This is a genomic window from Psychrobacter sp. 219-2-C, from assembly GCF_049560815.1.
Classification (GTDB): Bacteria; Pseudomonadota; Gammaproteobacteria; order Pseudomonadales; family Moraxellaceae; genus Psychrobacter; species Psychrobacter faecalis.
This window is the reverse complement of sequence record NZ_CP186933.1, coordinates 1499455-1557125: the sequence shown is the minus strand read 5'-3', so window position 1 is coordinate 1557125 and position 57671 is coordinate 1499455. Positions and strand designations below refer to the sequence as shown.

Below are 57671 nucleotides of genomic sequence, written 5' to 3'. Positions count from 1 at the left end.
AAGGATAGGGTAGTCATGAGTGTGTTGCCAAAAGCCTTAACCGTACCAGCTAGATCATTATTAAGCCGTTGGTTTGCCGCGCGTGCGCCCAAAAGCGATAATGCGACGCTGAATTTGCGTAACGTCTATATCTTTTTTAGCCGTGAAGGGTTGCTGTTTGCCGTTTTATTAATCATCACCTTTATCGCTGGTATCAACTATGGTAATAACTTGGTATTGGGGCTGTGCTTTTATCTCATTAGCGTCTGGCTCATTAGCTTTCATGTAACCTTCGCCCATATCTCGGGTCTGCAAGTCCGTCTGCTTGATGTCACCATGGCAGAAGCCGGCGCGCCTGTTTGGGTCACGTTGCAGCTGCGTAATGACAGCCGCCGACCAAGACGACAGTTATTATTTATCTTTGAGCAAGTTGCCTCTGAGCAGACTGAGCAAAAGCCTTATAAAAAAGCCGATAAAAACAACGATAACCAACATGAGATTAATGCTGATAGTCAGCTCTCAGTATTGGTCACGCGCCTACAAGACGAGCAAATCATTCGTTTGCCGGTGCAGACTTATCGTCGTGGGCAGTTGCAACTACCAAGATTAAAAATAAAAACCGTTTATCCGTTAGGGATTATGCGCGCATGGTCGTATGTCTATTTCGCCCGTAGCGCGTGGGTTTATCCAAAACCTGAAACCTTTGATTGGCAAGCTCAATATGCCATTGCCAGTCCGGAGGATTTGCCGATAGGCGGGCAATATCGGCAAGGTCAAGACGACTTTGAGCGCCTTGATAACTATATCGAAGGCGAGTCGTTAGCACGCGTTTCTTGGGGTCACGTGGCGCGCGGCCAAGGGATGTTTACCAAGCATTTCGCTGATCCTGTTGGCCATGAGCAAACCTTAGACTATACTGATATGCCAGCGGCGCAGCATGAACAAAAACTGGCGCAAATGGCGTACGGGGTGCTGACATTGGGTGAACTTGGCGTCCCATTTAACATGCGCTTACCCAATGAGATAACGGTTAATAAGCATGCTACTGCAACGATGGGCGAAGGTGAGGCGTTTGCACAAGCCTGTTTGTTAAGATTGGCAAAATCACCATGAACAACTTCAAACACCATGCTGCAAGTGAGACACAGATAAATCCTGCAAACTTTGCGCAATTGGCATTGGGGCAAAATATCAGTGCCCCTAATGGCGTGAGCAGCCATCATAAATGGACTCGCAAGCTACTTGCCTTGCCAGCCTATTATTGGGTATTGATTGCGCAAGTTATCGTCATTTTACCGCATGCAGCGCACCTGCCGTTATGGCTCATGGGTTTTGCGCTGGTCAGTATCATTGCCCAACTACCGCGTATTAAAGCTAAGTTTAAAAAACTGACGCATTTAAAACGTGTCTATCAAAGTATGCAAATGCTTGGCTTTTTACTTGGGCTAGTAGGTTTATGGCTGACCTATAACACGGCATTTGGACTGGATATGGGCGTGGCGTTTTTAGTGCTGTGCCTTATCAGTAAGCTGTGGGAATTGTACAAGCGCCGTGATGCTTATGTGGTGCTCAATTTATCTTTGTTTGTCCTTGCTTCACTGTTTTTGATGGATCAAGGAATTGTGACGACAGTAGAGGTAACCATCGGCGCGGTCATTGTATTATTAGCATTTATTGCGCTTAACGATGATGGCAATACTCGCGGTGATGGTCGCCTGCGTACTTTGGGCGTGCTGGGTATTGGCGCATTGCCGCTGTTGGTCGTGCTGTTTTTATTCTTTCCACGCTTGCCGCCACTATGGTCAGTACAGCTCTCAGGTCAGCAAGCGACTACAGGTGTCTCTGACAGTATGTCGCCCGGCGACTTTGCCAATTTGGGTCAGTCAACTGAGCTAGCTTTTCGGGTAGAGTTTGCAGATAAGCGCCCGCCACAACAGCAGCTCTATTGGCGCGGCTTGGTTTTTAGTGAGTTTGATGGGGTCACATGGCGTCCCAGTCCGCAGCAACGAGAATGGCAACCCGCGCCGCAAATGCCAAATTGGATAGCGAATGCCTTAGCGACTGTTCCTGATGAGGTAAAAATTGCCCCGAATCGTTATCAAATTATCTTAGAGCCAACGCAGCAAAACTGGCTGTTTGGACTTGATTATCCTTTTGCTCAGCAGCAAGATATCAGTATTACCTCAAATTTTACCTTAAAAAAAGATCAGCCGGTTACCCAGCAGCTGCGCTACGATGTCTTGCAGTTTGCGCCGATGCGTATCGACCCTATGCTGTCTGAGGCGTCGCGCCGTCTCAATCTTGCACTACCAAGTAGCGGTAATCCGCAAGCACGCCTATTGGCGCAGCAGTTATTTGCCCAGTCTGGCTCGGATCCCGTGCGCTATATCCAGGCAATCGAGCGCTGGATAAACCAAACCGAATTTCGCTATACGCTATCACCGCCACGTTTAAATACCAACCGTATTGACGAGTTTTTATTTAACACCAAAGCGGGATTTTGTGAGCATTATTCTTCTAGCTTTACCTTTATGCTGCGCGCCGCTGGTATTCCTGCGCGAGTAGTGGCAGGCTATCAAGGCGGAGAGCCTAGTCGTAACGGTAACGTTTGGGAAGTGCGGCAAATGGATGCGCATGCTTGGACGGAAGTCTGGCTTGAGGGTCAAGGCTGGGTACGTGTCGATCCCACGGCTTTTGTCGCCCCTGAGCGCGTCGAGCAAGGCATGGATGCGCTGACACAGGCGCGAGGAGCGACAATGTTCGGCGATGGTGCTGGGGCACAAATCAGCTATCAGCAGTATCAAATGCTGCAAACCTTACGCCGTCTATCAGACCAAGCGAGCTATTATTGGCAAAAGGACGTCGTTGGTTACGATCAAGATAAGCAAGCTGACTCATTGCTTAAATGGTTTAATATTCGCTCAATCATGCAGCAAATCACTTGGTTGGCAGTAAGTGCCATTAGCGTTATGGCGATTCTTGTGTTTGTTATCTGGCAGCGTCGCCGCAAACGTTGGCACCCAGCAGACCTGCCACTTGCTCAACTCTCAAAACGCATCGCTAAAGCGGATAAGTCGCTTGCTCGTGATGATAGCGAAGGCCAATTGGCTTGGCTTGCGCGTTTGGCAAGCGTAATTGATGATGACAGTGGTCAAAATAGTAGTAAGCATAATAATGCCAGTAAGCTAACTGCTAGTGGTGACTCAAAAACTGTCCAAGTAAAAATTGAGCAGATTCAACAAGCTTATCGCAAGCTACGCTATGGCCGTTTAAGCAGCCTTGCAACCAGCGATAGCGAATATCAAACTGTGCTTAAACAGCTCAAGAAAGAGACAAGTGAATTATTTTAATGGCTGTTTTGTGAAAGTGCTGTTTAATACATGGTAAATTTTTAGCAAAAATAAAGGAGTGCAGGCATATGGCAATTTACGTAGATTTTATGCAAATAGAATTTAAAGGCTATAAATGGTGCCATATGCTCGCTGATACTTTGCAAGAGTTGCACGATTTTGCCGCATTGATTGAAATAGATGAGCGCTTATTTCATCAGAACGCCAGTTATCCGCACTATGACGTCACCGTGCAAATGCGTAAAACCGCGCTTGAATATGGCGCTATCGCCGCCGATCGTAAAAAGATTATTGAATGTGCAAAAAAGCTAAAAGTAGAGTTAAATGCTCAAATAGCTCGTGCTAAGTCGTCAAAATAAGATTTTTACTTAACTTACAACAATAAGTAGCCTTAATCCTAAATCGCCACTTTCAAGCTTTATTAAGATAAGCGCTCTGCTAAATAGTCCACCAGCAATCTGATTTTTGGCGATAAATGACGATTGTGCGGATAAATCGCCCAAATCCCTTCCTCAGGCTCTCTATAGTCATCTAATACGCTGACCAGCGCACCGGATTCTAGATATTTTTGCACATAATAATCAGGCAACTGTACGATACCCAAGCCTTTTAGCGCAGCATCGACTAGGCCGTGACCGCTGTTATATTGTACGCTGCCAGAGACGCGTAAGTTTATTTCCTTATCAGCGTTTTTATCATTTTCTATAAAGTGCCAATAATCCCGCGTACCAAGTAAGCAATTATGTTGTCTTAAGTCGACTAGAGAATATGGCACGCCGTACTTTTCTAGATAAGCGGGCGCGGCACAGACAAAATTGGTACGATGACTGAGTTTTTTTGCCATCATCGTTGAATCGCTTAATTTGCCAATACGAATCGCCAAATCATAACCACCCTCGATCAAGTCAATTTTTTGATTGCTCAAAAAAGCCGTCACTTCGATATCGCGGTATTGCACCATAAAATCATTGATAAGAGGCAATAACTGCTGCTCGCCATAGGTGACAGGGGCGGTCAATTTAATCCTGCCTTGCGGTTTGGTTTGTAAGTTGCTTACGGCTTGTTCGGCCAAATCTAAGCCGTCAAGTACACCGCGGCAATGCTGATAAAATACCCGACCTTCTTCAGTCAGCGATACCTTGCGCGTCGTACGATACAGCAATCTAATATTAAGGCGTTTTTCTAAAGCGCTTATCTGCCGACTGACCTGCGCGGTTGAAATACCCAATTCTTTTGCTGCTCGCGTAAAGCTTTCGTATTCTGCCACATAAACGAACTCGCTAATGCCATCCCAGCGCATGATTATTACCACTGTGTAAAAGATAATTGCAAATATAGCATATTGTTATCACGGCAGAAACAACTATAATGGACAGTATAAAATGAATCCTTTACAAACAGCTCAAATATAAACTGCTATAACTAGCGCTTGCCTCTATCAAGTAAGCGCTATAAGCTAAATTGGTCTGCGGATAATAAACGATAAAATGAATTAAAAAGAGAGAATACTATGTCAGATAACTTTATCAAATCCAAAGCCGCTATTGCGTGGGGGCCAAACGAGCCATTGTCTATCGAAGAAGTGGATGTGATGCTGCCCAAAAAAGGCGAAGTACTGGTAAAAATTGTCGCCAGTGGCGTTTGTCACACCGATGCGTTCACCTTATCTGGCGAAGACCCAGAAGGTGTGTTTCCTGCGATTTTAGGCCACGAAGGCGGCGGTATCGTTGAGCAAATCGGTGAAGGTGTCACCAGCGTACAAGTCGGCGACCATGTCATTCCTTTATACACCGCAGAGTGCGGCGTCTGTAAAATGTGCCGCTCAGGTAAAACCAACCTGTGCTCAGCAGTACGTGAAACCCAAGGTAAAGGCTTGATGCCAGACGGTACCACGCGTTTTTACAAAGATGGCGAGCCAATTTACCATTATATGGGTTGCTCAACCTTTTCTGAATATACGGTGTTGCCAGAGATTTCATTAGCCAAGGTTAATAAAGAAGCGCCGTTAGAAGAAGTCTGCTTGCTCGGTTGCGGCGTGACCACAGGTATGGGCGCCGTCATGAATACCGCAAAAGTCGAAGAAGGTGCAACGGTTGCTATCTTTGGTTTGGGCGGTATTGGACTATCGGCGGTTATCGGTGCACAAATGGCCAAGGCCAGCCGTATTATTGCCATTGATATTAATGAGAGCAAGTTTGAATTGGCCAAAAAATTGGGCGCGACTGATTGCATCAATCCAAAAGACTACGATAAGCCAATCCAAGATGTCATCGTTGAATTGACCGATGGCGGCGTTGATTATTCGTTTGAATGTATCGGTAATGTCGATGTCATGCGCTCAGCGTTAGAGTGCTGCCATAAAGGTTGGGGCGAGTCAGTCATCATCGGTGTCGCGGGCGCAGGGCAAGAAATCTCAACCCGTCCATTCCAGTTAGTTACAGGTCGCGTCTGGCGCGGTTCAGCATTTGGCGGTGTCAAAGGTCGCTCAGAGTTGCCAGGCTACGTCGAGCGCTACCTAGCAGGAGAGATTCCGTTACAAGACTTTATTACTCATACTATGCCGTTAGAAGATATCAACGAAGCTTTTGACTTGATGCATAAAGGTGAGAGTATTCGCTCTGTGGTGCATTTCTAGAATTATGCTTAGATAGCTAAGCTTTTTTAACGCTATTAAATAAAAATGCCGCTCCTATAATGGAGCGGGGTTTTTTTGTATGCCTTTTAATCTTTTTTAAAGCTGTGCATGTCTTCTAAAACGCCTGTAAATCTATCGTATAACCAAGGTTCAATATCGTCGACCACTTGATTGTAGAGAGGTGGTCCCAAGGTTTCGATGATAAAGTCTAATAAAAACTTAGCAGGCAGGTTGCCAATATCAACATCAAATTCCTCGCTCATATACTCTCTAAGCTTATCCAAAACAATTTCTTCTGCTTCGTCTGACAGCGTCAGTAATTTTTCTTTACTCATTAATCATAGTCCTATTAGCAAAGCTTTATTTACTCTTGCATAGCAGCCAATTGTTGTAAAATATTGACGTAATTGTCCACGCCTTGCGCGCCGCTGACCAAGTGCCGCTCATTAAAAATCATTGCTGGCACGCTTTGAATACCTTGCTGCTGCCAGTGGCGCTCTTCTGCGCGTACCTCTTTGGCAAAACGCTGATCCTCCAGCACAGCCAGCGCCTCTTCACGATTAAGTCCAACTTCCGCTGCGATATCAGCCAGCACCGTATTATCAGAGATGTTGCGACCATCGGTAAAGTGCGCGCCAAATAACGCCTGCTTTAAGTCATGCATCGGCTTTTGTCCTTGTTGACCTGCCCAATACAACAGCTGATGCAGATTAAAAGTATTGTGCATCCGCGTGTCATCGTTGAAGTTAAATTCAAAGCCAACTTCATCGCCCGCTTGCGTCATTCTAAGGCGGCTCGCGTCTGATTCTTCCTTGCTCGAGCCGTATTTTTCCATGATATGCTCGCGCAAATTTTGTCCTGCGCTTGGCATATTGCTATTTAGCTCAAATGGATGCCAGTGTATTTCGTGCTCGGTATTGGTTTGCTTGAGCGCCTCAGCCAATTGACGATAACCGATAATACACCAAGGGCAAACCACGTCTGAGACAATATCGATGCGCAGAGGTTTTTTGGATAGCGGTTGATTTGAGTTTTCCATATTTTTATACCTATTTTATTGATTATGTTCGATTTATTTATAGAAGGTTTTATAAGGTTGAATCCATATTAAGAGAATGAAATCGTGATTACAATGGTTGCTAAGTTACAGGTTCTATTAACGAGGTTAAGCAGCCAACCGCAGTTATAAAAGAGATTTATCGTAGACTTAAAAGTTGGCAAAAAAGTTTTGTCCTCACTATTTGCTTAAAAAAACTACACTGCAATGACTACAAAGTAAAAACAAAGCGCTGTTTTTGATACGCCATAATGAAACGATTGACGCTGTTTAAGAGCGTGCACACTTATCCCTTTATGAATAACTGCCAGCGAGAAGCCAGCATGTCTACCTTGACGTTAACGATTAATCAGCAGGATTATCAGCTCGATAATCTTGATCCGCGCACGACATTGCTTGATGTCTGTCGCCAGCATCTACAAATTACCGGACCCAAAAAGGGCTGCGACCACGGTCAATGCGGCGCTTGTACTATGCTCATTAATGGGCGACGAGTTAATTCTTGCCTGACCCTTGCGGTCATGCATGACGGTGATGAGATTACGACGATTGAAGGCATTGGTATGCCTGAATCGCTCTCAGACTTACAGCAAGCGTTTAAAGACCACGATGCGTTTCAGTGCGGTTACTGTACGCCGGGGCAGATTTGTTCAGCCACGGCTTTGATTGAGGAGATTAAGCAAAACTGGCCAAGCTACGTCACCACAGACTTACAAAATCCTAATGGCTTGCTGGTACAAGAAATCGCCGAACGCATGAGTGGTAATATTTGCCGCTGTTCGGCTTATCCGAATATTATTAACGCCATCTCGCAGGTTTTGGAGAGTGAGATAAAAAATAAAGCCGCTACTCAAAATAATATTAAAAAAGGCTCAGATGCTGCAAGCGTTACCGGTATTTGGTCGCCGCCGCCTAGTGAGACGCAGCTTAGTAAGCCTTCAAAAAACAAGCCGTCGCAAAATAAAAACCACAACGCCCAAGCAGGAGCTCACTCATGAAACGCTTTGACTATGTCCGTGCCGAAGCTCCTGAGCAAGCAGCGACTGCTGCCAGCCCAAAAGATGCGTCATTTATCGGCGGTGGCACCAATCTCTTAGATTTAATGAAGTTTGAGATTGAAACACCAACCAAATTGGTCGATATCACCCGTCTTGAGCTTGAGCAAATCGAAACGACCGCTGATGGCGGATTACGTATCGGTACGCTGGTCACCAACAGTGATTTGGCGGCCCATCCGGAGGTCATTGCTCATTATCCGGTATTATCGCGCGCTATTTTAGCTGGCGCGACGGTTCAACTGCGTAATAAAGCCACCACTGGCGGTAATTTTTTACAGCGTACGCGTTGTTATTATTTTTATCAGACCGACAGCCCATGCAATAAACGCGAGCCCGGTAGTGGCTGTCCAGCGATTAATGGCGAGAACCGTACCCTTGCTATCTTAGGCACAAGTGACGCTTGTATTGCTCAACATCCCTCTGATATGGCGGTGGCAATGCGGTTGCTTGACGCTGTCATTGAAACGGTGAAAGCAGATGGTTCGACCCGTTCTATTCCAGTCAAAGACTTTTATTGTCTGCCAAAAGACACGCCGCATATCGAAAATGTCTTGGAGAGTGGCGAGCTTATCACTCATGTTGTTTTACCACCGCCTATCAAAGGTATGCATACCTATGACAAAGTACGTGACCGCGCTTCTTACGCCTTTGCCTTAGTGTCTTGTGCGTCTGTCATAGAGGTTGATGACGACGGTAACTTGGCGACCGTACGTTTGGCTTTTGGTGGTATTGGGGTGATGCCGTGGCGTAATGAAGACGTTGAAGCATTATTAACGGGCACGGCGGGTGATGACGCTACGATCGCACAAGCCGCCGACTTATTATTAAAAGAGGCCAAAGGTCACGGTCAAAACGATTTTAAAATTCCACTGACGCGTCGCCTACTTAAACAAGTTATTCAGCGCGCCTTAGCGGGCGAGGGAGCATAATCATGTCATTATTGGACTCAGTATTGCCATCAGAACCTACCAAAAAAATGATGATGAATGAGCCTGTCGATTCGCTTTTTGACAAAACGGCAAGCAAGTTGGTCGGCAAACCGATTAACCGTGTTGATGGCTCGTTAAAGGTCAGCGGAAAAGCGCCTTATTCAGCAGAGTTTTATCGAGAAAATCAAGTTTACGGCGTTTTAGTTGGCGCGAAAATAGCCAAAGGACAAGTGGAAAATATCGATAGCAGTGCTTTAGAGGATATTCCTGGCATCATCAAAGTCGTAACCGATCCTAAGCATTTTTTGCGAAACTCACAGCAGGGCGGTGAGACCGAAGCACCAACCCAAGGTGCCAGTGAGATTTATTATCACGGGCAGCCGATAGCGGTAGTGGTTGCTGAGACTTTTGAAGCGGCGACCGAAGGCGCTAATGCCCTTAAAGTCACTTATAAAGATGAGACCGAACAAGCGGCATTAAACTTTACCCAAGAGCTGCCAAGTGCTCATGACGTCAATGAGCAAAAGGGCTCAGATAAAAATTCTGTTACAGGCGACCCTGATAAAGGCTTAGCGGATGCAGAGGTGACTCTCGATCGCTTTTACCATACGCCAAGTCAAAGCAACTCGCCGATGGAGCCTCATGCGACGCTGGCTTATTGGGAAGACGATAAGCTCATCATGTATACCTCAAACCAAATGATTGCCTCTTGCAAGCAGCAAGTGATGGATGCTTTAGATCTAAAAAAGGATCAGGTGCAACTAATTTCTTATTTTGTTGGTGGTGGTTTCGGTAGTAAATTGGGTATCGCGCCTGAGTCGATTGCAGCAGCGATTGCGGCAAAAGAGCTTGGTCGTCCTGTGCTGATCAGTATGACGCGTCCGCAAGTGATGGAAGCAACCGTTAGACGCTCAAACACTCGCCAACGTATCGCCATTGGCTGCGATAAAGACGGCATTATCAACACCTTTATTCACGATACCGTTGGCAGTAATTTACCGGGTGAGGCATTTTTTGAGCCGACGGCGCTGTCGACCAAATATTTATACCGCGGTGAAAATCGCCGCGTGAATTATAAGCAAGTAGATATGAATTACGTGCTGTCGGGCTCCATGCGCGCGCCCGGTGAAGCGGTCGGTATGATTGCGGTTGAATGTGCGATGGATGAATTGGCCACGCAGTTAAATATTGATCCGCTTGAGCTGCGCCGCCGTAACGAGCCTGAGCAAGACCCAAGCCAAGACATTCCGTTTTCGACGCGGCAGCTACTTGCTTGTATGGAGCAAGGGGCGGCGCAGTTCGGTTGGGAGCAGCGCAATCCCAAGCCTGCCAGTCAGTTAGAGGGTGATTGGTGGATTGGTACGGGAATGGCGGCCTCCGCTCGTGGTAATCAGTTAAAACTGTCAGAGGCGCGGGCGACACTGCAAGTTGACGATTCAAAAGCCCTTGGCGTTAAAGCCATTATCGAAACCGATATGACCGATATCGGCACAGGCTCTTATACGGTGTTTTCCCAGGTTGCCGCTGATTTACTAGGCTTGCCGATAGACCATATCGAGATGAAGCTCGGTGATAGTGAGCTGCCATCAGCCTCAGGCTCGGGTGGTAGTTGGGGTGCGGCAAGTGCAGGTAGTGGTATCTATCTTGCCTGTGAGCAGCTGCGCGATATGTTGGCAGAAAAAGTAGGGCTTTATCCAGATACCATTCAGCTTGATAAAGGTCAGATTAAACGAGCAGGTGAACATGACCCTAGCGTAACAGAAGCAGCGGTTGAAACGCTTAAAGACAAAGCGCTAGATTTAAAAGATACAGTCACTGAAAAAACGGGTTTAGCATTACCCGAGTCGGCTACAGAAAAGTACGATTTTAGCAATTTTCAGTCTTATGCACTGGCAGATATTATCGCTGCATGCGATGAGCAAAAAATGAGCGCTAAAGGCCAAATTAAACCGGGAAAAAATGCCAAAAGCCATCGCCAAGCGTCGTTTGGTGTCAATTTCGCAGAAGTCGCCGTCCATAGAGTGACTGGCGAGATTCGTCTTAAACGCATGACGGGTGCCTTTGCCGCTGGACGTATTCTTAACCATAAAACTGCTACTTCACAATGCTACGGTGGTATGGTTTTCGGTATTGGTTCGGCGCTTATGGAGGAAATCATCCATGATAAGCGCGATGGTCGCCTATGCAATCATGATCTTGCTGAATACCATGTGCCGGTCAATGCCGATGTGCCGCAACTGGAGGTAATATTGGTCGAAGAAGATGACCCTTATACCAATCCCATGCATATCAAAGGGATTGGCGAAACCGCGATTTCTGGCGCAGCAGCGGCTATTGCTAATGCTATTTATAATGCGGTCGGTGTGCGCGTTTATGATTTCCCAATCACCCTTGATAAGCTGCTTTATGAGTTGCCAGAATAGCTATTGTTAAGAATCGATATTAAAGAATGGCTAACTGATGCTTGATATAAAAACCCGCTAGCGGCTATCACTAGCGGGTTTTTATAAGGCAAAATGCAATTTTAAGCATTAAAACTGAAACTAAAATAAAAATAAATAGAGATAAGAGGCACTATGAATCAGGTCGCTGATATTCTAAAGCTCGCAGGCGAGGCGCAGCAGCAAAACATCGATGCAGTGTTAGCAACGGTAGTACATACCGAAGGCTCGGCATATCGGCGTGCTGGGGCGATGATGCTTATCTGCGCTGATGGACGCTCGGTTGGGATGATTAGCGGTGGTTGCCTAGAACCACATATCATCAAACGTGCCTTTTGGTTGACGCGTCATGGCGCAAATGTACAGGTTTATCAAACGGGTAGTGATGAGGGTGACGAGGCAGATGATGATAGTGAAAGTAATGGCAATGGAAATGGCGATTTAGAAAATGAGCTAAATTTCGGTTTGGGCTGTAATGGCAAGGTTCATGTGCTGTTTGAGCGTTTGACAGCCGCAAGGCCGTTTTTAGAAGTTATTAATCATGTTCGCCGTAGCCAAAATCCTACAACGATAGCGACGTTAATTCGCGCAAATGACCAATACCATTTACCCATTGGGCTTCGGCTAGATTTGAAAGACTATATTGCTAACGAAAAAATAACTTTTGTCAGCGGCGCTCGTATGGGTAATCAAGCATTCATTGAACAATCGAATATTTTTACTCATGAGATTAGAGATACCATTAAAAAACTGTCAACGCATGAAGTTTCTAACAAAAGTACCGAATACGTTGTCTTAAAAAACGGTGATATCACCACAGAATGGCTTATTCAGCGTTTACAACCACAACACCGTTTGCTTGTTTGCGGGGCAGGGAATGATGTGATGCCGCTTGTGACCATGGCAAAATTACAAGATTGGCATGTCAGCGTTATCGATAGCCGCGCTCACTATGCCACGCGGCTGCGTTTTCCCGAAGCGGATATCGTGATGCCAGTCGCATTGGACGATAATGAGAAACTGCTGAAGCTCAGTGGTCATGCGGCGGTCGCGTTGATGTCGCACAGTTTGACCCAAGACCGTGCCCGTCTTTCGTTATTGCTTGCGCATTCGACTCATTATAAGTATCTTGGACAATTAGGCCCAAGTTATCGAACCGAGCGCTTAGTAAATGAGATTCGTGCTGCCAAAGACAATCCGGCAAGTTTAAGTGAGGGCGTAAAAAAACTCCATTATCCGATTGGTTATAAACTAGGCGGTGATGGCCCTGAAGCTTTAGCACTTGGCATCATGGCACAAATAAGCGCTGTCATGCACGAGCAAAATCCTGCTAATGATTTTTTAGATAATAATAGAACCATATCTGAAATATTGAGCGGTGTATGAAGAAAAGTGACTCAACGTCAAATAGCGCGGCATTACCAAATCAAAATTCTAGCCAGCAATCAAGCCATACCATTATTCTTCTAGCCAGCGGCCTCAGTCGTCGTCTTGGAGAGGCTAAACAGCTGCTTTATAAAAATGGTGTTCCGTTAATTAGCCATATGATAAGACTGGCAGCAAGCACAAATCCGCAAGTTATTATCGTCGTTATTCCTAAAAATGAGGCATCGATAGCTAGTGAGGTAGCAAAACTAAGCGACACCCATTTACATATCAAGACTGTCATTAACCAAACGCCCGAAACTGGTATGGGACATAGTCTTTATACTGCTATTGAAGCCTTAACTCAGTTTGTTAATGATAAAGCTTTTAATCATGAAGTGGTTGAGCGAGTGTTAATTATGGGGGTTGACCAAGTTTTATTGGACATTGAACATGTTAATGAATTGCTAGCCGGTAAGCATTTAGTGGTTGCCAGTGGTTATGAGCATTGGCAGATTTTCGATATGTTATCAAAAGATGACCATATTGAGCGTAGAGCAGATGCTAAGAATGAAACGAAAAATCCCATCGTTGGTCTACCGTTAGTTATCGATTATCAGCTACTTAAACAGTGGCAGCTTCATATAAGTGGAGACAAAGGCCTACGTCATTTAATCAGAGCGCTCTCGCCCAGTGAAATCAGGACAGTCTTCAATAAACAGCTGAGCTATGATATCGATACGCCCGAGCAACTTGCCTATGCCCGACAGCAGGGCTGGGTTGATAAATAATTTGATGCCAAGAATCGTTTGGATGATAGGCATATTACGCCTAAACCGTTAGTAGGGTTATAAGCATGATACAACGCCTGGGCACTGATGGTAACAGGATTACCTGAATACATTACTACCGTCATACAAGCCTGCCAATAATCTGCGATATCATTTGCGCATTATAAATATAAAGTAAGGGTATCTTATGAGTCGTATATTGTGGCTAGTCGTTGGTATCATCAGTATTCTTGGCGGTATCTTTGCTTTTTTCAATCCTCTTAGCGCCAGTTTCGCTGCTGAACAACTGGCTGGGTTTGTATTTCTTCTTGTCGGTATCTTACAGTTTATTGCCCTGTTCCGTGCTTATACCACGACGGGTAAAGTGCTAGCGGCCATTGGCGGTGTGCTTGGCATATTTATCGGTATTGAGCTGCTACAAAACCCGCTACAAGGTATTTTAACCTTGACCATGGTAATTGCTATTTTATTTATGGCAACGGGTATCGTCAGAGTGATAGTGGCTTTTGGTTTACGTAGAACCGTTGCTTTTGTGCCGATATTAATCTCAGGGCTTATCTCGATTGCGTTGGCTATCATGATATTTACCAGCTATCCGCAGTCAGCGACCTATATTCTTGGCGTCCTATTAGCCGTTGAGCTGATATCTAATGGCATCTCATTAATTATGTATTCACGTGTGCAACCGCCTTTGGTTAGACGCTTATAAACTTGTGAACATATAAATGACACTAGCAATAAATCACGCTATAAAATGTATAAAAAAGACGCCGTGAAATGGCGTCTTTTTTTATTATATAAGTTATTGGTTTTTCAGATTTTAACGCGAAAAGGTCAAAATATGCCCTTTGAATGGTAGTTCAAGATAAGTGGTGTCCTCAGGTTTAACGTGCTTACTGCTAAAGCCAAATTCAACCATCTTATTGGTCAACTTGTTTTTGCGCCCGCGCCCAGGGTCAACGACAATAACTTCACAAGTTGGCAGTGCATGGCGCTCAATAAACTCCGCCAAGATATCAATATGCTGGTCTTCATACAGCAAATCGCTACCGATAATGATATCGAACTTGCCAAGATGGCTATTGTCTTCGGCCCAGTCTAAACGCTCAAAGTTAATTTCTTTATTATTATTTAGCGTGGTGTTTCTATCCAAAAAGTACTCAACCGTCGGATGATAATCAGTCGCTGTAATATCGGCATGGCGATGGTTAAGCAATAAGCTTGATAATGCCATACCGCAGCCAACTTCTAAGATACGCTTGCCCGCAATATCATAATCAAGCATATGATTGGCGAGCACCAAGCTTGACGGCCAAATCACGCCAAACATCGGCCACGACGCCGAGCAAATACCGAGGTCCAGCGCCTCATTGTCAGGGTCACTAAATTGTTGATTATCGCGTAGGGTGCAGATATGAATGTCAGTATTGCCAATTTCAATCGTTTGATAACGTAAGCGCACAGTGGTTAGCGAAGCCATAAACTGTCCTAAAAATAAGCAAGAATGCAAGGTTTGGCAAAAGTTGCCACGTTCGGGGAATGTAGTTATTAATAAAGATGATTTAAAACATTGGAAATGTGAAGATGAGGAAAATCTAGCAATGGAGGTTTTTATTAAAACTATAAATTTAACGGAGAAGTAAACAGTTGCTTATAATAAGTATAATCTAACGTTTAAACCTTTATTGTTAATTCTAAGGGTATTGTTCTTACGCGATAAAATTATAAATGGTAATTTTTATTAGTATATTCAGTAGTTTAAGTTATAGACATAAAAAATGCACCGTTTATGGTTAAAGGGTGCATTTATACTAAGCAGTTAGTTTGATTAAGGGTAGTTTGCTAAATATTCGGTCTAATTAGTAAATCTAAGCCCAGACGTTTTAAGCGCCCATACCAACTCAACAAAGGCACGGTTGTTGGTTAAAGGTTCGCCATCGATGATAAGTACGTAGCCTGAGCCATCAATCCATAAAAATACAAAACTGGTTTCAGGAATCAGCAAATCAACTTGCTGAAAGAAAGAAATCGCTTGGCTCTCTACTGCCCAGCCGCGTTGTTTTTGGCGTAGCATAAAGCCTGAGAAGTCTGCCGCCGCCACACTGAGCATGTCCGCTTCTTCTTGGCTATAGCCAATCCGTGCCAGACAAAATCCTTCATCAGAACCAATCGCCGCGCGGCGTTTACCCGATAAGCTTGAAACGACATACGGTAAAAATTGATCAAGCGGCAAATTTGGCGCGGGCAAAAATAACGACAGCTTCTCAATCCAGCCATGTTCTAAAAAGCTGTCTAACCATTCATCAGAATAGCGCTCGAGCCAGTCAGCGGCCAGCAGCGTCTCGTTATGCGACAATAAATCCTGTAAGGATAGCTGCTCAGGCGTTGGTTCACTTTGCGAAAATGCCTCAAAAATGCCAGCTGGAGTCAAGGTCAGATAGGTTTTATCAGCGTTTAAATAAGAAGACATAGCGGCTACTCGTTAGATGAATGTTGATGATGCTATGAAAAATAAGCACGTTAAGCGTCTTGTGTGTCTTTGGTTTGATCAAGTTTTTGCTGACAGTCATTCCAGCGCGCATCGAATTGCCAATCGCTTTTACCCAAGCGAAACCACACCAAGGAAAACGCCAGACGGTCGTGACGCGCGATACAATGGGCAAAAAACTCGTTTTCGATTTGCTCTATGGTATCCCAGTCTTGATTGTCACGCGCGAGCATCAAATCGTTGGTGATGTCTTTAGCGATTTCTTTGGCGTCATCGCTACTGATACGCAGGCGCTGCGTCTGTTCATTTAAAGATGGTGAGACCAGTACGCTCCAGCGCGTTGCCAGCATACTGTTTTTTTGGATATAGCTTTTTTTATCGATACAATCTCGAAAGCCTTGCTCGATATGCGGTAGCATGCGCCCTTGCAAGCGGGTAAACATATTGGTGACATCATAGGGAATGTCATACCAGCAGCCATAAAAAAAATCGGCTACCGCACCTTGTAGTGGTTCTTTTTCGTTTAACAGTAGGGCAGCATTGATACGTTGTTCGTGAAAATGGCGGTTGTTGGGTGCGATAAATATCTTACGTGAGTAAAGACGATAGACGCGCCGTGCTGCCATTTCACTTTCTTTGATGAGATCTAAATCAGACATAAGCGTGTCCTGTTAGTCATAGCACTATGCAAAAAGCGGTTAAAAAGTTATTCAAAAAGTATTAATAAAAATGCTATTAGGGCACCACTTTGCTCAATCGCTATGACGTGATAGACCATAGCGATTGTTGCTTAGCATTATTGTAGCCTAATAGGCTATGACGTCAGTAAGATGCCAATGAACCTGCTAGTCAAGTAACGTTTGCATCAAATCAATCATAAATTCTGCGTCTTCTTCGTTCATGGCTTCAAAACCTTGCGGCATGCCAAGTTCAGTCAACGCTTCTTTACCATCGTTATCGTTATACAGATTCAAAATGGCATCCATCAAAATGTCAGTATCCGGAAAGCCGTCTTTAATCAGCAAGACGTGGCTGATATCGGCCAAATCGCTTTCGATTAATACTGATAGCTGCGCTTTGGTTAGGCGTGAAAAGCTATGGAAAATCTCCGCCAAAAAGAACGCCGCTTGCGCCTCACCCTTAATCACTTGGCGCGCCGCTGCCTGATAGGTTTCAGTCACTGACCAGTTAAGGTCGGCTTCTTCGATATCGACCGCTTCAAGCAGGCGTAAACCAATCAATTTTACATCGCGGTTATCAGCCATGGCGATAGTAGCGCCAGCTTTGATGTCGTCTAAGCTATTGATATCGCTATTTGCCGCCGCGGCGATGACCATCTCATCAGATTTACCGATAGGGCGCGCAACCGCATGGTAACCGTGCTCACGAATAAGGGTAGCCGCATCAAAAGGGTTGGCATAAATGACTTGAATATCGCCTTCACTGATAACGGTTTCTTGCTCAGCATGCGAGGTAGGGATATTTAGGTGCATGTTGAGATTGGCACGTTTTTGAATCAAAGTATTAAACATGTGCCAGCCTGCAAAACGCTCCGGCGAAAAATCAGGCGCGATTAACATATTATGTGTCGTCATGATTTAGCCTTCCTCATTTTGTTTCATTTCGGCATATTGGGCGATTGCCGCCTCAATTTTGCTGCGCGATGGTTTACGGCGCACCGAAGTATAGCCAACCGTTTCGCCGCGACGGACGTTTGGTACGACAGTCGCGTAAACCCAATAGTGACTGCCATCTTTGCATAAGTTTTTCACATAACCATGCCATTTTTGCCCAGCGTCGGCGGTCGACCATAGGTCTTTATAAGCCGCTTTTGGCATATCAGGATGGCGTAAAATATAATGCTGCTTACCGATTAATTCATCGACATCATAGCCGCTAATCTCGACAAAAGCATCATTCACGTGTGTCAACACACCGTCTAAGTCGGTACGTGAGACGATTAATTTACCGTCAGGATAAGGGCGTTCGATACCGGTATCATAAACAGTGCGCGAAGTGCCGTCGTGGTAAGTCAGGGTGACTTCTTCGGCTGGCATGTCAGGCTTCATGGCGTCGGGGAGTGGAGAACCCATTGTAATCTCCTTCATTTATCATGGTTGTGATAATTATTAAAAAGCGTAAACCTTATTGAAAAAATGTTTGGTTTAAGCGTATGACTTAAATTTATATGGCAAACTGACAATTAAACTTAAGTTTTAAACCGCACTGTTAGATTTATTCAATATAAACGGTATGCAATACCTTAAATAATTTTTATAAGACAAGACATAATTTTTCATTTAAAGTGTTGTTTATCAAGTAGTTTATAGCGCTGATAGCCCATAAAATCTTAATGACAGAGCTTTAAAAATAAATATTAGATAAGTTTTGCCAAAGCTTCTGAGGCGCGCTTAATGTCTAAGAATATCAAGCCAAGTTTGGCGTTTGGTTTTGCCATAATGGTCAGCACTGCTTCATCGCCTGATGAGGTCATAATCACATAGCCTTTTTCGCCTTGGATCATAATACGGTCGATGCTACCACGAGCCAATTCACGACCTGCGCGGTCACCTAGTGATAATAAAGCAGCAGACATCGCGCCAACACGGTCTTCATCAACGCCTGTAGGCAGCGCCGATGCAATCATAAGACCATCGTTCGAGATAAGGGCAGATGCTTCAACATCGGCAGATGAGCTGTTTAGGTCTTCCAAGATTTGCTGGAATGAGTCTGTACGCATAACGATTTCTCTGTGACGAATAAATAAGGGGATAATAGGGATTGAGGATTTTCTGATTTTAGTCTTCGACTAGTGAACAATATTATAAACCCTTACTGTTACTATTGATATGGCAGAGCGCTATTTAACGCCTTAATATCGCGCATTTTTTACTACTTAATCTTATTTCACCACCGTTTATCGCAATTTTATTGTAATTAATAAATAAAAGTTGGCATATTTTAAGTTGTTTAGTATTTTTATTTTCCATTAATGTGTTTTTTTCCTATAGTCTAAGTAGCAAGTAAAGCAATCAAAGGGTTATTTAAGACGACAATGTTGCACAAAATCACCGTAAATCACTCAAATAACAGTGGTCGTTTTTTTGACTAACGAGTTTTCACGGCAGGTTTATTGATAGATTATAATGAAATAAATATCCTTTATAAATTTTGATGATGGTGATATTTACTAGACTTATACGGCAAAAAAATGCTATATAGTTATGAGATAAAAATTGTTTGTGCTTCTGGGTTTACGATTTAGAGACACATTCAGTTGGCTTCTAATCTCCCAGTTTCTATATTTATTCGCGTATAGAAACGATTTCAATCTCACATTGGTGTTTTAAATCCCATCGTTTGTATTTAAGCGATAAAGCACCCGCGTGAATCAGCACGATGACCATTTTTACCCTAAGGAACCTATATGAGTATCAGTCAGGCAATCGAAAAAGTCGAAGCACGTTACGCCCATCAACCTGAATTTATTCAGGCGGTAAAAGAAGTTGCAATCACCATTGCTCCGCTATACGACGCCCATCCGGAATATGATACGTTCAAAATATTTGAGCGTCTTGTCGAGCCTGACCGTGTTATCGCTTTTCGTATTAACTGGGAAAACGATAAGGGTGAAGTGCAGGTCAACCGCGGCTGGCGTGTACAGTTCAGCAATGCCTTAGGCCCTTATAAAGGCGGTATCCGCTTTCATCCTACCGTCAACCAATCGGTCCTTAAGTTCTTAGGTTTTGAGCAAATTTTCAAAAACGCCTTAACTGGCTTGCCGATGGGCGGCGGTAAAGGTGGCGCTGATTTTGATCCTAAAGGTAAGTCTGACAGTGAAATCCGCCGTTTTTGCTATGCCTTTATGCGTGAGCTGCATCCATATGTCAGTAAAGACATCGATGTACCGGCAGGCGATATCGGCGTCGGTGGACGTGAAGTCAGCTATATGTTTGCGATGTATAAGAATCTAACCCGTGAGCACGGCGGCGTCTTGACTGGTAAGGGCGTGGGTTTTGGTGGTAGCTTGATGCGTACTGAAGCGACGGGCTATGGCGCAGTTTACTTCTTAGAAAACATGCTTGCCGCTCAAAACGATAACATCAAAGGCAAAAAAGTGTTGGTATCAGGTGCCGGTAACGTCTCACTCCACGCCGCTGAAAAAGCCCACATGCTGGGTGCAACAGTACTAACGGTATCTGATTCACAAGGTACGCTGCACGATGCAAACGGTATGGACCAAGAAAAAATCAACTGGCTAAAAGAGCAAAAAGCCCAAAGTAAGCCGTTGTGTGATTATGTCGATGTATTCGGCGGTGAATGGTTGGCTAAGCAAAAACCTTGGCATATCAAAGGTGATATTGCCATTCCATCAGCGACCCAAAACGAAGTTGATGAAGAAGATGCCAAATTAATGGTTGAAAACGGCATTAAATATATTGCCGAAGGCGCTAACATGCCACTGACCGCTGATGCGATTGACTATGTGCGTTTGCACCGCGTCCACTATGCACCAGGTAAAGCGGCCAACGCAGGCGGGGTCGCGGTATCGGGTCTTGAGATGTCACAAAACTCTGTACGTCAATATAAAACCTTCGAAGAAGTCGATGAGCGCTTAAAGTGCATTATGAAAAATATCCACGACTGCGCCGCTGACGCTTCAGAAAAATATAACCAGACCGATAACGGTTATATCGACTATATGGCAGGGGCAAATATCGTTGGTTTTAAACGCGTTGCTGATGCCTTATGTGCTTATGGTATCTTGAACTAAACTTGTCTTAATACGAAAGCAGTTTTTCATAAACCGCGCTTATCTAAGAGGATAGGCGCGGTTTTTTTGACTGCAAACAATGATGATACATTAGGATACTTTTTTGCTGCACAGGTCTATCTCATCAGCGTTATGATAAGAAAAGCGGTAGAGTTGAATAAAAAATACGGTAAACAAAATCGATAGTAATAAATAAAAATATGAATCAGGAGACGATATGATGAATAAAATTCTCAAAGGTTTTAAGCTAACAACATTGGGTGCTTGTCTGACATTAGCCTTGACGACGGGCGTCATAACTACAGCCGCCAGTGCCGCTACTAATGTAGACGAAGTACGCGCCGCGCAAGCCGCGAAAATTAGCTTAAAGCAAGCCATTACTATCGCCAGTAAATCAGCTTCTGGTATTTTAATCAGTGCCGATTTTGATGAGGATGATAGCGATGCCATTGGCAAAGGTGGCGTCTATGAATTAGAATTCAGTACCGATAGCGTCAATTATGAAATCAAAGTAGATGCCAATACAGGTAAAATTGTAAAAAAGGAAACGGATCGTCTTGATGGCGATGATATCAACACTTACCAAGTTCAGAAAAAAGCGAAAACCGATATTATGAAGGCCATCAATATCGCTGAAAAACAAACGGGTGGTAAGATATTAGAGATTGAATTTGAGAATGATCGTGATTATGCCAATCATACGGCGTATTATAAAGCTGACCTATTAAAAGGTAACAAGATTGTTAGTATTAATGTCGACGCTAACAGCGGTAAAACATTTGCCAATAAGTTCAAAAAGTAGCAGTTATATTGATAAAAATAGTATAAAAGACATCAGTCATAAGGTTGATGTCTTTTTTATTGAAAACGGCTTATTTACTATGCGAGCACTCAATATAATAGACGCTTAATATAAGTATAACCAAAGTAAACGCCAATCTCAACTTATCGTAGGCTTTTGATTTTTATAGAATTTAAAATTCTAATTGTTTTAACTGAAATTTTAAAAACTAAGTAAACCAATACCTTAGAAAAATAAGTTGAGAGTGGGGTAAAGTAAGCTCGTCTTACCCTTATTATGAATAAGTAGCTTCATCAAGGAGTTTCATCTAAAAAGCCGCTATATAAAGCCTTATAAATGAGTAAAGCTTAACAATCTTACGCATACTCACTGTTTTTGTACGTTTATTCTTACCCAACTGCGCTAGTATATGAGCAAGTCATGGTTGCATAAGTAGGATTGCCGTCAAAAATATTATGAATATTAACCGTCACTTAGCCTATTTAATGCAACATAATAGAAAAATAGTATTGAAAAATAGCCACAGTATCCTCAAATCGGGAAGCCAAAGCCAAGCATGATAGTTAATAGGCACAATTTTTCGTCAAGACTGCTTGTAATGCTTTCACCCTATTTATTGGTTTGCTACTTTTTGCCTTATTCACCTACTTTATAAGGACGTCTTATGAAACGTCGTACGCTTTTAGCCTTTGTCGCCAGTACGGTATTACTTGCCGCTTGTAATCAGTCACCTACTACTGATGCTGATACCAATGCAGCCGATAGTGCGGCGACTGGTGGTTCTGATTTGCTCCAACGTATCAATAATGGCGGCACTATTAATGTCGGTACTGAAGGTACGTATCCGCCGTTCACCTATCATGATGAGAGCGGTAAGCTGACCGGTTATGATGTCGAAGTAACGCGGGCAGTTGCTGATAAACTAGGGGTGGATGTTGAATTTAAAGAAACCCAGTGGGATGCCATGCTAGCAGGTTTGGATTCAAAACGTTTTGACATGGTTGCCAATCAGGTAGGTTTGACCACGCCTGAGCGCTTAGCAAAGTACGATAAAGCGACTGAATATAGCTGGTCAGGCGCTGTGGTATTGGCACCGACTGATGACAATCGTTATAGCTCGTGGGAAGCGCTAAAAGGACTGCGTTCTGCACAGTCGCTTAGCAGTAATTATGGTGAGCTGGCAGAGCGTTATGAAGCTGAAATCGTTCCCGTCGATGGTATGGCGCAAGCGATTCAGTTGGTCAAACAAGGCCGCGCTGACTTTACGATGAATGACAACCTTGCCGTATTGGACTATCTAAAAAAATTCCCAGACGCCAATCTTGAGATTAAATTGGTTGCACCTGCCAGTGAGCAGACGGGTTCGGGCTTGGTGCTGCTGAAAGGTGATGACGCAGTTGTCGAAAAACTCAATGGCGCCATGGCTGAGCTAAAAGCTGACGGCACGCTAACCAAACTTAGCGAAGAATTCTTCGGTGCTGATATAAGTCAACAAAAATAATGCTAGCGTCTATAACCTCAGTATTAAGCGATTTATTGGCACTATTGCCCTTTATGGATGCTGCACGCGCCCAAATCGTTATCAACTCATTTTGGCCAATGCTCAAAGGCGGTATTTATTATTCGATACCGCTGGCATTGATATCATTTGCGATTGGAATGGTGATTGCGCTGACGGTAGCTTTAATTCGCATCGTGCCGCGTGCAGGATGGTTCCATGAGATACTTTATCGGCTTGCTCGTATCTATGTGTCTGCCATTCGCGGTACGCCGATGTTGGTGCAGCTATTTATTATCTTTTATGGCTTGCCAAGTGTTGGCGTGAAGCTCGACCCGTTTCCGTCAGCGATTATCGCCTTTTCGTTGAACATTGGCGCTTATGCGTCGGAAACGGTGCGTGCGTCGATTCTGTCTATTCCAAAAGGTCAATGGGAAGCGGGCTCCACAGTTGGTTTAACCTATCTACAAACCTTTCGCCATGTGATTTTGCCGCAAGCGCTGCGGGTGTCGGTACCGCCATTGTCCAATACCTTTATCAGTTTGGTAAAAGACACGTCTTTGGCGTCATTGGTGCTGGTCACGGAGCTGTTTAAACAGGCGCAAATCATTACCGCCCGTAATTATGAGTTTATGCTGGTTTATACTGAAGCGGCGTTTATTTATTGGGCAATTTGTCTGTTTTTAACCTTTATTCAGGGCAAACTTGAAACCAGGCTTGATCGTTATGTGGCGAAATAATTTTTGCTAAAAAATATAGCCATCTTGTCGTTTTTTACCATCAGCGTTTTTTCATTTGTAAGCGGAAACCTCTATGATTCAAGTCACTAATATCCACAAAGCCTTTGGTAGCAATCAAGTGCTCAAAGGCATCGACTTGTCCATTGAAAAAGGCAAGGTAGTGGTCATCTTGGGTCCATCAGGGTCGGGCAAAACCACGTTTTTGCGCTGTCTGAATGCGTTAGAGATTCCTGATCAAGGGGTAATTGCATTTGATGATGGCAGCTTGACCGTTGACTTTGCCACCAAGCCAAAAAAGAAAACCTTACTCGCTTTGCAACGCAAGTCAGGCATGGTATTTCAGTCTTATAATTTATTTCCGCATAAGTCAGCCATTGAGAATTTGATGCTTGGGCCGACGGTGGTACAAGGACAAAGTAAAGCGCAAGCGCGCGAGCAAGCGTTGGCGTTACTTGATAAAGTCGGCTTATCGGATAAAGCAGATTTGTATCCGTTTCAGTTGTCTGGTGGTCAGCAGCAGCGTATTGGTATTGCTCGTGCGCTGGCGATTGAGCCGTCATTGTTGCTATTTGATGAGCCAACTTCGGCGCTTGACCCAGAGTTGGTACAAGATGTGCTTGGAACGATGAAGCAGTTGGCTTCTGAAGGCTGGACGATGGTGGTGGTGACCCATGAGATTAACTTTGCGCGTGATGTTGCTGACCATGTGGTCTTGATTGAAGACGGTCACATAGTCGAAGAGGGCAGCGCCAAGCAGCTATTTGAGGATTCAACGCATCCACGCACGCAAGCGTTTTTACAGCGTATCGAGCAGTAGTTCATTTTAAAAAAAGACTGGCTTCTAAATAGCCAGTCTTTTTTATTGTATAGTAAGTGAAAAGCAATACCGTAGCGTTTTTAGGACATTTTGACTATACCTTTATGCTTTTTAACATTAGCCTTTTAAAACCCTGCATTACACCTGCAATAAAAAATTCGTTAATAAACGCTTCGCCCCCTCAGTCGCAAACGACTCTGGGTGAAATTGCACACCTTGTATCGGGTAGTCAGTGTGCGCAAGTCCCATAATCTCATCACCTGCGACCGCTGCATCTGTCAGTCTTAAGTCATGATGGGCGTCATTACTCACGACGGCGGTAACAGTTAAGCAGTCTGGTAGCGTATCTGCCTTTACCATCAAGGAATGATAGCGCATGATTTCTATCTCTTGTGGCAAGCCTTGATAGACACCTGCATTATCATGGCGAATGGCTGAGACTTTGCCATGCATTGGTACGCTGGCTCGTACCACTTCGCCGCCAAAGACATGCGCAATGCCCTGCATGCCCAAGCAAACGCCCAATAGCGGCGTCGTCTTGCCCATAACCTCAATCACTTCGGCGCAAATACCAAAATAGGCCGAGTCGTCAGGCGCGCCAGGGCCGGGTGAGATGATAATGCGGTCAAGATTCATCGCCTGTACGTCAGCCAAGGTAATTTCGTTATTACGTTTGACGATGACATTTGCCGCTTGTTTAGCGCCGTCTTTATCACCATCCATGGTCTGTAAAATCTCGCCAATATATTGATAAAGGTTAAAGGTAAAAGAGTCGTAGTTGTCGATAATTAAAACATTCATAAGGCATAAGCTCTTTAGCAAAAGTACAATGGATTCACGCTGTCATAAAGCTGTCTAACACCACTTTCATCGCTGACAGCTTACGCTGGATTTCTAAGTATTCATCAGCAGGATTGGAGTCGTAAACATTGCCGCCGCAAGTTTGCGCATAAGCCGACTCACCATTGATAAATAGACTGCGAATAGGAATGGCAAAAATACAATCACCATTAAAATTAAATGAGCCAAGTGCGCCGCCATAAGCACCGCGACCATCAGGCTCAAGCTCATTAATCACTTTAATGGCTTCCACTTTTGGCGCCCCTGATAAAGTACCGGCGGGGAAGTTGCTGGCAAGGGCGCTAAACATATCTTCATCGGGGTGCAAAATTCCGACGATTTCAGAAGAAATGTGCTGCACGTGTGAGAAGCGTTTGATATCCATGAGGCTACGCACCTTTACCGTACCAAATTGTGCCACACGGCCGATATCGTTACGATGCAAGTCAACGAGCATATTGTGCTCGGCAATCTCTTTGGCATCATTCAGTAGCGCGCGGGCAAGCTTACGGTCTTCTGCGATATCGACGCCGCGCTTGGCAGTGCCCGCTAATGGGTAGGTTTCCATCTCACCTTGACGCAGGCGAAACAGCAACTCAGGCGAGGCGCCAATGATGCATTGCTGAGAAAATTTCATAAAATACATATGCGGTGACGGATTAACCGCGCGTAGCTTTTCGTAAATTGGCATCTTGTCGCCGAAAATGCGATATTTGGATTTAAAGCCAACTTCGCACTGAAAGATGCGCCCAGAGATGATGTCTTCTTTGACTTGCAGCACCGCTTTGGCATGCTCCTCTTGACTCATGCCATCCCCCAAAAACTCTACTGAGGGTGGTTCATAATTGGGGATGGGGGCTTCAAGTAAGGCTTTGATTTGCTCGATGCGATTTTCTTGCTGCGCGGTTGGATAGTAAAAATAGAATATTTCGCCGGTCATCTTATCAAGCGTTAAGCCATCTAAATACACGCCAAATTTAAAGGGTTCAAAATCATCACTGGCTTTGGCGTTGAGACTTGGCTCAAAGAAATTAACACTGTCATAACCCAAGTAGCCAACCAGTCCGCCGCTTTGGTCGCGCGCAATAACGTGCTGCGGGGTGATGCTGCGTAATAGCTGATAAGGATTGTCAGTTTGATAATGTGTGGTTTCGGCGGTTTTATTATCAGTAATTGCTAAGGTGGTACGGTCGATAGCGGCAATAGTCATCACTGGGTCAAAACCAATGGCATGGTGGCGCGCCATATGTCCATCCTCGCCCAATGATTCAAGCAAATAACAAGTTTCAAAAGCGTGCTCAATACGCTTAAATAACGCAAAAAAATCTATATCCTGCGTGAGTTTGATACGCTGTGGTTTGCTAGGAATTTCGATAGCAGCAGGTTGGTCAGGCTTGGAAGTAGAAGCGGTCATAACGATGTCCAAAATAGTTCAATGATTTATCAAAAAAATAAGGCAGAATGAAATTATGTTTTTGCCCAATTAAGCGTCTTTTTTATGCGAATTTTCTCTATGAGTTTTAAGTAGGGCGCTCACATCGTGACTTTGCATGGCTTTCGCACCGCGCGAGACAGTGGCGATACCGACGCCGAGCTGCTCAGATATCTCACGCTGGGTGATACCGCGCTCTAACAAATCAAAAATACGGATGCGATTGGCGATTTCTTGTTGTTCTTTATCGGTCAATAGCGCAGTAAATAGCTCGTCGATAGCGCTACTATCGTGACAGCTGGCTAAATGAGTTAATAGACTGTGATAAGGATTGGCGCTCATAATATATAATCTTAGTAAGAGAAAGGATAATAAGCAAAATATTGTTTCGTTTCAGTATTCTAGTACAGTAGTACAAGAAAAACAAGTAACGTGTTTGGACGTTTAGCGTTATTTGTTTAACGCTTGATGTTGAAGGTTAAATTGAAAATAAAAATAAAAGCCAGCGCATGGTGATATGCTGGCTTTTAGGTCATTTATAATTTTAGATAAATTAACGCTGTGGACGTATAAACGGCATGTGTCTATTTACGTCTTTATAGAGTAAATACCTAAATGGACCAGGGCCCCCGGCGTAACAAGATTGCGGGCAAAATGCGCGTAGCCACATAAAATCACCTGCTTCAACTTCGACCCATTCACCGTTTAAGTGATAGACGGCTTTACCTTCTAGCACATATAAACCATGTTCCATGACATGGGTTTCATCAAACGGAATCACGCCGCCTGGTTGAAAAGTAACGATATTGACGTGCATATCGTGACGCATATCAGACTGTTCGGTAAATCTCGTGGTTTTCCAAACACCATTGGTTTCTGGCATCTCAATTGCTTCAACATCATGATCGCTGGTGACAAAGGCTTCTGGCGCATCAAGTCCTTCTACAAACTGATAGGCTTTGCGAATCCAGTGAAATTTAACAGGCTCATTACTATTATTTTTTAGCGTCCATTGACAGGCAGGTGGTAAGAAAGCATAACCACCGGCTTCAAGATGATGGGCTACGCCTTCGATAGTAATATCCATCTCACCTTCAACGACAAACAGCACGGCTTCGGCATTAGTGTCGAGCTCAGGCTTGTCGGAGCCGCCGTTTGGGGCGACTTCAACGATGTACTGTGAAAAAGTTTCTGCAAAACCGCTTAAAGGACGCGCAATCACCCACATGCGCATACCTTCCCAAAACGGCAGGTAGCTAATCACAATATCGGTGAGCACCCGTTTGGGGATAATCGCATACGCTTCGGTAAAAATAGCGCGGTCAGATAACAGTTGCGTTTGCGGCGGTAAGCCGCCAGTTGGGGCGTAATAGGTACTTTTAATTGGCATTATTAATAATCCTTAGGGGGTTTTGCTGTGTTAAATTAGTGTCTATCTTCAAGAGATAAAGGGTGAGTACGGCTGTTTAAGTCTTATTTTCATTTAAGCAAGGCATTAAAAATAGCTTAAATAGTTCAGCTTAGTCTGCGATTTGTGTATTTGGATCGACTTGCCCATTTTCTACTTCAATATTCACTTGCCAATCATCAATCGCCAGTTCGTAGCAGTTATTACCCTCACCATTGATACGGTCAATGACCAAAAAATCAGAATCTTGACCAAGTGCCAACAGTGGATGGTGCCAGACATTGGCATCGTATTGTACGCCTTGATGCGATTTGGCATAAAACACTGATAAATCAGCGGCCGAACGTGGTGGTTCACCAGCTGGTGCGACGACGACAATATAATCTTGACCATTCATCGAAAAGAACGCTTGCGACCCAAAGGGATGATACTCCATCACCGATAAGGCGATAGGCAGTTCGCGCTTTTTGGCACGAAAGATACTGAAGCCAACATCGCCGCCATCAAGCGTAGCCTGAGTAATCGCATGATGTCGACACGCATAGCCTTTATTAATAAAGAAGCAGTTTTCAGAGGTCTGCTCTTCTTTGTCATAGGGTTCAATCACCGTACCATAAGGTGCAAATTCGGCCTTGGTTAAAGGCCTCGCGATAATTGTGGTAGTCATGATGTCACCTTTTATTTAATGAGCAGTTTTATGTATTTAGTTTAGCTAGCGCCAGATGATTACATCCAGTTGGCGATGTTATCGGCAGTAGCTGGATGGTTTTCATACCAGTGTTTGGCAATGTCATCGCGGCGGCATATCCAGACATCGGGTTTGCTAGTAATGTATTGCAAGAATTTTTTGAGAGCAGTGATACGGCCCGCACGGCCAATGATGCGGCAGTGCAAACCGATGGTCAGCATTTTGGGTTCGTTTTTACCATTTTTATCCCCTTCTTCATACAAGGTATCAAAGCTGTCCTTTAAGTATTGATAAAAAGGCTCAGCATTGGTAAAACCAGGGCTTGAAGCAAAGCGCATATCATTGGTCTCTAAACTATAAGGAATGACCAAATGCGGCTTGCGGGCGATTGTTTGCCCATCTTCTACTTTGACATTGAGCCAGTAGGGCAGCTCGTCAGCATAAGAGTCTGAATCATAGATATAACCGCCTTGTTCAGCGACCAGCTCACGCGTGTTGGGACTATCGCGGCCGGTATACCAACCAAGCGGCTGACGACCAAGCATACGCTCGAAGATTTCGGTGGCGCGGCGCACGTGTTCGCGTTCCGTTTCGCGGTACATGTATTGATAAGTAATCCAGCGTAGCCCGTGACTGGCGATTTCGTGACCATCTTCTAGCACGCGCTCGATAATATGCGGCGTTTTTTCAGCAGCGGCGGCGCAGGTAAAGGTAGTGATGGGCAGGCCATACTCTTTAAAGGTATCTAACACGCGCCAAACGCCCACGCGGCTACCATACTCAAAGGCGGATTCGATAGATTGGTGGCGGTTGTTAAATTCTGGCGTACCTAGTACATCCGATAAAAAGCGCTCTGATTGGCCATCGCCATGAATGACGCTATTTTCCGCGCCTTCTTCAATGTTTAATACAAACTGCACGGCAATTTTCGCGCCGCCCGGCCAGTTGGCCTTTGGCGGATTGCCTGCATAGCCTTTTAAATCACGCGGGTAGGTGCCGTGATTAAAATCACTGGTTATTTTTTGACTCATTTTTAAACTATCCTAAATACAATAAAGCAAATTAAAGGTGAGTATTTCTACTGTCGGCTCATTAACTAATTATCTGACTAAATAACTGTCTCATTAAATAACTATAGCCCTGAAGCGTAAGCGACGAGTTGTTGGCGTTCTGCATCGGTCAATTGAGTGAGATTGCCCAGTGGCATATAGCCAGTTTGTACCGCTGTGACAATTTTGTCTTGATGGATTTTCATGTCTGCTGGCGTCTGCAAAATGATGCCCGATGGCGGTGCGGCAAATCCTTGCTGGGTTGGCTGCGCCGCGTGGCAAGTGGTACAACGGGTGTGGACGATATCCATAATGGCATCATCTGCTGAGGCAGTCACAGGTACGACTTCGGTAGCCGCTTCATTGGCAGCGCCAGTTTCGGTAGCAGCACTCATTTCCGAGTTATCGGCTGAACCAGCAGTAACTGGTGGCGTAGTGTCTGATGTAGTGTCTGGTGTAGCGTTTGCTGTAGAAACAGAGGCACTAGCAGCGGGTAATGGCTCAACAGGGGCAGGACGCATCCAAATAATCAATAATACTATTGCTAATGCCGGAATCCAGAGGAATTTTGGCTTGTGATGCCCCAAGTGTTTTTGATTAAAATAATGACGTACCGTTGCTGTGATGATACCGACAAATACCAACACCAACCAACCGTGCGCATGTGAATACATCATCGGATAGTGGTTGCTAATCATGGTAAAGATAAGCGGCAGGGTAAAGTAGTTATTCATCAGCGAGCGGTTTTTTGCTTGTAGCGCCAAATCCGCCACTTCTTTGCCGGGCTTCACACCGCGGCGCACACAATCTACCAACGCGCGCTGAGCAGGCATAATACCAAAGAAGACGTTCCCCGCCATTACCGTCCCTAAAATGGCACCAATATGAATAAATGAAGCGCGATCACTAAATAGCTGATAAGAGCCCCAGCAAGCGATCACTAGTAATATAAAGATAATACTGCTAAAAATCAGCGAGTTTTTACCAAGACGACTACGAACAATCACTTCATACAGAAAGTAGCTACCAAATAAAAACAATAAGCTGGTCGAAATCGCGCCGATACTGCTGCCAAAAGCGACTTTACTGGGATCAATCAGATAGGCAGTCGCATTGAAATAATAAACGATAGCCAGCATCGCCATGCCAGTAAGCCAAGTGGTATAAGCTTCCCATTTAAACCAATGCAGGGTTTTTGGCATCTCTTCTGGTTCAAGCTTATATTTGGCAATTTCATAAAAACCGCCGCCGTGTACCGCCCATAAGTCGCCGGATATACCCTTGTCCGCCTTCCACTGTGGCGGCTTACGCAAACTCATGTCTAGCCAAACAAAGTAAAAGGAGGCGCCAATCCAAGCCACGCCAGCGATGACGTGAAACCAGCGGAAAAATAAAGCGACCCAGTCGAGAAGATATGCACCCATGCGCGAATTGTCCTTTTCTTTGCAATACTTTTTTATTCAATGTTTGGTTCAGCGTTCTGTCGTTAATTGAAAACGGTAAAACAGACAGCTATAAATCCATTAAGCCATTCATTTATGAGCCGCGATAGGTACTATAGCCGTGTGCGCTGAGCAGTAGCGGTACATGGTAATGACCGCCATCACTGATCATAAAATCGATGACTACTTGCGGGTAAAATGCCGTGAGATTTTGCGCGTCAAAATAGGCTTGGGTCGCAAACGTCAAGGTATAACGGCCAACATCTAAATGATATTTAGCGATATCGATACTAGTATCAAATTTCCAGCTGTCAGCGGCAACTCGACCATCGGCGTTGGTGACACCTGTTGCCAATAGATAGGTCTCACCGTTTGCAGGCACGCGGTGGAGGGTGACTGCGATATCAGCGGCAGGTTTGCCAAGATGGGTATCTAAAATGTGGGAAGAGAGAGTGCCTGACATGATCATTCCTTTTATATAGTAAAAATAAGCACATTTGCTTTAAGCAGTGCCGAGTAGTTTTTGTAAGCGCAAACGGGTAATTTTATTTTGCTCAGTAGCCGCATTTAGTAGCTCAGTGGCGCGGTCGTTTGGCAGGCGTGTGAGTAATAAATCCAGCATTTCTTGCGCGCTTTTGCCCGTCGCAAAGACGATAAAGATAAAGCCAAATTTAGCAAGATACTCTTGATTGCCTTTTGCCAATGCTTCAATGACATCCATGTCAGCATTATTGGCACCAGATTGCTCATGCGCCGCGCTGTCTTGCGTATTGCGGTATTTTTCTTTTAATGAGTCAACGTTGCCGATTTGTGGATGACCATCAAAGGCCTCAAGCAAATTGGCTTCTTGGGTTTGCGCTTGCTGCCAAGCCTTGTCGCTACTGGCAAGTAGGTCGTCTATATCTGCAAAAGGGCGAGCGCCTGCTACGTCATGCGCCCATTTGCTGCTAGTGCAGCAGGTCAATAGTTTTGAGAGTGCTTCGTCTGGCGAGAGGGCATTAAATTGCGCTAGTGTTAAGCTCACGGTGTCATCCTTTTCATTTAAATTTTAAGCTTTTTATTGTTATGTTTTAATTGAGTTGTAAGTGGTTTAATAACATCCATTCTGCTTAAACCTGACCATTTGGTCAACTGTTTTATGCAAATTATTTTTATACGCTGGCGAAAACCCTGCTATATTTTCGCTAAATAAAAAATAAAATTGGCTTATCAGTGCTGTTATATGTTGCAATATGGCTACTTATTTATCCTCCTATCCAATGGTTTATCTTATGACCCAACCTAATCAAACATCTCAAGCGTCCGATTCTGAGGCGCCTATTCATCGTAATCAGCAAGATATCCGCGCCCAAAATCAAGCAGTAATTTTGGCAGCTGCAGAAGAAGAGTTTGTATTACAAAGCTATCGCGGCGCTACGATGCAGGGCATTGCTGATCGGGCAGGACTACCAAAAGCCAATGTCCATTACTACTTTAAAAATAAAAAAAACCTCTACAAAATGGTTTTGCGCTCTATTATTGAAGAATGGAACGATGGTTTGGTGACAATGACCGTCGATAGCGACCCAAAAGCCGTGATAGAGAAGTTTGTACGCACCAAATTACACCAAGCGTTTGTGCATCCAAACCGTCATAAATTGTTTGCGTTAGAGGTCATCGGCGGCGCCCCATATTTACATGACTTTATGTCGACAACCATGAAAGAGTGGGCGCTTGATAAATCACAAGTGATGAAAACTTGGCATGAGCAAGGCAGAATTGGTATCGCTGACCCATTGCAGCTGTTGATTTTGATTTGGGCAACGACGCAGCGTTATGCAGAATTTGAAACAGAAATCGTCGGTCTGCTACAAAAAGACGCTTATGATAAGCAAGATGAAGCGCGCGCGGCTGACTTCTTAATACCCTTTATTCTGCGCGGTTGCGGGCTTGAATAGCGGATTTTACATAGCGCGCCATTTATTCAACCAAGCCCGCTGCCGTTATAACGGCTGACCTTCAACCTCACTTTTCGGCAACACGCGCACAGGTTTTAGACCATCTTCTATATGTTGATCAGACGTATCAAACTCGACGCCATAGTTCTTTGGCAAAATCATATCCAACGTGATAGCGACGATACCTGACATGGTCACTGCCGAGCCAAAGATATTGCGGAACAGCTGCGGCGTTTGCGCAAAGACATCAGGAACAAACGCGATACCCATCGATAAACCAAGCGAAGTCGCAATAATTAAGATATTACGGTGGGTAAAATTCACTGTGGATAGGATGCGGATACCCGCAGTAGCAACGGTTGCGAACATCAATAGCGTCACGCCGCCAACCACAGGCTTTGGCAGCTGCGTAAAGATAGCGCCAAGGATAGGGAATAGCCCCATGGTAAATAAAATCGCCGCCACATAAAAACCCACATAGCGGCTGGCGATACCAGTCATTTGAATGACGCCGTTATTTTGGCTAAAGGTAGTGACCGGAAAGGTATTAAATACCGCGGCAATCCACGAATTGATCCCATCACCTAGCACGCCGCCTTTGATACGCTTTTCGTAGACAGGACCTTGAATAGGTTCGCCTGAAATCATTGAAGTTGCGGTCAAATCGCCTGAGGTTTCGATACTGGTAATGATATACATAAAGGCAATCGGAATAAACGCTTGCCAATCAAAGCTCAAACCGTATTTAAAAGGAATAGGGACGGTAAGTAATGGCGCTTCAGAGACTAAAGAGAAGTCAATACGCCCCATCAACATCGCCGCAAATAAGCCCAACATCAGACCGATAAAAATAGCGCTTGAGCGAATCACTTTATTATTGACGATGCTAATCAGCACCACGCTGACCAGCACCCCGCCGCCCAGTAGTAAATTTTCCATACTACCAAAGTTTTCGGCACCAACCCCGCCCGCCAAATCAGTCAGACCTGTTTTGGTTAAAGACAAACCAATGGTGACAATGACGCAGCCAGTAACGATAGGGCTCATCAAAGATTTAAGTTTGGTGATGAACTGGCTTAAAAATATTTCGACAAATGCGCCGAAGAATGACACGCCAAAGATGACAGAAAGAATCTCCTCTGGGCTACCGCCTTTATTTTTTACCACAAAACCTGCGGCAAGGACGGCAGCCAAAAAGCCAAAACTGGTGCCCTGTAATGCCATCAGCCCCGAGCCGACGGGCCCGACTTTACGGGTCTGAATAAAGGTGGCGACCCCTGATACCATCAGTGACATGCTAATCAGATAGGGGATGTGCTCTCCCAATCCCAAAGCGCCACCAATGATTAAAGAGGGCGTGATAATACCAACGAAAGCGGCAAGTACGTGCTGTACCGCCCCTAAGAAAGCTTTTGCAGGAGCAGGGCGGTCATGCAGTCCATATAATAAATCAGGGTTTCCTTGAGTAACTTCACTCATTTTGGCTTTCTCCTAAAGTGACTTTTAGTCCAATCTCTGAAGGTAGACCTAAACAGCGTAGGAAAACTGATGATTTGAGAGTTGAGTCCGTGACTTAAAAAAGCCTTTCAGTAAACTCTAGATCTTCATCTTGTTTCTCTAGCTATCTAAGCATTTACTAATTTTCCAACAGAGAGTCGCACTTTTCCGTGTGCTAATAAATAAAAGCAGCTCACCATTATTTATCAATATTGCCAGATATGGTGATTAAAACCTGACTAATTAGTCAGTTATCTAAGGGTATAGCGAAAGCCTTGCTTATTGCAATGTTTTTTTTGCGATTAAAATATTAATTTGTTTCATCTCGGCGATTTAACAAAACCTTAAAGCGCTTATGACAAATAAAATTACGACTGCTATTAAGTACTTAATAGCAGTCGATGTTAGGTGCTGCTTAACTTTCACAATGTCGTCTATCTTATTGAATTAAATTCCTTACTTTATTTATTGCCAAATTGTTAATACTTCGTTATTATGCCTGTCATATTTCAAATGCTAATAATTATCATTAGTGTTAATCATGTTATTTCTATATGTATTTGTTGATTGAGTAGGCGTGGTCAATCAATAAAACACAAAAATTTTAATAGAAAATAAAAAGCAAAATCCCAAATTGTTTTTTTCGGACCATCTTTTTCAAACTGTCTTTCTAAAGTGGCACTTAAATCCTTCAATCCTAATAGTAAGTAAAGTGAGTGTGTTATGCGTGAAGTTAAGTCAGCAACATTTTCTAATCAATTAACGGTGTTATCGGTCGCTGTTTCAGCAATTCTGTGTTCACAGCTGGCGGTTGCGGCAACGGATGTGCCTAGTACGACCTTACAAACCATCACCGTAACTGCCAATAGCTCGGTACGTGAAAAGGTGCAAGAGGATGGCGTCGATGTCGAAGACTATACGCCTGCACAGCAAGCAAGCCATTTAAGCGATTTTTTAAATGTGGTGCCAGGCGTGACCATAGGTGGTACGTCAGCGGTCAACCAGCGCATTCGTATTCGCGGTCTTGAAGATAGCAACCTAAAAGTCACCATTGATGGCGCGCGCCAAGAAGGCAAGCTGTTCTATCATATGGGCGATATCACCATTGATCCTGATTTGCTCAAACAAGCGGATGTGGCAGTGGGTAACAATTCTGTCACGCTCGGTAATGATGCACTTGGCGGCGCGGTTGCTTTTAAAACGGTCGATGCCGCTGACTTACTTAAACCTGGTCAAAAGATTGGTGCCAAGCTAAAAGCAGGTTATGCCAGTAATAATGATGAGCTACTGACGTCAGCCACAGTTTTTGGCGCACCATCTGATAATGTCGATTTATTGGCTTATTATGGCAAGCGTGATACCAGCTCGGGTGAAGACGGTGAAGGCCGTGAGTTGTTTGAAGACAGTGAGAGCGAGAGCTTCTTATTAAAAGCCGGTGCTTATGTTGGTAATGACCATCATGTAGGTGCAAGCTTTAGCCGTACTGAGAAAGAAGGGATTTTCCCATTCCGTCCAGATTTTCCGAGTCGCTCTGAGCCACCAATTCCGCAACAGGTGAAGCGCGATACTTATGGTATTGATTATAAGTTTAATCCTAGCAATCCGCTGATTGATATAGATACCAATGTGTATCAGACTAAAACCCGTATTTTGCGCGATTCTGATTATATCAATGATCCAGGTTTTGATTTTAACGCGCAAGTTCAAACCACAGGCGCAAAAATCCAAAACACCAGTGACATTGCTACGAATGTTGGCACGCACAAGCTCATCTCTGGGATTGAGCACTACAAAAAAGAATCGGAGATGGAGCGCGACTTCGTTAAAACAGGGTCAGACGAGGCAACAAACACCTCTGTTTATCTAGAAGACCAATGGAGAAACGGTAAGCTCACTTTAACACCCGGTGTGCGTTATGACCGTTATAAATCTCCTGAGTTTATCGCTGGGGGCAAAACCTATGACAATGTCGTCGGTGCACTTGCTGCAAGCTATGAGATTGCACCACTAACGCAAGTATTCGCTAGCTACACACAGTTATTTAATGGTCCTGATTTAAGCCAAACCATCTTTAATTCGGACGGTGATAAAACGTATGTTAATAATGACTTAAAAGCAGAAGAAGGGTCTAACGCTGAAGTGGGAATCGTTACAACCTTACGTCACCTAACGGTCGCCGGTGATGCCCTGCAACTAAGCGGTAAATATTTTGAAACCGATATCGAAAACTATATTGAGTTTGTACGCGCAGGTGGTAGCAGAGTTGGCATGAATTGCACAACTGGGCAATTAGGTACCAGCGCTGCCCCTGAAGCCTGCCAAGGCGTCATCAATAAAGATGAAGATTTTAAAATTAAAGGCGTTGAGCTCGCCGCTGATTATAAAATGAATAACTTTAGTATGGGTTTGAGCTATTCGCGAGCGCGCAGTAAAGGCGACAAAACAGGCTATAGTATTCCATCAGTGACCGGAAGCAGCTCAGAGTCGGGTGATAAATATATGGTCAATTTGGCTTATAGTCCAACGGAGACCACAGATATTGGCTGGCGCAGTACCTATGTCGCTTCAGTAATGCCAAATACTAGCGCGAATGATATTGAAAAACCAAGCTATGACGTTCATGATATATTTATGAACTATTCGCCAAAACAAATTGAAGGACTAAAAGCGACGGTTGGCGTTTACAATCTTTTCGATGAAGCTTATGCTAGCCACTCATCTCGCCTAAACCCGATTGATGATGTTGCTACTGACTTCGAGCCAGGTCGTAATATCAAAGCTTCTTTAACCTATCAGTTTTAAGCCTGCATTTATTTCTTAGTAGCAAAAGAGCCAGCTTTTTATAAAAAAGAGCTGGCTTTTTTATCGCCATTTTTTGGCACCCAAGCTTTCTTTTTAAACATTACGCTTCGGCTATAGCACCATTAACCCTATATATTCATAAAGAATCAGCACTCATGACTTCACTTTCCTTCTCTTCTTTTGCATCGAATCTGCGCCGTATTTGTCTTTGGATTCACCGTTATACTGGACTTGTGATGGCAGGCTTTTTAATCATGGCTGGCATTACTGGCTCGTTATTGGCTTTCCATGAAGAGCTAGATGATATGTTTAATTATAAATTGGCTCAAATTGAGCGGCAAGATGGGCCACAGCTTCCTATTGCAACCCTGCACGACAAGGTGATCGCCGCCTATCCAGAGTACAATTTTTCTAGTATGCCAACATCATTAGAAGCGGATAAATCTGCGGTATTCTCGGTCGATAGAGCCAGAGGTCAAAGCGCTAAAAATCAACCTAAAGCCCCGTTTCAAGAGGTTTATGTCAATCCTTATAACGGCGATATCGTAGGAACGCGTGATAAAGACGCGTGGGCATGGCGTAATACCATGTGGAAGGTGTTTTGGTTGCACCGTGATTTATTGCTCGGCGATATTGGTAAGCTGCTGCTAGGTTTGATTGCCCTTATTTGGACGATTAACTGCTTTATTGGCTTTTACTTGACCTTTCCTAGAGCTATTAACGGTAAAAAAGCATTGCAGAAAACTGTACCTAAAACTACGCCTAAAAAACGTGCGTCTTTTATTAAGCGCTGGCTACCGGCGTGGAAAATCCGCCGCAAAACCAATACCTTTAAGCTCAATTATGATTTGCATCACGCTTTTGGTTTATGGTTGTGGCTGATGCTATTTGTCATTGCGTGGTCGAGTGTCGGTTTTAATTTAAAATCGGTGTATCAACCCGTGATGCAAGCAGTGGTTGGGTTTGAAGGTAGAGAGGGTAAAAGAGAAGAAAAAGGCAAGTCAAAGACAACAGATAAATCGAGCGAGCAGGCTATGTCAGCCGTTGCACCAATGAGCACTGAAACGGGTAGTAATACCTTTGTTTATAAAGCGAATAGTATTGCGTATTTAACTGAGCAAGCGCATATTGCTGCGCAAAAAAATGGCGTAACCGTACAGCAGACATTTGGTATCCGCAGGCTTACAGAGGAGGGGCAATGGCAAATGCGTTTTAAAACCGACAAAGATGTCGGCACTCATGGTGGTGCCTCGTCTATCACAGTGTCTGCGGCGACTGGCAAAGTTGAAAAGGTCACTTTCGGATATCAAAGCGCATTTGGTAATAAAATCGACCAATGGTGCTCAACCTTACATATGGGACATATTGGACAGGGTAACGCTCATTTACTGTATCAAATATTTTTAGCAATGATAGGGTTGGCCGTGGCAGTTTTGTCCGCTACCGGTGTGTATTTATGGGTCAAAGCTCGTCAAAGCCGATTAAAGCAAAAATTGACCATTAAAAATAAATTTTCAAACCATTACGGAAAACCGGCTATTAAAAAACAGCTATAAAACACCCAGTACTTAAACCGTATCGACAATCACGGGTCGCCCTTGATGGTTAAGGACAGTCACATCGACTTTGTACAGCTCTTTCATGGTTTCATGCGTGAGTACATCAACAGGCGCGCCGGTTGCCAGTACGCGACCCTCTTTCATCGTCACTACCGTATCGGCAAATTGCGCAGCTTGATTGATGTCGTGCAAGACAATCACCACGGTTTTTTGCTCAGTATGACTCAATTCGCGCAGCTCACGCATCAGACGGCCAGCATGGTACATATCTAGATTGTTGAGCGGTTCATCAAGGAGTAGGTACGGTGTATCTTGGCAGACAATCATCGCAATCAGCACGCGTTGACGTTGACCCCCAGAGAGCGTCGATAAAAAGCGCTCGGCTAACGGCTCAAGCTCAAAGCGTTCGATAATTTCCTGCACTTTTTGCTGATCATCAGCCGTTGGTTGTCCTTGATGATAAGGATAGCGCCCAAACATCAGCAGCTCATGCACACGCAACCGACCTTGTACTTGGTTGTCTTGCCCAAGCATGGCTACGGTCTTAGACAGCGTTCGTGCATGACAGCTGACAATGTCATGCTCCTCATTCCCTATAACGAAACTGACCTGCCCTGATTGTAACGGTTGCAAGCGCGACATCACCGAAAACAGCGTCGATTTACCCGCACCATTTGGCCCTATTAAGGCAATCACTTGCGAGGGCGGTAAAGACAGGCTGATGTCATGCAGGATTTGCTGTTTGCCAATATGGTGGGAGACATTATTTATTTTAATCATAGCAGCTCTTGTTTTTAGAAAAATTTAACCGTTGCGTTTTAAAAAGTCATCATTAGCGGCGATAGGTCATAAATATGAGTAATAAAAATACCAAGCCGCCTGCCAATTCAATTACTACTGACAATACACCCGCCATGCCGAGTACTTGCTCAAATATAGTTTGACCGAGGACCAAGCAAATCATCGCTACCAAGCTGACCAATATCAGACGCTCACTGTGATACATATGGCGCGCGATACGATTGGTCAAGGCGCAGACCAGTAAGCCAAAAAAAGTTACCGGACCGACCAAGGCGGTTGCCGTAGCGACTAATACCGCAATGACCGTTAATAGCCCAAAGGCGAGGCGTTGATAGTTGATACCAAGGTTAATTGCTTGTGGTTTGCCCAACATCAAGACATCGCATTGATAGCGCCAGCGCCAGATAAATAGCGCACTGATGACGCAAATAACAAAGCTAATGCCCAAAAGCTGCGGATTAACCGTATTAAACTGCGCGTAACTGGCCGATTGGACTACCACGAAGTCATCGGGGTTAATGAGCCGTGCAACCAGCGCTGATAAGCTGCGAAACAACACGCCAAAAATAACGCCTACCAGTATCAGCCGCGTTAAATCCTGACTGCTTTTTGAAAACAACAGTCGAAACAACAATAACGACGCGCCAAACATGAGGACGATTTCAAGGGTAAATTTGGTAATGGGGTTGATGCTGGTAAAACTAATTGCGCCTAAAAAGAACACCAATAAGCTTTGTAATAACACATACAGTGAGTCAAAGCCCAATAAGGAGGGTGTCAAAATAGGATTGTGGGTTAAGGTTTGAAAGAGCAGGGTCGATACGCCGATGGCATAACCGACGACCATTAGCGCCAGTAATTTTTTACCGCGTAATGGCAGGGCAAAGTCCCAATAGCCGTTGACGTTAAGTGTCAAAAACAGTGTCATTGAGATAAGTAAGATAATCGCGGCAATGGATTTTGGATGACTGGCGATAAAGGTCCAAAGTTTTGCTAAAGGGTTTTGAGTAGAGGTATCTTCAAGGCTGTCATTTTCTAAAGTAGCATTTGCTAGAGCGCTCTTTTTTGCCGAGCCAGTCTTGGTAGAATTGTCATTTATAAAGTTATGCTTAGACGATGAGAACATGAATAAATCCTACTATGCTACCTTCAATAGTAACAACGCCAAGCTTATCTAATCAGACAACAGGACGAATAAATTAAGAAAATTGTTAATAATCAGGCAGCGACAAGATTGCGCTAGGGCTTATTGCTCAGCAGGCGCACGTAATAACAACCATAAAAATATCACCGTGCCGACCACACCAAAAACTGTCGCCACAGGCACTTCAAAAGGATAACGAATGGAGCGCCCGATAATATCACAAAGTAGCACGGCTGATGCGCCCAAGAGCGCGACTGCAGGCAAGCTGCGACGTAATTTATCGCCCATGATGCGGCTAACGATATTGGGTACGACCAAACCGATAAAGGGAATCATACCAACGGTTACGACGACGACAGCGCTCATCATCGCCACCATGCCAACGCCAAGCCACGTCACTTGCCGTTTACTAATCCCCAAGTTTAGCGCGATATTGTCGCCTAAACCAACGATGGTCAGTTTATCAGCGATAATATAAGCCAGCACGCACAGTGCGCCCGTCAACCAAAGCAGCTCGTAACGTCCAGCTAATACCGAAGAGAAGTCGCCAAATTGCCAAACGCTAAGCATCTGTAGCGATTCCGTTTGGTAGGCGATAAAAGTGGTTATCGCCTCGATAATGCCACCAAAGACAATACCAATCAGTGGAATCATCAAAAAATCCGTCGGCGGAACGCGATGTATCAGCAGCATAAAGAGCATCATGCCAGCGACTGCCGCAATGGTTGCGACACCCATTTTGACCAGTAGCGCGCTGGCTGGGAACAATAAACTGACTACCAGTAATCCCAATGCGGCGCTTTGGGTTGCCCCAACCATCGAGGGTTCCACAAAGCGGTTTTTCAGCACCACTTGAATAATCATCCCAGCCACCGCCATCGCGATACCCGTCAAAATAATGGCAACGGTGCGCGGAATACGGCTCACCAACATTAATGAGCTATCAGAGTTGGCGCTTTGACTGATAAGGCTTTGCAAAATACCTGACCACGAAAAATCTGCCACCCCAATGGATAAGCTTAATAACACCAAAAGCCCCATAATAATGAGGCTGGCTGTGTTTATTAACCACGGCGGTATCGCAGTGCGGCGCTTTTTATCACGGGCGTAGCGGCTGCCACTACTTGCACTCGGCTGCCAGCTTGATGGCGCAGCTGGCAGAGTAGAGCTGGTTTTAACGCTGGCTTGAGCACGAGGTGAAAATAATGGCATAACGGCTACTGGCTTACGAATAGGGTGTGAAAATTTTTATGGATAGCAACTGTCATAAGCAACAGCTGCTACTTGTATCTTGTATAGCGTCAAAATTTATTTTGCCTTAGTAAAGGCGTTTTTAATCGTCGTTAAATCCTGTAGCCACTGATAATAACCACCAAAGGCTAAGTAAGAGTCTGGGCTTAGATACACTACCTGGGCTTTATCCCACGCAGTGGTTTGCGCCACCAGTGGGTTGTCCAATACGGCTTTGGCACCCGCACCATCTTCACCGATTGCAGCGCTACGATCGACGACGAACAACCAATCTGGATTGGTCTTTTGTATGTATTCAAATGAGATAGGCTGACCGTGACGCGCATCAGTGATTTTATCATCTGCCATTGGAATATCTAATACGCTGTGAATAAAACCATAACGCGACTTATCACCATAGGCTGACAGCTTATTGCCATTGACCATGACCACCAAGCCTTTGCCTTTATTTTCTTTGGTTAAGGCTTTGGTCTCGTCAATCAGCGTGTCAATATTGCCTTGCAATTTTACTGCTTGATCGCTTTTGCCAAATAACGCACCCAAATCGTGTAAGCGCTGCTTGCTTGACTCATAAATATTTGCCGTATCAATGCTCATATCCAGCGTGGGTGCTATACTCGATAGCTCATTGTATTTTTCTGCCATACGCGAGCCGATCAAAATTGCTTGCGGCTGCATGGCGTTCAACGCTTCAAGATCAGGCTCAAATACCGTGCCGACTTCTTTAGGATCCGGATGTACTTTTGACTGTAAGTTATCTAAAAGTAGCCCACTTGGCATACCGTCAACCGCTACGTCAAGCGCCGCCAAATCTTGCATCAAGGTCATATCATAAACGACCAATGGTGATGGATTCATGGCCAAATCGACTTTACCTTTTACCGTATCAACTGCGATGGTCGCAACAGAAACGTTGTCATTTTCAGCTACATTCGAGGCCGCATCAGCCGTTTGGTTTTCAGCTTTGGTTTCTGTTATCTCATTATCACTTGAATCAGGCGAACTACAACCTGCTAAGCCAACACTAGCAATGAACGCGGTCATCATGGCGGTCAATAATGGACGTTTAACAAGGAGGCTTGCGGTACGATTAGAACATAAAGTAGTAGTCATAAATAACTCGGTATATCAAAGGTTTGGTTGGTATTGTTATAAGAATGCTAAAAAAACAGCAGAATAATGATAAAAAATAGCGGCTTTATAATTAAAGTTTTACGATCATTTGCTATTTTCACTATAAAAACAATTGCCATAATAAAGTAATTGAGACTTATTATCAATATTAACGATAATGGTTTTTATTAACTGACTTTTCATTCATTAAATTTTTAGTTTTAAACAACTTTGCTCAAGAACTTTGCTTAAGATAGGCAGTAAAAAAATGGAGAGATTAATAATTTACTATTGATAATAGTTATCGTTTGCATTATTATCTACGCTATTCTATAACGGTTAAATGTTAGGGTGTTATGAGTTCAACGGATTTAGAGGCGCCACCACTTAGATTGATACTTATCGCTATTATTTTAGTGGTCGGGCTACACCTGCTTACCGCAATCGCTTTGGTGATCATCAAAGCGCCTACGCTTAAAGATGAGCCCATTAAAGAGACGCCGCCGCTTGAAATCCAAATGGTCACATTACCTACTCAACCCATCGAAAACGTGGTTACTGAGGTAGAGGAAGTGCCGCAAAGTAAAGCTGAATCTATACCAACGTCTAAACCCGAACCCAAGCCTGAACCAAAAACGCAACAAAAAATGAAAGCGGTTACGCCAGTAGATCCAGTGGTAAGAGAAGAAGAACCAATCGTTCAGAAAGAAAAACCTGTACAGACGCCGCCTATAAAAGAACCACCTGTAAAGAAAAAAATAGAAGACAAGCCACCAGTTATTGATAAGTCAGTCGCTGACGAACAGCGCCGTATAATAGCTGCGCAGGCAGACGCCAATGCCGCTAAAGAGGCGGCGCAAAAAGCAGCGCAGGCAAAGGCTGAAAGAGAAGCGGAAGCCGCTGCTCGAGCAAAAGCAGAGGCTGCAGCCAAAGCTGCGGCTGCGGCAAGTAATGAGCCTGTCAACTTTACCGCCAGTGCTGCGAACTGGGCATCGGCGCCAAACTTTAGCTTTCCTGACCGCGCCGCTCGCCGCGCCCGTTCGGGAGATACGCTCAACGTGGTGTTGGTATTAAGAGTCAATAAACAAGGCGGTATCGATAGCATACGTGTGGCCCAATCGTCAGGAAATCCGCTGTTAGATAAAGAAGCACAGCGCCAAGTGCGTTCAGGTAAATTCAAACCCTTTACCAAAAACGGCGCGCCAGTGGTCGGCAATGTCACCCTGCCAATTGCCTATGCGGTTCCTTAAATATAAAAGACTGGGTGTAGAAAAGCGCATTTATACAAGCAGATATAAAACAACCGACACATACAAAATATAGTGAAACACAGCGAAATATAGCAACGATGTACGAAAATAGTTATCAAAACTCGTACTGCTAACAATCATAAAATGACAAGTAACGACATCCCACATTAAGGAGTCTGATATGGACTTTACAACCTACTGGCAATATAGCGATATGGTGACCAGAACCTTATTCTTTTTGCTTCTTATTTTATCTATTGCCTCTTGGGTGACGGGTATCATTCGCATATTGCAAAGTCGCAAACTGGCAGCTAGCGTCGCCGATGATTTGAGTGCGCAGATTCATAGTAAGCAGGTCAGTTTGGTTGAAAGCGATGCCGCGTCTCGGCGTTTGGTGATTGAGCAGACGTTACTCAAGCACATCGGTCGCTATCGTTTTGCCAGTGAGCGCGGTTTGCCGATACTTGGTACGACAGCAGCAATCGCGCCGTTTATCGGTCTGTTTGGCACGGTGTGGGGTATTTTCCATGCGCTGCATAATATCGGTGTCAGTGGTCAAGCAGGATTAGGACAAGTCGCAGGACCTGTCGGTGAGGCCCTTATTATGACCGGTTTAGGGATTGCTGTTGCGATTCCGGCGGTGGTGTTTTATAACCTTGCGATACGTATCAATCGCCGCGTCATGTATCACGCCAATGATAGAGCGCATGATTTATTGGCACAATCTAGCGAGCTTGCTGCAGTGCAACAAGCGCCAATTCAAAAGCCAGCAGTCCAACGTGATACTACTAATCAAGTAACGCAGTTAACGAAGCAGTCAAATGCAGATAAACAAGCTGAGCATTATCATAAATCCGCACCATCGCAGTTGTAGTGATGGTTCAGTAGAGATAATAAGCCAAAAAAGCACGAGCAGCAAAGACGACAATTAACGGTATTGAGAACAATTATGGCATTTCAATTGGGTGACGATGACAGTCAAAGCATGAATGAGATGAATCTTATTCCGCTTATCGATATCATGCTGGTATTGATGATTATCTTTTTATTGACAGCGACCGTACTGAATCCAACGGTGCCATTGGATTTACCGAAAACCAGTGCCGAGGTCAATGAAACACCGCCCGAGGCGATTCAAATTAGCATCGATAAAGATGCAGGTTTGTTTTGGGATGACAAGCCTATCAGTATAGAAGCATTAGAAGTGCGTCTGCAAGAACAGTCGGCGAATGGCAAGGATCCTTCTATCCAGCTGCGTGCCGATAAAGAAAGTAGGTATGATACCGTAGCGCAAGTGTTGGCGGCAGCCAGTCAAGCAGGATTAACGAAGGTGGCTTTTGTTAACGAATAAAGTTTAAACGACTGATTAATAAGTAGATGAGCAGTAAATATAGTTTTTAAAACAATAAGCTAGCAAGATAAATAAGTAAGCTTAGTAATAAGAAAATAACCACGACAATAACAAGAATAATTAAAATAATAAACTTTCTCTCCCGCCTCGCTTGGGCAACCTTGCGAGGTTATCTTTTTTTAGCAACCCTTAAGCCAATTTAGTAGATTGTATGGCATTCGGTGGGTGATATAGCGAGTGAAAAGTAATATCGATACATCACGCACTGCTGATATCAATTTTTCTTGCTTGCTGTGCCTACGCAGACCGAGGCTACAAAAAATTGATATCAGCAATACCGTCGCGTTTTCAGGATATTTTGACTATATAGCGAGCATCAACTATAACGCTTACCAAGCATAACCAAACGGGCGATAACCGTAGCCAAAGCGTCCAGGTCCATAACCGAATGGATACGGCGAGCGCAGATAATCAAGGTCGCGCTGACGCATATAATAGTAGCGTCCTTGTGCGTAAGCTTCTTCAAGCTTTTCGATGCCTTCGAGCGGACAGACAGGCTGCCAATCATAACCTTCGCGGCCAAGTTTATAGGCATTGAGCTCAGTGCAGTAGTTTTTTAGTCCTTGCTGACGACCTTGCTCCCACAATACGCGGTTTGGCGTTGCGCCAACGACACTTGAGCATTGATTGGTATAATTGCCAAAGTAAGCACCTGAGCGTCCATGAAGTCCATCGACATAGCCGACTTCTTGCCAGTTACTATTTTGGCATTGTTCGGGCGTCAGACTTTGGGTGGTCGCGCAGCCCGATAAAGTCAGTAAAGCTACGCCTACTAGCGAGATGGTCAGCCCAGATTTACCGATAAGTTTGCCGACACTTTTATTTACTGATGCAGCAGTCGATGAGTTTTGTTTAATAAGATAATTCATAATAAACCTGCGCGCGTTTAAAATTATGGTTTATCATAGCACCTTTTTAGGCGACCAACTTTTTGCATCTTGTTATCGAATCAGTGGTTTTATGTACTAAGTATTTGATATGCCACTATAAATAGCAAGGCGTTGGTAAATGTCAGGTGTGCCTAGCAACTAGCCCTTTATAGAAGATAGTATTTACGAGCGTTTGTTTTTTAAAGGTTTACGCTCATTATAAGCGACTAGATAGTCGCCGTTTATATTTAAGCTGTTATATAAAGAGCCACGCTGATAGATTATTCAGCACGTTTTAATCACTAGCACACCATTAATTTTGTTAAAAGGTCAGACTGTTATGGGAATGTGGATTGCGATCGCCATTGTACTATTTGTATTAGGGAGTATGATGGCGCTCAAACCTAGCGGTATCGACCAGCGTTTGGATAAGCTGCGTATGACGGCGCGCCGTTTGCAGCTCAATCCCAAGTTAGTTACTTGCCCTGATTGGGTAAAAGGCCGTGACAATGAGTATGGTCGCGGCATGATTGGGCAATATGGTTTGGTGCTCGATAATGTCAAGCTGCCATTAACTCGCTATCAGGTGCTAGATGGACAATGGCGTCCGGCAAGTAACGCCAGCAGTAGTGATAACAATAGCAGCGACAATAAAAGCTTACCCGTACAAGCCAATTTTAGCTTGGATAAAGAACCTTTAGCGCTGCCAGCCAGCATCGAGCCATTTGTAAAAGCATTATTGGTGAAGTCGAATAGCATTGTTATTTATTGGGAAGATATTGCTTATGTGCGTCCGGCGACCAATCCTGCTTATCAGCAGCAAACGATTGAAAGCGACTTATTAATCATGAAAGAGAACCTTGAGAAATGGGCATTACAGATGCAAAAGTCGGCATAAAAAACGCACGGTGCTAGTAAAAAATTTTTTCGTCTCCATAAAGAGGCAATATGCAAGTCCTTTTGGCAAACTCTCAGTCATTTTAAGTTGACAGCTTAACGCTTTGCAGTGTAACGTCTTTATAACTGTATCTATGCGTTATGGTTATTGTTTGTTTTATAACCGTTTTTATCGGCCGCCATTACTACAATAATTCGCTGAGCCATTATAACTAACTATTATAAATTGCCAGCTGCCGAGTTTATCCTTATTTTAATTTACTTATTATGGTGTCGTCACTTATGGCAAAAACCGCAACCAAAAAAAGCCCAGCCACGGCAAAAGACCAACCCAAAGGCAAGTCTTTGGTGATTGTAGAATCACCCGCCAAGGCAAAAACCATTAATAAATACTTAGGCGACGACTTTATCGTCCGCTCAAGTATCGGTCATGTCCGTGATTTGCCAGTGGGCGCGAGCAAAAGCGCGAAGAAGCCAGCCGCGAGTAAAAAAGATGACAGCCTAAGCAAAGAAGAAAAAACCCAGCAGGCATTAGTACGGCGCATGGGCGTCGACCCAGAACATGACTGGGCGGCTGTCTATGAGGTATTGCCTAATAAGACTAAGGTTATCAAAGAGCTAAAAGCCCTCGCCAAAGACGCTGACAAAATCTATCTAGCAACGGATATGGATAGAGAAGGGGAAGCGATTGCTTGGCATCTCAAAGAAGTCATCGGCGGCGCAGACAGTAAATATGAGCGCGTGGTCTTTAATGAGATTACCAAATCCGCTATTCAAAATGCCTTTAAACAGCCCTCAAAGCTCGATATCGACCGCGTTAATGCGCAGCAAGCGCGGCGCTTTTTAGACCGCGTCGTTGGTTTTATGGTATCGCCGCTACTTTGGCAAAAAGTCGCTCGCGGTCTGTCAGCTGGTCGCGTGCAGTCGGTCGCCATGCGTTTGGTCGTCGAGCGTGAACATGAGATTCGCGCCTTTATTCCAGAAGAATACTGGCAGATTCACGCCGATACTCATGTTGCTGATAGTAAAGCCAAGAAAGCGGCAGACGCTGAGCACATTGCGATTCGTCTAGAGGCAACCAAGCAAGACGGCAAAACGCTAAAGCTTGTTAATAAAGAGCAGACCGATAAAGTACTAGAAGTTCTTAATTCAAACGACTTTATCGTGAAAGAGCGCGAAGAGAAGCCAACGCAGTCGCGTCCGAGTGCGCCGTTTATCACCTCGACATTGCAGCAAGCTGCCAGTACGCGCTTGGGCTTTTCAGTTAAGAAAACCATGATTTTGGCGCAGCGTTTATACGAAGCTGGTCATATTACTTATATGCGTACCGATTCGACTTTCTTGTCTGGTGATGCATTAGCCGCCGTACGTGGCTATATCGAAGACAGTTATGGCGCAAAGTATGTGCCAGAAAAGCCAAACTTCTATGGCAATAAGCAAGGCGCACAAGAGGCGCATGAAGCCATTCGTCCGTCTAACGTCAATATGAAATCAACCCAGTTAAAAGGTGTTGAGCGTGATGCTATCCGTCTGTATGAGCTGATTTGGCGTCAGTTTGTCGCTTGTCAGATGACGCCTGCGAAATACTTATCCGTGAATCTATTTGTCGCTGCCGGCGATGTTGAGCTAAAAGCCCGCGGTCGCACCCTAGTGTTTGATGGCTTTACTAAAGTCATGCCACCAGCGAAGACTGACGATACTTTATTACCTGATGTCAAACAAGGTGATAAGTTAACGCTCGATAAGCTCGATCCGAGTCAACACTTTACCAAGCCGCCACCGCGTTACACAGAGGCAAGCCTCGTCAAAGAGCTTGAGAAAAAAGGCATCGGTCGACCTTCGACTTATGCGTCTATCATCTCAACCATTCAAGACCGTGGCTATGTGAAGCTTGAAAACAAACGTTTATTTGCCGAAAAAATGGGCGATATCGTCACTGACAGACTGACGGCTAGTTTTCCAGATTTGATGGATTATACCTTTACTGCTGCGCTAGAAGACAAGCTTGACCATGTTGCTGAAGGCGATACCGACTGGAAAGATGTCCTCGATAACTTTTATGGCGACTTTAAAAAGACTCTAGATCGTGCCAAAGAAAAAGATGGTATGCGTCCGAATGATCCAACCGATGTGCCAGACGTCCATTGCGATATTTGCGATCGTCCGATGCAACTACGTACCGGCTCAACGGGTGTATTCTTAGGCTGTACTGGCTATAATTTACCGCCAAAAGAGCGCTGCAAAGGTACCAAGAACTTGATGCCAGTCGAAGCGTTTGCCAATCTTGATGATGGCGACAGCGATGATGAAGCAGCCGAAGTTAAAGATTTGATGGAGAAAAAACGCTGTCCGAAATGCGGAACGGCGATGAATGGCTATATCGTCGATGGTGGTCTAAAGCTGCACATCTGTGGTAATAATCCTGATTGCGACGGCTATATCCTAGAAGAAGGTAAGTTTGAAGTACCGGGTTCAGATGCGCCAACCATCGACTGTGATAAATGCGATGGACAGATGGAACTAAAAACCGGACGTTTTGGGCCATACTTTGCTTGTCAGAAATGTGATAACACGCGTAAAGTGCTTAAAACTGGTGAAGCGGCACCGCCGCGTATGGAGCCTATCCATCTGCCGGAGCTAAAATCGACCAAACATGATGATTACTTTATCTTGCGTGAAGGGGCGGCTGGGATGTTCTTAGCCGCGTCTAAATTCCCAAAAGTACGCGAAACCCGTCCACCAAAGCTGGCTGAGTTACGCGAAATCAAAGATAAAATGGAAGATAAATTCCAGTATCTGTTTGCAGGTCCAGACGAAGACCCAGATGGCAATCCAACCATTCTACGTTGGTCACGGAAGAAAAAAGAGCAGTATATTGGCTCTGAGAAAAACGGCAAAGCCACCCGTTGGGGCGTGTACTGGCGTAATGGCGAGTGGGTAGAAGAGTAAACCTCTTTAATCACCTTATCTTTAAACCATAAAAAACCTCTTAGATAATCTAAGAGGTTTTTTGCTATTAACTTTTGGGCTATCAGTTCTTTTCGATGATACCGCAAGCAACGCGATCGCCTGCGTTACCAGCAGGCTGGCTCTTATAATCATCAGCACCGCTATGGACGATAAAGGCTAGACGGTTAACACTGTATTTACCTGCATCAGCGGCAGAGATTTTCTTATTCACATAGTTGATAGTAGCAACGCCATTCGCATCGGCGGTTAAGTTCGGCAAATCTCCTGGATGACCATTCATATCATCAGGATGAGAGTGCGGTTTTTTATCTGGATTAAAGTGACCACCAGCCGCTTTACCCATATCGCCGCAGCTACCCGTTTCATGAATGTGCAATGCCACAGTTTTACCAGGCTGCAGGTTCATGAGCTTACCATAAACTTGGACACCGCCATCTACTGGGCGTAGGAATACTTGACCCACTTCATTCTTATTACCAGCGACTGCATTGATAGTCGATTTCAATGCTGGTTGATTAACAGGATTGCCAGTTTGCATTTGACTTTCGACGGTTTGGCAACCTGTCATTGCTAGAGCTGAACCACATAACAGGGCACTTGCAAGCATCGTCTTATTCATTATTATCTCCATTTATATTTATTTGTTGTGATGAATGTCTATTGTTTTATTAAAATACACAAACATTGCTTAATGTCGCAATCAGTATAGCCAAGGTTTAAATATAACTATTCATCAAATGCGCAACAATCAGTTAATAAATGTAAATAACGTATGTGTTTGAAAAAGGTTTACAGCGTTTTCTTTACTTCGTTTTGCCAAATGAGGGTTTCGCCTGTTTCGAGTTTTTGCGTCAGTAGATAATAGGGTAAGCTTGAGAAATCGGGATTGGCATTTGCTAATCTTTGTAAGGTTAATTGGCTTTTGCTTAACTGTTCAAGCTCACGAATTTTATCTTCAGCAGCTTCACGTTTAGGACTACATCCCATCATAGTTTGCGGGCTTGAACCAATCAACAATTTATTGTCAGGCGTTAAAATGTAAGAACCACCAACACCATTACAATCAGAGTTAAAGCCAACGTGATGCTCATCGTTATATAGTGGGTAAGCAAAGTAGGCAGTCACTGGAAAATCTGGACGACTAAGCTCAACGATGGTGTTTTTATTGCTATTGACCGCGCTTACTAGTCGCCATTGATATTCTTTTAGAAAATCATAAGTAATGGGTGGTCCTGTTACTGGTTGTAGGCTCTTAAGTGTACCTTCGAATATAAGCTGCTTGTCCTGAACATTTAATGCTAATTTATAAGGTTTAGGCTTTGTTGAAATGAGTTTATTCAAAAAGGAGAATGATTTTGATGGTGTTTGTGGAGATGGCGAAATGATTCTAAGGTTAAAATGTCCTCTACCATATTTAGGGAATAATTGGTCTAAATACTTAAAGATATTGCTGGCTGCTTGTTTATCAGTTATTAAGCAAGAAGGTTGGGTAACGGCCGTTACACCGTATGAGCTGTAAGTATAACCATGATAACCATCATGGTTTAAGCGGTAGCGCTGGCAGTCATATTTAAATACTAAATTGCTCGGACGTACATCAAGCATTAACGGCGGTACAGTATCGACATTAGTAACAATACCTTGATTGTCTATCCAGCGCACCAGCTTCCAATCAAAGCGATTGACATTTTCAACATTTATCACTTGCTCAGATAGTATTGGAGCAGAAGTGCTAGAGCCAGTCACCATTGAGTTAGCAGGTGTAGAATTATCTTTTGCAATATTAGACTGACAACCTATTAGCGCTACCGGAAGCGAAACAGCGAGCAATAAGGATAGAGTTAAGCGCTTTAAAATCAGGTGGTTTAACATTATGGCTATTACCAAATAAACATTTGTCTAAAATATAGCACAGGGTCTTAACCAGATTGTTTTTTATTATTGCTAAAAAAAGCCGCCCATCGTGACGACGAGCGGCTCTTTAATTTGTAAGGCTGGATTAGTAACTAATCAGATTAGTTATGCAGCGCTTTGCCTGAGGTTTTATCAACTGTCACTTTGGCAGGTTTCAGCGGCACTGGCATACTGACCAATGCTACTTTTAATATCTCATCAATCGTCGCTACTGGCTGGATGGTCAAGCCTTCTTTGACATTATCAGGGATATCGGCCAAGTCGCGCTCGTTGGTTGCTGGAATCAAAACATGCTTGATACCACCGCGATGCGCAGCAAGTAGCTTCTCTTTGAGACCACCGATGCGTAGGATTTTACCGCGTAAGGTAATCTCGCCTGTCATCGCAATATCTGGACGAATGGCAATGCCAGTTAAGGCAGAGACCAGCGCTGTGGTTAGCGCACCACCAGCTGATGGACCGTCTTTCGGGGTTGCACCTTCTGGCATATGTACGTGGACGTCAGTGGTTTTAAAGGTCTCGTAATCAATTCCTAAGCTATCACCGCGAGCACGGACCACGCTCATGGCAGCACGAATCGACTCTTTCATCACATCGCCGAGTGACCCTGTAAAGCTCAGCTCGCCTTTACCTTTCATTGCTACCGCTTCGATGGTTAATAGCTCGCCACCGACTTGTGTCCAAGCAAGACCAGTCACGCGACCAATCTCAGGCTCTTCTTCTGCTAGACCGTAGTCATACTGATGCACACCTAAATAGTCATCGATGTTTTTGTCATCGACTACCACTAGCTCGCGTTCTGCTTTTTTCGGAGCGCGTGCACCATGGGTTTCAACCGAACCGCGAACCACTTTGCGGCAGATTTTATTGACTTCACGCTCAAGGTTACGCACACCAGCTTCACGCGTATAGCTACGCACGATGCTATGTAATGCCGCTTCAACGATTTCAATTTCGCCTTCTTTAAGGCCATTATTTTTAATCGCTTTCGGCACGAGATATTTCTGCGCGATATTGACCTTTTCTTCTTCGGTATAACCCGGTAGACGAATGACTTCCATACGGTCAAGCAGGGCAGGTGGAATATCCATGCTGTTGGCAGTACAGATAAACATCACTTGTGATAAGTCTAAGTCCATATCCAAATAATGGTCGTTAAAGGTATCGTTCTGTGATGGATCTAGCACTTCAAGCAACGCTGACGCTGGATCGCCGCGGAAGTCTTGCGCCATCTTATCGATTTCATCCAATAAAAATAGCGGGTTTTTAACTTCGACTTTCGCTAATGACTGCACGATTTTACCCGGCATCGCGCCGATATAAGTACGGCGATGACCACGGATTTCCGCTTCATCGCGGACGCCACCAAGTGCCATACGTACAAACTTACGACCCGTTGCGCGCGCAATTGACTCACCCAACGAGGTCTTACCGACACCCGGAGGACCGACTAAACAAAGAATTGGACCGCGCAGTTTTTTCACCCGCGATTGTACGGCGAGGTATTCTAGGATGCGGTCTTTCACATCTTGCAAGCCATAATGGTCTTCGTCTAAGACGGTTTTCGCTTTATCTAAATTGATAGACACTTTGGTCGTCGCATTCCACGGCGTATCCAAAATCCATTCAATATAATTGCGCACCACTGATGATTCACTCGATGCAGGCGGCATCATTTTAAGTTTTTTCAGCTCTTGCTCGGCTTTTTTGCGTACATCTTCTGGCAAGTCAGCATCTTCTAAACGCTGCTCAAGCTCAGCCACGTCGTCTTCATCGAACGCGCCGTCATTCATATCTGACAGCTCGTTTTTGATGGCTTTCATCTTCTCGTTTAAGAAGTATTCGCGCTGATTGTCTTCCATTTGCTGACGAACGGCATCTTGGATATCTTGCTCGATATTTTGCTCAGCGCTTTGTTTAATGAGATATTCGGTCAAGGTATTGATGTGGGTTTTGATATCGTCTTCTTCTAAGAACGACTGCTTAATATCCAAATCCATCGACACACGGGTTGAGATAAAATACACCAGCTCAAGCAAATCATCGATGCGTTTTGCCACGCGAGTTAGCTCACGAGCATTACGCAGACGAGCATCGGCATAGCCTTCAAATAACGTCGTTAAGGCCTGAATGGTGTTTTTTTGTTGGCTCTCACTCATGCTGATATCGAGATCAGCACGCGTAAAGCTTGCCATCAATAGCTCGTCGTGATTTTCAATATTATCAACGCGCGCACGGTATTGACCTTCAATCAATACTTTGATGCAATTCTCATCGCTATCATGCGGCATAGTGCTGACGATGCGGCACACCGTTCCGTACTGATACAAGTTATCTTGATCAATATCTTCGGTTAGCGAGTCTTTTTGCGCCACGACCAATACTTTATTGCCGTATTCAGCTTGTGCCAATTCAACGGCTTTTACCGACGGCGCACGGCCGACAAATAAGGCAATTTGCATATGCGGATAGACAACCACATCACGCAATGCTAGTAGCGGCAGATAACTCTCTTCACCGTCTTTTGCCTTAACGCTTTCAGCTTCGATGTCTTCAGCGCTGTCCTGAATAGTTTTAGACGCCGAGACGTTTTCTAAGGTATCGTCAGATGAAGTATTTAGCGCCTTATCATCAGCAACGTTAGATGAAACGTCGACATCGATGTCGATATTGTCTTGGGCAATTTTATGTTCACTCATATATTCTTCCTCGTTCACCAGACTTGTAAAGTCAAGTTAGTGGTTCATGTTTAGATAAATGGTGTTGCTAAATGAAATTGCAAGGCTATATGACGAGCAGTCATGACAATATTGCGTCTTTATTTGCAGGGTCGCTCCTGTCTGCTAAGTTTTGCGCGTGGGATTTATAGCTAAAATCAGGTAAAATGACGCGCGTCTTAACCGCTCCGTTCAAATAGCAACTATATGGGTTAACGTGTGAGTTAAAACGCTAGGGCGAAATAAATAGGTCGGCAATGTGCTAATAGCGTGCCAATAGTCAATAGCGGACCAAAAAACATAGGGTAAGGGGCGAGAATATGACCATCAATGCGGTGCTACTAGCGGTAGTCATCATGCTAGGCCTGTCTTTGGCGCGGGTACACGTGGTACTCAGTTTATTAATCGGCGCGCTGGCAGGTGGGCTGATTGCGGGTCTTGGTATGACCGATACCTTAAATGCCTTTCAAGAAGGTATCCGTAATGGCGCGCAAATTGCGTTGTCTTATGCCTTATTGGGCGCTTTCGCGGTAGCGATTGCGCATTCGGGCTTGCCGCAATCTTTGGCAGGGGCGGTAATTAAACGCATTGATGCCGGTGGCACCAGTGGCATGATTAAATACATGCTGTTTGCAGGGCTCGTCACCATGAGCTGCTTTAGCCAAAACTTAATCCCGATTCATATCGCCTTTATTCCATTGCTTGTACCGCCTTTATTGCTTGCCTTTAACCGTATGCAAATCGATAGACGCCTGATTGCCTGTCTGATTACTTTTGGTCTGGTGACCACATATATGTTTATCCCTTATGGCTTTGGCGATATTTATCTCAATCAAATCATGCTTAAAAACGTCGGTGAAGCCGGTATTGATGTATCGAATATTTCGGTCACCAAAGCTATGGCGATTCCGGCACTTGGTATGCTTGTTGGTTTGCTAGTGGCGGTATTTATCAGCTATCGTAAGCCGCGCCAGTATGCTCAATTAGCCATTGATAAAGAGGCTCGCGATGCGGTAGTAGAAAAAGACGCGTTAAGCAAAACAGCTGCCGATGCCCAAACGCAAAGCAAGATGAAAACCATCGTCGCGCTGATTGCTATTGTTACCGCCTTTGTCGTACAGCTTTATACTGACTCGTTATTACTTGGCTCGATGTTTGGTTTTGGCGTGTTTATGGCAACGGGTGTGGTCAAATGGCGTGACGCCGATACGGTCTTTAATGATGGTATCAAGCTGATGGCGATGATTGGCTTTATTATGATTACTGCCCAAGGCTTTGCCGAAGTCATGAAAGCGACCGAGCAAATTCAACCATTGGTTGATGGCGCGGCGTCATTGTTTGCGGGTAATAAAGCGATGGCTGCATTTATTATGCTATTGATTGGCTTGATTGTGACCATGGGTATTGGTTCGTCTTTTTCAACTATTCCTATTTTGGCGGCGATTTATGTACCACTATGTATCTCTTTAGGGTTCTCACCTTTAGCAACCGTGGCGATTATTGGTACAGCTGGCGCGCTTGGTGATGCCGGTTCGCCTGCGTCAGACTCGACGCTTGGACCAACCTCTGGCCTAAACGTTGATGGCCAGCACGACCATATCAAAGACAGTGTGGTACCAACCTTTATCCATTACAATATTCCGTTATTGGTATTTGGTTGGATTGCGGCGATGGTGTTGTAAAGCTATCAAAGTTAAGTAGAGTTTGGTATAAGCTGGGTTTTTAACCCAGCTTTAAAATGTCAATTACCTTGTTATTAAACTGATTCTCTACAAAAAAAATCGTCTTAAAAAAAATAAACAGACCTGCCGAAAGCAAAGCAATAAAAATAGTAAAGATGACAGGAATGTCCAAAAAATCATCCCACCTAATGACGGCGGTGCATGCATCGCCATCATACCGAAACCAAATAAAAATAAAATGCTAGTCAACAGCATAGCGAAGAACTTCCAGCGA

51 protein-coding genes are annotated in these 57671 nt (G+C 44.4%); 24 read left to right on the top strand and 27 right to left on the bottom strand.

Annotation, left to right across the window (positions count from 1 at the left end; genetic code table 11):
- Nucleotides 1–15: 15 nt before the first annotated feature.
- The 3 genes from ACPEGP_RS06265 (at nt 16) to ACPEGP_RS06255 (ending at nt 3688) form a co-directional block, all read left to right on the top strand.
- Nucleotides 16–1092 carry a hypothetical protein gene (locus ACPEGP_RS06265; protein WP_423812925.1) on the top strand — a complete coding sequence of 359 codons (1077 nt, stop codon included), beginning with the start codon at nt 16–18 and terminating at the stop codon, nt 1090–1092.
- The gene (locus ACPEGP_RS06260) at nt 1089–3329 is read left to right on the top strand and encodes a transglutaminaseTgpA domain-containing protein (RefSeq protein ID WP_423812924.1); all 2241 of its coding nucleotides are present in this window, start codon (nt 1089–1091) and stop codon (nt 3327–3329) included. Before ACPEGP_RS06265 ends, ACPEGP_RS06260 begins: the two co-directional genes overlap by 4 nt.
- A gap of 68 nt (nt 3330–3397) precedes the next feature.
- Nucleotides 3398–3688 carry a DUF4031 domain-containing protein gene (locus ACPEGP_RS06255; RefSeq protein WP_423812923.1) on the top strand — a complete coding sequence of 97 codons (291 nt, stop codon included), beginning with the start codon at nt 3398–3400 and terminating at the stop codon, nt 3686–3688.
- 62 nt (nt 3689–3750) lie between these two features.
- On the opposite strand, the gene ACPEGP_RS06250 is transcribed toward ACPEGP_RS06255, so the two are convergent.
- Nucleotides 3751–4629 carry a LysR family transcriptional regulator gene (locus ACPEGP_RS06250; RefSeq protein ID WP_423812922.1) on the bottom strand — a complete coding sequence of 293 codons (879 nt, stop codon included), beginning with the start codon at nt 4627–4629 and terminating at the stop codon, nt 3751–3753.
- A gap of 210 nt (nt 4630–4839) precedes the next feature.
- On the opposite strand from ACPEGP_RS06250, the gene ACPEGP_RS06245 reads away from it, so the two are divergent.
- On the top strand, nt 4840–5964 hold the full coding sequence (locus ACPEGP_RS06245) for an S-(hydroxymethyl)glutathione dehydrogenase/class III alcohol dehydrogenase (protein ID WP_068403870.1): 1125 nt from the start codon (nt 4840–4842) through the stop codon (nt 5962–5964).
- Nucleotides 5965–6050: 86 nt separating this feature from the next.
- Here ACPEGP_RS06245 and ACPEGP_RS06240 read toward each other — a convergent pair whose 3' ends face one another.
- Nucleotides 6051–6299, bottom strand: a complete 249-nt coding sequence (locus ACPEGP_RS06240; protein WP_305935556.1) for a DUF2164 domain-containing protein — start codon at nt 6297–6299, stop codon at nt 6051–6053.
- A gap of 29 nt (nt 6300–6328) precedes the next feature.
- Nucleotides 6329–7003 (bottom strand): DsbA family oxidoreductase, encoded by a 675-nt coding sequence (locus ACPEGP_RS06235; protein WP_423812921.1) that lies wholly within the window; start codon nt 7001–7003, stop codon nt 6329–6331.
- 341 nt (nt 7004–7344) lie between these two features.
- Here ACPEGP_RS06235 and ACPEGP_RS06230 point away from each other — a divergent pair, with 341 nt between their 5' ends.
- The 6 genes from ACPEGP_RS06230 (at nt 7345) to ACPEGP_RS06205 (ending at nt 14314) form a co-directional block, all read left to right on the top strand.
- On the top strand, nt 7345–8019 hold the full coding sequence (locus tag ACPEGP_RS06230) for a 2Fe-2S iron-sulfur cluster-binding protein (protein ID WP_423812920.1): 675 nt from the start codon (nt 7345–7347) through the stop codon (nt 8017–8019).
- Entirely contained in the window at nt 8016–9008 is a 993-nt protein-coding gene (locus ACPEGP_RS06225; protein WP_423812919.1) for an FAD binding domain-containing protein, read from the top strand. Before ACPEGP_RS06230 ends, ACPEGP_RS06225 begins: the two co-directional genes overlap by 4 nt.
- A 2-nt stretch (nt 9009–9010) precedes the next feature.
- Nucleotides 9011–11431 carry a molybdopterin cofactor-binding domain-containing protein gene (locus tag ACPEGP_RS06220; protein ID WP_423812918.1) on the top strand — a complete coding sequence of 807 codons (2421 nt, stop codon included), beginning with the start codon at nt 9011–9013 and terminating at the stop codon, nt 11429–11431.
- Nucleotides 11432–11584: 153 nt separating this feature from the next.
- The gene (locus ACPEGP_RS06215; protein WP_423812917.1) at nt 11585–12835 is read left to right on the top strand and encodes an XdhC family protein; all 1251 of its coding nucleotides are present in this window, start codon (nt 11585–11587) and stop codon (nt 12833–12835) included.
- Nucleotides 12832–13605, top strand: coding sequence for a nucleotidyltransferase family protein (locus tag ACPEGP_RS06210; protein WP_423812916.1), 774 nt, complete (start codon nt 12832–12834; stop codon nt 13603–13605). Before ACPEGP_RS06215 ends, ACPEGP_RS06210 begins: the two co-directional genes overlap by 4 nt.
- A 187-nt stretch (nt 13606–13792) precedes the next feature.
- A complete protein-coding gene (locus ACPEGP_RS06205; protein ID WP_423812915.1) occupies nt 13793–14314 on the top strand; it encodes an HdeD family acid-resistance protein in 522 nt (173 codons plus the stop codon).
- A 111-nt stretch (nt 14315–14425) separates the two neighbouring features.
- On the opposite strand, the gene ACPEGP_RS06200 is transcribed toward ACPEGP_RS06205, so the two are convergent.
- From ACPEGP_RS06200 to ACPEGP_RS06175, 6 genes are all read right to left on the bottom strand, one after another.
- Entirely contained in the window at nt 14426–15085 is a 660-nt protein-coding gene (locus ACPEGP_RS06200; RefSeq protein WP_423812914.1) for a class I SAM-dependent methyltransferase, read from the bottom strand.
- Nucleotides 15086–15460: 375 nt separating this feature from the next.
- Nucleotides 15461–16075 (bottom strand): hypothetical protein, encoded by a 615-nt coding sequence (locus tag ACPEGP_RS06195; protein WP_068407263.1) that lies wholly within the window; start codon nt 16073–16075, stop codon nt 15461–15463.
- Nucleotides 16076–16125: 50 nt separating this feature from the next.
- Nucleotides 16126–16752, bottom strand: coding sequence for a hypothetical protein (locus ACPEGP_RS06190; protein WP_296192668.1), 627 nt, complete (start codon nt 16750–16752; stop codon nt 16126–16128).
- A gap of 186 nt (nt 16753–16938) precedes the next feature.
- Complete coding sequence (locus ACPEGP_RS06185) at nt 16939–17688, bottom strand: PhnD/SsuA/transferrin family substrate-binding protein (RefSeq protein ID WP_423812913.1); 750 nt, start codon at nt 17686–17688, stop codon at nt 16939–16941.
- Nucleotides 17689–17691: 3 nt separating this feature from the next.
- Nucleotides 17692–18186: a PAS domain-containing protein gene (locus tag ACPEGP_RS06180; protein WP_423812912.1), complete on the bottom strand. Its 495-nt coding sequence runs from the start codon at nt 18184–18186 to the stop codon at nt 17692–17694.
- Between the two features lie 284 nt (nt 18187–18470).
- Nucleotides 18471–18833, bottom strand: a complete 363-nt coding sequence (locus tag ACPEGP_RS06175) for a roadblock/LC7 domain-containing protein (RefSeq protein WP_010201036.1) — start codon at nt 18831–18833, stop codon at nt 18471–18473.
- Nucleotides 18834–19520: 687 nt separating this feature from the next.
- Between ACPEGP_RS06175 and gdhA the strand changes: the two genes are divergently transcribed.
- From gdhA to ACPEGP_RS06150, 5 genes are all read left to right on the top strand, one after another.
- The gene (gdhA, locus tag ACPEGP_RS06170; protein ID WP_068407251.1) at nt 19521–20867 is read left to right on the top strand and encodes an NADP-specific glutamate dehydrogenase; all 1347 of its coding nucleotides are present in this window, start codon (nt 19521–19523) and stop codon (nt 20865–20867) included.
- Nucleotides 20868–21084: 217 nt separating this feature from the next.
- On the top strand, nt 21085–21669 hold the full coding sequence (locus ACPEGP_RS06165; protein ID WP_423812911.1) for a PepSY domain-containing protein: 585 nt from the start codon (nt 21085–21087) through the stop codon (nt 21667–21669).
- Between the two features lie 664 nt (nt 21670–22333).
- The gene (locus ACPEGP_RS06160; protein ID WP_068407244.1) at nt 22334–23170 is read left to right on the top strand and encodes an amino acid ABC transporter substrate-binding protein; all 837 of its coding nucleotides are present in this window, start codon (nt 22334–22336) and stop codon (nt 23168–23170) included.
- A 53-nt stretch (nt 23171–23223) separates the two neighbouring features.
- A complete protein-coding gene (locus ACPEGP_RS06155) occupies nt 23224–23907 on the top strand; it encodes an amino acid ABC transporter permease (RefSeq protein WP_180952590.1) in 684 nt (227 codons plus the stop codon).
- Nucleotides 23908–23980: 73 nt separating this feature from the next.
- Entirely contained in the window at nt 23981–24724 is a 744-nt protein-coding gene (locus ACPEGP_RS06150) for an amino acid ABC transporter ATP-binding protein (RefSeq protein ID WP_102077631.1), read from the top strand.
- Nucleotides 24725–24862: 138 nt separating this feature from the next.
- Here the strand turns inward: ACPEGP_RS06150 and ACPEGP_RS06145 are convergent, their stop codons facing one another.
- The 9 genes from ACPEGP_RS06145 to uraD form a co-directional block, all read right to left on the bottom strand.
- Nucleotides 24863–25525 carry an anthranilate synthase component II gene (locus ACPEGP_RS06145; protein ID WP_144296992.1) on the bottom strand — a complete coding sequence of 221 codons (663 nt, stop codon included), beginning with the start codon at nt 25523–25525 and terminating at the stop codon, nt 24863–24865.
- Nucleotides 25526–25559: 34 nt separating this feature from the next.
- Nucleotides 25560–26978 carry an anthranilate synthase component I family protein gene (locus tag ACPEGP_RS06140; protein WP_289047489.1) on the bottom strand — a complete coding sequence of 473 codons (1419 nt, stop codon included), beginning with the start codon at nt 26976–26978 and terminating at the stop codon, nt 25560–25562.
- Between the two features lie 69 nt (nt 26979–27047).
- Nucleotides 27048–27338, bottom strand: a complete 291-nt coding sequence (locus ACPEGP_RS06135) for a Trp family transcriptional regulator (RefSeq protein ID WP_423812910.1) — start codon at nt 27336–27338, stop codon at nt 27048–27050.
- A gap of 211 nt (nt 27339–27549) precedes the next feature.
- Nucleotides 27550–28386: a bifunctional allantoicase/(S)-ureidoglycine aminohydrolase gene (locus ACPEGP_RS06130; protein ID WP_068407228.1), complete on the bottom strand. Its 837-nt coding sequence runs from the start codon at nt 28384–28386 to the stop codon at nt 27550–27552.
- Nucleotides 28387–28516: 130 nt separating this feature from the next.
- Nucleotides 28517–29071, bottom strand: a complete 555-nt coding sequence (locus tag ACPEGP_RS06125) for an ureidoglycolate lyase (RefSeq protein ID WP_423812909.1) — start codon at nt 29069–29071, stop codon at nt 28517–28519.
- A gap of 59 nt (nt 29072–29130) precedes the next feature.
- Nucleotides 29131–30123 carry an allantoinase PuuE gene (gene puuE, locus ACPEGP_RS06120; RefSeq protein ID WP_423812908.1) on the bottom strand — a complete coding sequence of 331 codons (993 nt, stop codon included), beginning with the start codon at nt 30121–30123 and terminating at the stop codon, nt 29131–29133.
- Nucleotides 30124–30224: 101 nt separating this feature from the next.
- The gene (locus ACPEGP_RS06115) at nt 30225–31565 is read right to left on the bottom strand and encodes a urate hydroxylase PuuD (RefSeq protein ID WP_423812907.1); all 1341 of its coding nucleotides are present in this window, start codon (nt 31563–31565) and stop codon (nt 30225–30227) included.
- Between the two features lie 112 nt (nt 31566–31677).
- The gene (gene uraH / locus ACPEGP_RS06110; RefSeq protein ID WP_068407216.1) at nt 31678–32046 is read right to left on the bottom strand and encodes a hydroxyisourate hydrolase; all 369 of its coding nucleotides are present in this window, start codon (nt 32044–32046) and stop codon (nt 31678–31680) included.
- 39 nt (nt 32047–32085) lie between these two features.
- The gene (uraD, locus tag ACPEGP_RS06105) at nt 32086–32607 is read right to left on the bottom strand and encodes a 2-oxo-4-hydroxy-4-carboxy-5-ureidoimidazoline decarboxylase (RefSeq protein WP_068407214.1); all 522 of its coding nucleotides are present in this window, start codon (nt 32605–32607) and stop codon (nt 32086–32088) included.
- Nucleotides 32608–32854: 247 nt separating this feature from the next.
- Here uraD and ACPEGP_RS06100 point away from each other — a divergent pair, with 247 nt between their 5' ends.
- Entirely contained in the window at nt 32855–33520 is a 666-nt protein-coding gene (locus ACPEGP_RS06100; protein ID WP_068407211.1) for a TetR/AcrR family transcriptional regulator, read from the top strand.
- A gap of 45 nt (nt 33521–33565) precedes the next feature.
- Here ACPEGP_RS06100 and ACPEGP_RS06095 read toward each other — a convergent pair whose 3' ends face one another.
- On the bottom strand, nt 33566–34999 hold the full coding sequence (locus tag ACPEGP_RS06095; RefSeq protein WP_313205798.1) for a uracil-xanthine permease family protein: 1434 nt from the start codon (nt 34997–34999) through the stop codon (nt 33566–33568).
- A gap of 741 nt (nt 35000–35740) precedes the next feature.
- Here ACPEGP_RS06095 and ACPEGP_RS06090 point away from each other — a divergent pair.
- The gene (locus ACPEGP_RS06090) at nt 35741–37819 is read left to right on the top strand and encodes a TonB-dependent receptor domain-containing protein (protein WP_423812906.1); all 2079 of its coding nucleotides are present in this window, start codon (nt 35741–35743) and stop codon (nt 37817–37819) included.
- Nucleotides 37820–37974: 155 nt separating this feature from the next.
- Entirely contained in the window at nt 37975–39375 is a 1401-nt protein-coding gene (locus ACPEGP_RS06085; protein ID WP_423812905.1) for a PepSY-associated TM helix domain-containing protein, read from the top strand.
- A gap of 12 nt (nt 39376–39387) precedes the next feature.
- Here the strand turns inward: ACPEGP_RS06085 and ACPEGP_RS06080 are convergent, their stop codons facing one another.
- From ACPEGP_RS06080 to ACPEGP_RS06065, 4 genes are all read right to left on the bottom strand, one after another.
- A complete protein-coding gene (locus tag ACPEGP_RS06080) occupies nt 39388–40158 on the bottom strand; it encodes an ABC transporter ATP-binding protein (protein WP_296192612.1) in 771 nt (256 codons plus the stop codon).
- Nucleotides 40159–40210: 52 nt separating this feature from the next.
- Entirely contained in the window at nt 40211–41305 is a 1095-nt protein-coding gene (locus tag ACPEGP_RS06075; RefSeq protein ID WP_201589224.1) for an iron chelate uptake ABC transporter family permease subunit, read from the bottom strand.
- 120 nt (nt 41306–41425) lie between these two features.
- Entirely contained in the window at nt 41426–42535 is a 1110-nt protein-coding gene (locus tag ACPEGP_RS06070; protein ID WP_423812904.1) for an ABC transporter permease, read from the bottom strand.
- Between the two features lie 96 nt (nt 42536–42631).
- Nucleotides 42632–43687, bottom strand: coding sequence for a siderophore ABC transporter substrate-binding protein (locus tag ACPEGP_RS06065; RefSeq protein ID WP_191690457.1), 1056 nt, complete (start codon nt 43685–43687; stop codon nt 42632–42634).
- 356 nt (nt 43688–44043) lie between these two features.
- Between ACPEGP_RS06065 and ACPEGP_RS06060 the strand changes: the two genes are divergently transcribed.
- The 3 genes from ACPEGP_RS06060 (at nt 44044) to ACPEGP_RS06050 (ending at nt 46288) form a co-directional block, all read left to right on the top strand.
- On the top strand, nt 44044–44937 hold the full coding sequence (locus ACPEGP_RS06060; RefSeq protein WP_423812903.1) for an energy transducer TonB: 894 nt from the start codon (nt 44044–44046) through the stop codon (nt 44935–44937).
- Between the two features lie 181 nt (nt 44938–45118).
- Nucleotides 45119–45811: a MotA/TolQ/ExbB proton channel family protein gene (locus ACPEGP_RS06055; RefSeq protein WP_201589216.1), complete on the top strand. Its 693-nt coding sequence runs from the start codon at nt 45119–45121 to the stop codon at nt 45809–45811.
- Nucleotides 45812–45886: 75 nt separating this feature from the next.
- Nucleotides 45887–46288, top strand: a complete 402-nt coding sequence (locus ACPEGP_RS06050) for an ExbD/TolR family protein (protein ID WP_068407187.1) — start codon at nt 45887–45889, stop codon at nt 46286–46288.
- A gap of 389 nt (nt 46289–46677) precedes the next feature.
- Here the strand turns inward: ACPEGP_RS06050 and ACPEGP_RS06045 are convergent, their stop codons facing one another.
- Entirely contained in the window at nt 46678–47217 is a 540-nt protein-coding gene (locus ACPEGP_RS06045; RefSeq protein ID WP_423812902.1) for a DUF2799 domain-containing protein, read from the bottom strand.
- Between the two features lie 340 nt (nt 47218–47557).
- Here ACPEGP_RS06045 and ACPEGP_RS06040 point away from each other — a divergent pair, with 340 nt between their 5' ends.
- Entirely contained in the window at nt 47558–48115 is a 558-nt protein-coding gene (locus tag ACPEGP_RS06040; protein ID WP_193032204.1) for a hypothetical protein, read from the top strand.
- Nucleotides 48116–48396: 281 nt separating this feature from the next.
- On the top strand, nt 48397–51063 hold the full coding sequence (gene topA, locus ACPEGP_RS06035; RefSeq protein WP_423812901.1) for a type I DNA topoisomerase: 2667 nt from the start codon (nt 48397–48399) through the stop codon (nt 51061–51063).
- An 82-nt stretch (nt 51064–51145) separates the two neighbouring features.
- Here the strand turns inward: topA and ACPEGP_RS06030 are convergent, their stop codons facing one another.
- From ACPEGP_RS06030 to lon, 3 genes are all read right to left on the bottom strand, one after another.
- On the bottom strand, nt 51146–51703 hold the full coding sequence (locus ACPEGP_RS06030; RefSeq protein ID WP_423812900.1) for a superoxide dismutase family protein: 558 nt from the start codon (nt 51701–51703) through the stop codon (nt 51146–51148).
- 170 nt (nt 51704–51873) lie between these two features.
- A complete protein-coding gene (locus tag ACPEGP_RS06025; protein WP_423812899.1) occupies nt 51874–52956 on the bottom strand; it encodes an META domain-containing protein in 1083 nt (360 codons plus the stop codon).
- Between the two features lie 143 nt (nt 52957–53099).
- Nucleotides 53100–55547, bottom strand: coding sequence for an endopeptidase La (gene lon / locus ACPEGP_RS06020; protein WP_423814254.1), 2448 nt, complete (start codon nt 55545–55547; stop codon nt 53100–53102).
- Nucleotides 55548–56035: 488 nt separating this feature from the next.
- Here lon and ACPEGP_RS06015 point away from each other — a divergent pair, with 488 nt between their 5' ends.
- Nucleotides 56036–57397 (top strand): Na+/H+ antiporter family protein, encoded by a 1362-nt coding sequence (locus ACPEGP_RS06015; RefSeq protein ID WP_423812898.1) that lies wholly within the window; start codon nt 56036–56038, stop codon nt 57395–57397.
- Nucleotides 57398–57671: the final 274 nt, after the last annotated feature.

Excerpts from the sequence above, each read along its gene's own strand:
- ACPEGP_RS06040 (WP_193032204.1), top strand. The coding sequence starts at position 47,558 with ATGGGAATGTGGATTGCGATCGCCATTGTACTATTTGTATTAGGGAGT.
- ACPEGP_RS06230 (WP_423812920.1), top strand. The coding sequence starts at position 7,345 with ATGTCTACCTTGACGTTAACGATTAATCAGCAGGATTATCAGCTCGAT.
- ACPEGP_RS06185 (WP_423812913.1), bottom strand. The coding sequence starts at position 17,688 with ATGACGACACATAATATGTTAATCGCGCCTGATTTTTCGCCGGAGCGT.
- ACPEGP_RS06095 (WP_313205798.1), bottom strand. The coding sequence starts at position 34,999 with ATGAGTGAAGTTACTCAAGGAAACCCTGATTTATTATATGGACTGCAT.
- ACPEGP_RS06070 (WP_423812904.1), bottom strand. The coding sequence starts at position 42,535 with ATGCCATTATTTTCACCTCGTGCTCAAGCCAGCGTTAAAACCAGCTCT.
- ACPEGP_RS06075 (WP_201589224.1), bottom strand. The coding sequence starts at position 41,305 with ATGTTCTCATCGTCTAAGCATAACTTTATAAATGACAATTCTACCAAG.
- ACPEGP_RS06055 (WP_201589216.1), top strand. The coding sequence starts at position 45,119 with ATGGACTTTACAACCTACTGGCAATATAGCGATATGGTGACCAGAACC.
- ACPEGP_RS06250 (WP_423812922.1), bottom strand. The coding sequence starts at position 4,629 with ATGCGCTGGGATGGCATTAGCGAGTTCGTTTATGTGGCAGAATACGAA.
- ACPEGP_RS06160 (WP_068407244.1), top strand. The coding sequence starts at position 22,334 with ATGAAACGTCGTACGCTTTTAGCCTTTGTCGCCAGTACGGTATTACTT.
- ACPEGP_RS06220 (WP_423812918.1), top strand. The coding sequence starts at position 9,011 with ATGTCATTATTGGACTCAGTATTGCCATCAGAACCTACCAAAAAAATG.
- ACPEGP_RS06085 (WP_423812905.1), top strand. The coding sequence starts at position 37,975 with ATGACTTCACTTTCCTTCTCTTCTTTTGCATCGAATCTGCGCCGTATT.
- ACPEGP_RS06080 (WP_296192612.1), bottom strand. The coding sequence starts at position 40,158 with ATGATTAAAATAAATAATGTCTCCCACCATATTGGCAAACAGCAAATC.
- ACPEGP_RS06100 (WP_068407211.1), top strand. The coding sequence starts at position 32,855 with ATGACCCAACCTAATCAAACATCTCAAGCGTCCGATTCTGAGGCGCCT.
- ACPEGP_RS06125 (WP_423812909.1), bottom strand. The coding sequence starts at position 29,071 with ATGACTACCACAATTATCGCGAGGCCTTTAACCAAGGCCGAATTTGCA.
- ACPEGP_RS06205 (WP_423812915.1), top strand. The coding sequence starts at position 13,793 with ATGAGTCGTATATTGTGGCTAGTCGTTGGTATCATCAGTATTCTTGGC.
- ACPEGP_RS06045 (WP_423812902.1), bottom strand. The coding sequence starts at position 47,217 with ATGAATTATCTTATTAAACAAAACTCATCGACTGCTGCATCAGTAAAT.
- ACPEGP_RS06265 (WP_423812925.1), top strand. The coding sequence starts at position 16 with ATGAGTGTGTTGCCAAAAGCCTTAACCGTACCAGCTAGATCATTATTA.
- topA (WP_423812901.1), top strand. The coding sequence starts at position 48,397 with ATGGCAAAAACCGCAACCAAAAAAAGCCCAGCCACGGCAAAAGACCAA.
- ACPEGP_RS06115 (WP_423812907.1), bottom strand. The coding sequence starts at position 31,565 with ATGGGTGCATATCTTCTCGACTGGGTCGCTTTATTTTTCCGCTGGTTT.
- ACPEGP_RS06175 (WP_010201036.1), bottom strand. The coding sequence starts at position 18,833 with ATGCGTACAGACTCATTCCAGCAAATCTTGGAAGACCTAAACAGCTCA.
- ACPEGP_RS06050 (WP_068407187.1), top strand. The coding sequence starts at position 45,887 with ATGGCATTTCAATTGGGTGACGATGACAGTCAAAGCATGAATGAGATG.
- puuE (WP_423812908.1), bottom strand. The coding sequence starts at position 30,123 with ATGAGTCAAAAAATAACCAGTGATTTTAATCACGGCACCTACCCGCGT.
- ACPEGP_RS06150 (WP_102077631.1), top strand. The coding sequence starts at position 23,981 with ATGATTCAAGTCACTAATATCCACAAAGCCTTTGGTAGCAATCAAGTG.
- ACPEGP_RS06190 (WP_296192668.1), bottom strand. The coding sequence starts at position 16,752 with ATGTCTGATTTAGATCTCATCAAAGAAAGTGAAATGGCAGCACGGCGC.
- ACPEGP_RS06145 (WP_144296992.1), bottom strand. The coding sequence starts at position 25,525 with ATGAATGTTTTAATTATCGACAACTACGACTCTTTTACCTTTAACCTT.
- ACPEGP_RS06130 (WP_068407228.1), bottom strand. The coding sequence starts at position 28,386 with ATGCCAATTAAAAGTACCTATTACGCCCCAACTGGCGGCTTACCGCCG.
- ACPEGP_RS06065 (WP_191690457.1), bottom strand. The coding sequence starts at position 43,687 with ATGACTACTACTTTATGTTCTAATCGTACCGCAAGCCTCCTTGTTAAA.
- ACPEGP_RS06165 (WP_423812911.1), top strand. The coding sequence starts at position 21,085 with ATGATGAATAAAATTCTCAAAGGTTTTAAGCTAACAACATTGGGTGCT.
- ACPEGP_RS06225 (WP_423812919.1), top strand. The coding sequence starts at position 8,016 with ATGAAACGCTTTGACTATGTCCGTGCCGAAGCTCCTGAGCAAGCAGCG.
- ACPEGP_RS06260 (WP_423812924.1), top strand. The coding sequence starts at position 1,089 with ATGAACAACTTCAAACACCATGCTGCAAGTGAGACACAGATAAATCCT.
- gdhA (WP_068407251.1), top strand. The coding sequence starts at position 19,521 with ATGAGTATCAGTCAGGCAATCGAAAAAGTCGAAGCACGTTACGCCCAT.
- ACPEGP_RS06200 (WP_423812914.1), bottom strand. The coding sequence starts at position 15,085 with ATGGCTTCGCTAACCACTGTGCGCTTACGTTATCAAACGATTGAAATT.
- ACPEGP_RS06135 (WP_423812910.1), bottom strand. The coding sequence starts at position 27,338 with ATGAGCGCCAATCCTTATCACAGTCTATTAACTCATTTAGCCAGCTGT.
- ACPEGP_RS06235 (WP_423812921.1), bottom strand. The coding sequence starts at position 7,003 with ATGGAAAACTCAAATCAACCGCTATCCAAAAAACCTCTGCGCATCGAT.
- ACPEGP_RS06240 (WP_305935556.1), bottom strand. The coding sequence starts at position 6,299 with ATGAGTAAAGAAAAATTACTGACGCTGTCAGACGAAGCAGAAGAAATT.
- ACPEGP_RS06155 (WP_180952590.1), top strand. The coding sequence starts at position 23,224 with ATGGATGCTGCACGCGCCCAAATCGTTATCAACTCATTTTGGCCAATG.
- ACPEGP_RS06090 (WP_423812906.1), top strand. The coding sequence starts at position 35,741 with ATGCGTGAAGTTAAGTCAGCAACATTTTCTAATCAATTAACGGTGTTA.
- ACPEGP_RS06210 (WP_423812916.1), top strand. The coding sequence starts at position 12,832 with ATGAAGAAAAGTGACTCAACGTCAAATAGCGCGGCATTACCAAATCAA.
- ACPEGP_RS06245 (WP_068403870.1), top strand. The coding sequence starts at position 4,840 with ATGTCAGATAACTTTATCAAATCCAAAGCCGCTATTGCGTGGGGGCCA.
- ACPEGP_RS06215 (WP_423812917.1), top strand. The coding sequence starts at position 11,585 with ATGAATCAGGTCGCTGATATTCTAAAGCTCGCAGGCGAGGCGCAGCAG.
- uraH (WP_068407216.1), bottom strand. The coding sequence starts at position 32,046 with ATGTCAGGCACTCTCTCTTCCCACATTTTAGATACCCATCTTGGCAAA.
- ACPEGP_RS06025 (WP_423812899.1), bottom strand. The coding sequence starts at position 52,956 with ATGTTAAACCACCTGATTTTAAAGCGCTTAACTCTATCCTTATTGCTC.
- ACPEGP_RS06015 (WP_423812898.1), top strand. The coding sequence starts at position 56,036 with ATGACCATCAATGCGGTGCTACTAGCGGTAGTCATCATGCTAGGCCTG.
- ACPEGP_RS06030 (WP_423812900.1), bottom strand. The coding sequence starts at position 51,703 with ATGAATAAGACGATGCTTGCAAGTGCCCTGTTATGTGGTTCAGCTCTA.
- ACPEGP_RS06060 (WP_423812903.1), top strand. The coding sequence starts at position 44,044 with ATGAGTTCAACGGATTTAGAGGCGCCACCACTTAGATTGATACTTATC.
- ACPEGP_RS06195 (WP_068407263.1), bottom strand. The coding sequence starts at position 16,075 with ATGTCTTCTTATTTAAACGCTGATAAAACCTATCTGACCTTGACTCCA.
- ACPEGP_RS06255 (WP_423812923.1), top strand. The coding sequence starts at position 3,398 with ATGGCAATTTACGTAGATTTTATGCAAATAGAATTTAAAGGCTATAAA.
- ACPEGP_RS06180 (WP_423812912.1), bottom strand. The coding sequence starts at position 18,186 with ATGGGTTCTCCACTCCCCGACGCCATGAAGCCTGACATGCCAGCCGAA.
- ACPEGP_RS06140 (WP_289047489.1), bottom strand. The coding sequence starts at position 26,978 with ATGACCGCTTCTACTTCCAAGCCTGACCAACCTGCTGCTATCGAAATT.